The sequence below is a fragment of the Photobacterium angustum genome, from assembly GCF_003026365.1.
GTDB lineage: Bacteria > Pseudomonadota > Gammaproteobacteria > Enterobacterales > Vibrionaceae > Photobacterium > Photobacterium angustum.
Genome location: NZ_PYOM01000029.1, coordinates 1 through 53,599, shown reverse-complemented (window position 1 = coordinate 53,599; position 53,599 = coordinate 1). Strand labels below are relative to the sequence as shown.

44 protein-coding genes and 6 tRNA genes are annotated in these 53,599 nt (G+C 41.8%); 19 read left to right on the top strand and 31 right to left on the bottom strand.

All coding sequences use genetic code 11. From position 1 onward, the window contains the following. Positions 1 to 553, top strand: a 553-nt coding sequence (locus CTN01_RS21650; protein WP_487246539.1) for an Orn/Lys/Arg family decarboxylase, incomplete at its 5' end; no start/stop codon positions are given. A 176-nt stretch (positions 554 to 729) separates the two neighbouring features. Here the strand turns inward: CTN01_RS21650 and cspE (CTN01_RS21645) are convergent. From cspE (CTN01_RS21645) to CTN01_RS21620, 6 genes are all read right to left on the bottom strand, one after another. Then, positions 730 to 942, bottom strand: coding sequence for a transcription antiterminator/RNA stability regulator CspE (gene cspE, locus CTN01_RS21645; protein WP_045084686.1), 213 nt, complete (start codon positions 940 to 942; stop codon positions 730 to 732). 253 nt (positions 943 to 1,195) lie between these two features. Beyond that, the gene (gene cspE, locus CTN01_RS21640; RefSeq protein WP_045084685.1) at positions 1,196 to 1,408 is read right to left on the bottom strand and encodes a transcription antiterminator/RNA stability regulator CspE; all 213 of its coding nucleotides are present in this window, start codon (positions 1,406 to 1,408) and stop codon (positions 1,196 to 1,198) included. A 225-nt stretch (positions 1,409 to 1,633) separates the two neighbouring features. Next, entirely contained in the window at positions 1,634 to 1,843 is a 210-nt protein-coding gene (locus tag CTN01_RS21635) for a hypothetical protein (RefSeq protein WP_005372115.1), read from the bottom strand. A 342-nt stretch (positions 1,844 to 2,185) separates the two neighbouring features. Further along, positions 2,186 to 2,419, bottom strand: a complete 234-nt coding sequence (gene cspE / locus CTN01_RS21630) for a transcription antiterminator/RNA stability regulator CspE (protein ID WP_039861059.1) — start codon at positions 2,417 to 2,419, stop codon at positions 2,186 to 2,188. 283 nt (positions 2,420 to 2,702) lie between these two features. Beyond that, positions 2,703 to 3,770, bottom strand: coding sequence for an FUSC family protein (locus CTN01_RS21625; protein WP_045150480.1), 1,068 nt, complete (start codon positions 3,768 to 3,770; stop codon positions 2,703 to 2,705). A 31-nt stretch (positions 3,771 to 3,801) separates the two neighbouring features. Continuing rightward, positions 3,802 to 4,371: a cysteine hydrolase family protein gene (locus CTN01_RS21620; protein WP_005372121.1), complete on the bottom strand. Its 570-nt coding sequence runs from the start codon at positions 4,369 to 4,371 to the stop codon at positions 3,802 to 3,804. Between the two features lie 147 nt (positions 4,372 to 4,518). Here CTN01_RS21620 and CTN01_RS21615 point away from each other — a divergent pair, with 147 nt between their 5' ends. Continuing rightward, the gene (locus CTN01_RS21615; protein ID WP_045150479.1) at positions 4,519 to 5,427 is read left to right on the top strand and encodes a LysR substrate-binding domain-containing protein; all 909 of its coding nucleotides are present in this window, start codon (positions 4,519 to 4,521) and stop codon (positions 5,425 to 5,427) included. Positions 5,428 to 5,503: 76 nt separating this feature from the next. Here the strand turns inward: CTN01_RS21615 and CTN01_RS21610 are convergent, their stop codons facing one another. The 4 genes from CTN01_RS21610 to ftnA all read right to left on the bottom strand — a co-directional run bounded on the left by CTN01_RS21610 (position 5,504) and on the right by ftnA (position 9,031). Continuing rightward, positions 5,504 to 6,691, bottom strand: coding sequence for a BaiN/RdsA family NAD(P)/FAD-dependent oxidoreductase (locus tag CTN01_RS21610; protein ID WP_045150477.1), 1,188 nt, complete (start codon positions 6,689 to 6,691; stop codon positions 5,504 to 5,506). A 145-nt stretch (positions 6,692 to 6,836) separates the two neighbouring features. Continuing rightward, positions 6,837 to 7,946, bottom strand: a complete 1,110-nt coding sequence (locus CTN01_RS21605; RefSeq protein ID WP_045084680.1) for a mechanosensitive ion channel family protein — start codon at positions 7,944 to 7,946, stop codon at positions 6,837 to 6,839. 153 nt (positions 7,947 to 8,099) lie between these two features. After that, entirely contained in the window at positions 8,100 to 8,435 is a 336-nt protein-coding gene (gene uspB / locus CTN01_RS21600; protein ID WP_005372140.1) for a universal stress protein UspB, read from the bottom strand. 71 nt (positions 8,436 to 8,506) lie between these two features. After that, the gene (ftnA, locus tag CTN01_RS21595; RefSeq protein WP_005372142.1) at positions 8,507 to 9,031 is read right to left on the bottom strand and encodes a non-heme ferritin; all 525 of its coding nucleotides are present in this window, start codon (positions 9,029 to 9,031) and stop codon (positions 8,507 to 8,509) included. Positions 9,032 to 9,283: 252 nt separating this feature from the next. Here ftnA and CTN01_RS21590 point away from each other — a divergent pair, with 252 nt between their 5' ends. Both CTN01_RS21590 and CTN01_RS21585 read left to right on the top strand, forming a co-directional pair. After that, positions 9,284 to 9,706, top strand: a complete 423-nt coding sequence (locus tag CTN01_RS21590) for a universal stress protein (protein ID WP_045084678.1) — start codon at positions 9,284 to 9,286, stop codon at positions 9,704 to 9,706. A gap of 146 nt (positions 9,707 to 9,852) precedes the next feature. Further along, positions 9,853 to 10,725: a carboxylate/amino acid/amine transporter gene (locus CTN01_RS21585; RefSeq protein ID WP_045150475.1), complete on the top strand. Its 873-nt coding sequence runs from the start codon at positions 9,853 to 9,855 to the stop codon at positions 10,723 to 10,725. 64 nt (positions 10,726 to 10,789) lie between these two features. Here CTN01_RS21585 and fre read toward each other — a convergent pair whose 3' ends face one another. From fre to trxA, 6 genes are all read right to left on the bottom strand, one after another. Further along, the gene (gene fre / locus CTN01_RS21580) at positions 10,790 to 11,500 is read right to left on the bottom strand and encodes an NAD(P)H-flavin reductase (protein WP_045150474.1); all 711 of its coding nucleotides are present in this window, start codon (positions 11,498 to 11,500) and stop codon (positions 10,790 to 10,792) included. A 9-nt stretch (positions 11,501 to 11,509) separates the two neighbouring features. Beyond that, positions 11,510 to 11,776: a 2Fe-2S iron-sulfur cluster-binding protein gene (locus CTN01_RS21575; RefSeq protein ID WP_039872837.1), complete on the bottom strand. Its 267-nt coding sequence runs from the start codon at positions 11,774 to 11,776 to the stop codon at positions 11,510 to 11,512. 77 nt (positions 11,777 to 11,853) lie between these two features. Continuing rightward, a complete protein-coding gene (gene ubiD / locus CTN01_RS21570) occupies positions 11,854 to 13,713 on the bottom strand; it encodes a 4-hydroxy-3-polyprenylbenzoate decarboxylase (protein WP_045150482.1) in 1,860 nt (619 codons plus the stop codon). Positions 13,714 to 13,882: 169 nt separating this feature from the next. Further along, positions 13,883 to 14,899 (bottom strand): hypothetical protein, encoded by a 1,017-nt coding sequence (locus tag CTN01_RS21565; RefSeq protein ID WP_045150473.1) that lies wholly within the window; start codon positions 14,897 to 14,899, stop codon positions 13,883 to 13,885. Positions 14,900 to 15,026: 127 nt separating this feature from the next. Then, positions 15,027 to 16,292 carry a transcription termination factor Rho gene (rho, locus tag CTN01_RS21560; RefSeq protein ID WP_005372168.1) on the bottom strand — a complete coding sequence of 422 codons (1,266 nt, stop codon included), beginning with the start codon at positions 16,290 to 16,292 and terminating at the stop codon, positions 15,027 to 15,029. A 197-nt stretch (positions 16,293 to 16,489) separates the two neighbouring features. Further along, positions 16,490 to 16,816: a thioredoxin TrxA gene (gene trxA, locus CTN01_RS21555; protein WP_005372169.1), complete on the bottom strand. Its 327-nt coding sequence runs from the start codon at positions 16,814 to 16,816 to the stop codon at positions 16,490 to 16,492. A gap of 112 nt (positions 16,817 to 16,928) precedes the next feature. Between trxA and rhlB the strand changes: the two genes are divergently transcribed. Continuing rightward, a complete protein-coding gene (gene rhlB, locus CTN01_RS21550) occupies positions 16,929 to 18,242 on the top strand; it encodes an ATP-dependent RNA helicase RhlB (RefSeq protein ID WP_045084673.1) in 1,314 nt (437 codons plus the stop codon). 22 nt (positions 18,243 to 18,264) lie between these two features. Continuing rightward, the gene (gene gppA / locus CTN01_RS21545) at positions 18,265 to 19,755 is read left to right on the top strand and encodes a guanosine-5'-triphosphate,3'-diphosphate diphosphatase (protein WP_045084672.1); all 1,491 of its coding nucleotides are present in this window, start codon (positions 18,265 to 18,267) and stop codon (positions 19,753 to 19,755) included. Positions 19,756 to 19,831: 76 nt separating this feature from the next. Here the strand turns inward: gppA and CTN01_RS23150 are convergent, their stop codons facing one another. Together CTN01_RS23150 and prlC are read right to left on the bottom strand one after the other, a co-directional pair. Further along, positions 19,832 to 20,431: a type II secretion system protein gene (locus tag CTN01_RS23150; RefSeq protein ID WP_045150472.1), complete on the bottom strand. Its 600-nt coding sequence runs from the start codon at positions 20,429 to 20,431 to the stop codon at positions 19,832 to 19,834. Between the two features lie 69 nt (positions 20,432 to 20,500). Then, complete coding sequence (prlC, locus tag CTN01_RS21535; protein WP_005372173.1) at positions 20,501 to 22,543, bottom strand: oligopeptidase A; 2,043 nt, start codon at positions 22,541 to 22,543, stop codon at positions 20,501 to 20,503. Positions 22,544 to 22,758: 215 nt separating this feature from the next. Here prlC and CTN01_RS21530 point away from each other — a divergent pair, with 215 nt between their 5' ends. Beyond that, on the top strand, positions 22,759 to 23,598 hold the full coding sequence (locus CTN01_RS21530) for a 23S rRNA (adenine(2030)-N(6))-methyltransferase RlmJ (RefSeq protein WP_045084669.1): 840 nt from the start codon (positions 22,759 to 22,761) through the stop codon (positions 23,596 to 23,598). Between the two features lie 205 nt (positions 23,599 to 23,803). Next, positions 23,804 to 25,159, top strand: a complete 1,356-nt coding sequence (gorA, locus tag CTN01_RS21525) for a glutathione-disulfide reductase (RefSeq protein WP_045150471.1) — start codon at positions 23,804 to 23,806, stop codon at positions 25,157 to 25,159. A gap of 550 nt (positions 25,160 to 25,709) precedes the next feature. On the opposite strand, the gene CTN01_RS21520 is transcribed toward gorA, so the two are convergent. Continuing rightward, a complete protein-coding gene (locus CTN01_RS21520; RefSeq protein ID WP_045150470.1) occupies positions 25,710 to 26,297 on the bottom strand; it encodes a hypothetical protein in 588 nt (195 codons plus the stop codon). A gap of 459 nt (positions 26,298 to 26,756) precedes the next feature. Between CTN01_RS21520 and CTN01_RS21515 the strand changes: the two genes are divergently transcribed. Then, positions 26,757 to 28,124, top strand: a complete 1,368-nt coding sequence (locus CTN01_RS21515) for a YjiH family protein (RefSeq protein WP_045150469.1) — start codon at positions 26,757 to 26,759, stop codon at positions 28,122 to 28,124. 256 nt (positions 28,125 to 28,380) lie between these two features. Then, entirely contained in the window at positions 28,381 to 29,799 is a 1,419-nt protein-coding gene (locus CTN01_RS21510; protein ID WP_045150467.1) for a hypothetical protein, read from the top strand. A 59-nt stretch (positions 29,800 to 29,858) separates the two neighbouring features. Here the strand turns inward: CTN01_RS21510 and CTN01_RS21505 are convergent, their stop codons facing one another. From CTN01_RS21505 to CTN01_RS21460, 9 genes are all read right to left on the bottom strand, one after another. Beyond that, a complete protein-coding gene (locus CTN01_RS21505) occupies positions 29,859 to 30,797 on the bottom strand; it encodes an ABC transporter permease (protein WP_006647518.1) in 939 nt (312 codons plus the stop codon). A 3-nt stretch (positions 30,798 to 30,800) separates the two neighbouring features. Further along, a complete protein-coding gene (locus CTN01_RS21500) occupies positions 30,801 to 31,778 on the bottom strand; it encodes an ABC transporter permease (RefSeq protein ID WP_045150466.1) in 978 nt (325 codons plus the stop codon). 75 nt (positions 31,779 to 31,853) lie between these two features. Next, a complete protein-coding gene (locus CTN01_RS21495) occupies positions 31,854 to 33,413 on the bottom strand; it encodes an ABC transporter substrate-binding protein (RefSeq protein WP_045150465.1) in 1,560 nt (519 codons plus the stop codon). A gap of 56 nt (positions 33,414 to 33,469) precedes the next feature. Beyond that, a complete protein-coding gene (locus CTN01_RS21490; RefSeq protein ID WP_045150481.1) occupies positions 33,470 to 35,188 on the bottom strand; it encodes a dipeptide ABC transporter ATP-binding protein in 1,719 nt (572 codons plus the stop codon). A gap of 1,027 nt (positions 35,189 to 36,215) precedes the next feature. After that, positions 36,216 to 36,292: transfer RNA gene (locus tag CTN01_RS21480), tRNA-Pro, on the bottom strand. A gap of 53 nt (positions 36,293 to 36,345) precedes the next feature. Next, a tRNA-His gene (locus tag CTN01_RS21475) sits at positions 36,346 to 36,421 on the bottom strand. A 9-nt stretch (positions 36,422 to 36,430) separates the two neighbouring features. Next, positions 36,431 to 36,507 (bottom strand) — tRNA-Pro (locus tag CTN01_RS21470). Between the two features lie 76 nt (positions 36,508 to 36,583). Then, positions 36,584 to 36,659, bottom strand: a tRNA-His gene (locus tag CTN01_RS21465). 35 nt (positions 36,660 to 36,694) lie between these two features. Continuing rightward, positions 36,695 to 36,771 (bottom strand) — tRNA-Arg (locus CTN01_RS21460). 279 nt (positions 36,772 to 37,050) lie between these two features. Here CTN01_RS21460 and CTN01_RS21455 point away from each other — a divergent pair. Next, the gene (locus tag CTN01_RS21455) at positions 37,051 to 37,458 is read left to right on the top strand and encodes a c-type cytochrome (RefSeq protein WP_045130964.1); all 408 of its coding nucleotides are present in this window, start codon (positions 37,051 to 37,053) and stop codon (positions 37,456 to 37,458) included. A 91-nt stretch (positions 37,459 to 37,549) separates the two neighbouring features. On the opposite strand, the gene rep is transcribed toward CTN01_RS21455, so the two are convergent. Next, positions 37,550 to 39,565, bottom strand: a complete 2,016-nt coding sequence (rep, locus tag CTN01_RS21450; RefSeq protein WP_005372200.1) for a DNA helicase Rep — start codon at positions 39,563 to 39,565, stop codon at positions 37,550 to 37,552. A gap of 310 nt (positions 39,566 to 39,875) precedes the next feature. Between rep and CTN01_RS21445 the strand changes: the two genes are divergently transcribed. The 6 genes from CTN01_RS21445 (at position 39,876) to ubiK (ending at position 49,587) form a co-directional block, all read left to right on the top strand. Next, a complete protein-coding gene (locus CTN01_RS21445) occupies positions 39,876 to 41,024 on the top strand; it encodes an efflux RND transporter periplasmic adaptor subunit (RefSeq protein ID WP_005372202.1) in 1,149 nt (382 codons plus the stop codon). Positions 41,025 to 41,033: 9 nt separating this feature from the next. Beyond that, positions 41,034 to 44,165 carry an efflux RND transporter permease subunit gene (locus CTN01_RS21440; RefSeq protein WP_045130963.1) on the top strand — a complete coding sequence of 1,044 codons (3,132 nt, stop codon included), beginning with the start codon at positions 41,034 to 41,036 and terminating at the stop codon, positions 44,163 to 44,165. Positions 44,166 to 44,372: 207 nt separating this feature from the next. Beyond that, positions 44,373 to 44,984 (top strand): TetR/AcrR family transcriptional regulator, encoded by a 612-nt coding sequence (locus CTN01_RS21435; RefSeq protein ID WP_005372206.1) that lies wholly within the window; start codon positions 44,373 to 44,375, stop codon positions 44,982 to 44,984. A gap of 27 nt (positions 44,985 to 45,011) precedes the next feature. Further along, a complete protein-coding gene (locus CTN01_RS21430) occupies positions 45,012 to 46,115 on the top strand; it encodes an efflux RND transporter periplasmic adaptor subunit (RefSeq protein WP_005372212.1) in 1,104 nt (367 codons plus the stop codon). A 16-nt stretch (positions 46,116 to 46,131) separates the two neighbouring features. Next, positions 46,132 to 49,209 carry a multidrug efflux RND transporter permease subunit gene (locus tag CTN01_RS21425; RefSeq protein ID WP_045129340.1) on the top strand — a complete coding sequence of 1,026 codons (3,078 nt, stop codon included), beginning with the start codon at positions 46,132 to 46,134 and terminating at the stop codon, positions 49,207 to 49,209. A 108-nt stretch (positions 49,210 to 49,317) separates the two neighbouring features. Beyond that, the gene (ubiK, locus tag CTN01_RS21420; RefSeq protein WP_005372214.1) at positions 49,318 to 49,587 is read left to right on the top strand and encodes a ubiquinone biosynthesis accessory factor UbiK; all 270 of its coding nucleotides are present in this window, start codon (positions 49,318 to 49,320) and stop codon (positions 49,585 to 49,587) included. Between the two features lie 67 nt (positions 49,588 to 49,654). Here ubiK and ilvC read toward each other — a convergent pair whose 3' ends face one another. After that, a complete protein-coding gene (ilvC, locus tag CTN01_RS21415; RefSeq protein WP_005372215.1) occupies positions 49,655 to 51,139 on the bottom strand; it encodes a ketol-acid reductoisomerase in 1,485 nt (494 codons plus the stop codon). Between the two features lie 79 nt (positions 51,140 to 51,218). Here ilvC and ilvY point away from each other — a divergent pair, with 79 nt between their 5' ends. Both ilvY and CTN01_RS21405 read left to right on the top strand, forming a co-directional pair. Beyond that, positions 51,219 to 52,169, top strand: a complete 951-nt coding sequence (ilvY, locus tag CTN01_RS21410) for an HTH-type transcriptional activator IlvY (protein WP_080890329.1) — start codon at positions 51,219 to 51,221, stop codon at positions 52,167 to 52,169. 37 nt (positions 52,170 to 52,206) lie between these two features. Continuing rightward, positions 52,207 to 53,412, top strand: coding sequence for a Rossmann-fold NAD(P)-binding domain-containing protein (locus CTN01_RS21405; RefSeq protein ID WP_045082838.1), 1,206 nt, complete (start codon positions 52,207 to 52,209; stop codon positions 53,410 to 53,412). 106 nt (positions 53,413 to 53,518) lie between these two features. On the opposite strand, the gene CTN01_RS21400 is transcribed toward CTN01_RS21405, so the two are convergent. Beyond that, positions 53,519 to 53,595, bottom strand: a tRNA-Trp gene (locus CTN01_RS21400). Positions 53,596 to 53,599 lie beyond the last annotated feature (4 nt).

Here is a 53,599-nt window from a genome sequence, read left to right as displayed (position 1 = left end):
CTTCCAAGTAATGTTCCTATTCTCAATGGGTATTACTAAAGGTAAGCGTGACACATTGATCAACACATTGTTGTCATTCAAGCGTCACTACGATGCTAACGCAGATATCGAAACACTATTACCTGAGCTAGTTGCATCAGCACCAGAAGTGTACAAAGGTCTTGGTCTTAAAGATCTAGGTAACAAGATGTTTGAATACCTAGTTCGCCATAACCCAAGCCAAGTACTAAACCATGCTTACTCAAGCCTTCCTGTAATGGAAGTGAAACCACGTACTGCTTACCAGTTCGTCGTATCTGATGAAGTTGAGCTAGTACCTTCTGACAAGCTAGTGGGTCGTGTTGCAGCGAACTCTGTTATCCCTTACCCACCAGGCATCCCAATGCTAATGGGTGGTGAAAACTTCGGTGACGAAACAAGTCCTCAAATCCAGTACTTGAAAGCACTAGAAGCATGGGATGCAGAATTCCCAGGTTTCGAACACGAAACTGAAGGCGCAGAGATCGAAGACGGTAAATACCACGTTCTTTGTATCAAAAAAGACGCTCTATAATCGACTAAGTCGATAACGTGACTACCTAAATCCTCGCTCTTTGAGTGGGGATTTTTTTATGTCATTCCATTCATAAAATTAATATCGTGCGTATTACATCGCAATCAATGACGCCAAATTACAGATATAAAAAATGCCGGCCTTAGCCAGCATTTCATGCTTATCAGCAGATAAACTTATAGCCCGATAACATTTGCCGCTTGCAGACCTTTTTGGCCTTGCTCTACGTCAAATGAAACTTTCTGACCTTCAGCTAAGGTTTTAAACCCTTCTGAAGCGATGGCACGGAAGTGAACAAAGACGTCAGCGCCGCCATTGTCTTGAGTTAGAAAACCAAAACCTTTCTCTTCGTTAAACCATTTTACTAAACCAAGTGTTTTATTAGACATTATGTGTCCCTTATATGTATTTCATTGAGGTGTCGCAACACGCGACGGCCGAAATAACGATGTTTGAACTATCGATAAAGCAAAGGGAAACACGGATAAAACAACATAAATGCAGCGATAAACAGTTTTCTTCTACGAAAAAGATGACAAATTTCAATTTTCAGCAAGTAAGACATTTAACTAATATCTTCTTTAGTTAAACACCCTAGTAGATGTTCAGTTAGCAGCGACGCCGCTACCTGATCGTCAGTCTTTACAGACCAACCACATTTGCCGCTTGCAGACCTTTCTGGCCTTGCTCTACGTCAAATGAGACTTTCTGACCTTCAGCTAAGGTTTTAAACCCTTCTGAAGCGATGGCACGGAAGTGAACGAAGACGTCAGCGCCGCCATTGTCTTGAGTTAGAAAACCAAAACCTTTCTCTTCGTTAAACCATTTTACTAAACCAAGTGTTTTATTAGACATTATGTGTCCCTTATATGTATTTCATTGAGGTGTCGCAACATGCGACGGCCGAAATAACGATGTTTGAACTATCGAGAAAGCAAAGGGAAACACGGATAAAACAACATAAATGCAGCGATAAACAGTTTTCTTCTACGAAAAAGATGACAAATTTCAATTTTCAGCGAGTAAGATTATTAAATTAAGCGAATGTGTTTATTCGATTAATTTAATACTCTCTGAGTATTAATATGAGATAGTGAAATTACCAATTAATTTATTATCGGAATTAGTAATATCGCCTTTACCGGTTTTTTCACAGTATGAGAAATTAATATCCACATTATCAACATTCCCTTTCATTAATACATGTCGGGTTAATACATCACTATTTAACTGATGAATTGTTGAGTTCCAAGAATGTTTGTTTTTTAATAAGTTAAAATTTACGTTCATTATTTTACTGCTTCTTTTTTTTGTGTATTTATTGTATTTACAGGGCGGTTTTGTTGAAACCAAAATCGTTTACGACCAAGAGATCGAGACATAAGCATATCCTTAGCTTTATCATTAATTTAAATGAACTTCTAAGAAAGATATTTCTTAGTACATTTAAATTATAAAATGAGTATAAAATCTATCTATTATAGGTAACGAGGGAAATAGGAACGTAACGACAAATACAAACAAAAGCAGATATTGGAAGTGGTTATTATTTTCGATGGTACGGTATAACTAATTATTTTTACTTTGAAAGCGGCGCAAATAGTATATAACTATTTGCGCCAACTTAAATTCTTATAGCGCTACAACGTTAGCTGCTTGTAGGCCTTTTTGACCTTGCTCTACTTCGAAAGAAACTTTTTGGCCTTCAGCCAAAGTTTTAAAACCTTCAGAAGCGATAGCACGGAAATGAACGAATACGTCAGCGCCGCCATTATCCTGAGTAATGAAACCGAAACCTTTCTCTTCGTTGAACCACTTAACGATACCAGTAGACATATTGTGTCCCTTATTTAATTTAAAATTCATGAGTTATCGCAATAAAAAATCACGATGCGCTGAAAGCTTGAATTATTGAATGTGACGATGAAGCTAAGGGAAACACTGAGGATGACGACAATAACGAAGAAATTCTGAGGTTTTACTTTTACTTGATGTTGCATTAATAACTCTGAACAACAGAGCGACGCCATTATTGTCTTATAACCAATAATTGTAAAGGTTTATTTTCTATAATTTTTGGTTATCAATTTAACTCATTGATAGTAGTCATTTTAAATTTAAAATAAAGATTTTATATTTAAATGTCGATTCAATCTTCCTCTTTTTCTCTCTTAATTTTCAATAAAGGGCTAATAACATAAGTCACGACATAAACACTTATCACACCAATCACACCCCCCAATACAACATCGAACATTCGAACCATCGCAATTGATTCTGTATGTATCATCGAACCAGCAGCAATGGCAATAAGCATACAACGTAATGTAAAAGCGACTGGATAAGGTTTAATGACTAGAGTTAAAGGAATAAGAAAAGCGGCAAAGCTATTAAGCAATGTGACACTTCCAATAAATGACGATAAATAAACAACCCCTCCTCCTAAACTTAAACCTAATACCGCCCCTCTACCTCGATGTTTAAACTTTTTATGCATGCTACTTAGCTCTCCGGTTATCACACTCACCGAAGACCAAATAACCCACTGTCCTTGCTTTATAGCGAAATATTTAACAAAAACAGCGGTCATAAAAATAGCGAAGAAAATACTTAATACCGAATAAATGACCGCTGGTTGTTTTTTAACGATATAGGGATGATCCCTACCAATCAGAGCATATGTCCGATCTTTCGGTATTTTAGCCATATTTAAACAGACTAAAACCAATATTGGTCCAATTAAGGTAACGGGTAATTGCTCAAGCAATTTTATATACGCAAGAGTAAATGCATGAGGGTTTACACGATCATAAAGCTCACAACTTAAATATAACGCAGGGATCAATATCCAATTTCCTAACGATTTTAAATTTTTATCCCAATAAGAAAAACTGGCGCAAATCGCACCCAATAAAGCACTGAACAAAGCAAACAACAGTGGAGAGCTTTGCACCCAATAAAGGACCGTAAAACCCAGAATAATAGCCAGCCAATGTAAGCACGTTTCTAATAACCCACTCAAACCTAAACTATTTTGCACACAAAATAGTGCCCCACTCACCAACCCCAGTTGCAGATAACGATGATCGCCAGTTATACACGCCACAATGAAACAGGGAAAAATAGCAACCGTCATACAAACAAGCGTTGGCACATCACACCATGCAGATAGCGTCTGTTTTATATGCCACTGGTTATAGCCCCATGTCATTTTCATCGGCTTTATGCTCTTATATTTGTCTCAATTACTAACAGGTAAGCTGTTCAACACTGATCACTTCGGCAAGTCGAGAAAGCAACTCAATAGACTGTTGATGTGTTTGCTGACTGTCAGCAGCACAAGCGTCTTCAATGATCGTTACTTGATAATCTCGGTCATGTGCATCTCGGGTCGCCGATTGAATAGCTAAAGTGGTACTCACACCAGTTAAATACACATGTTCAATACGGTTCGCACGTAAAACCGCTTCTAATGGTGTACCGTAAAAAGGGCTAATTCTTGGTTTTTCAATAATAAAGTCACTCGGTTGTACATCTAAATCATCATGAAATTCAGTACCAAAGCAGCCTAACTGCAATGCCTTATATTGATTAGCCAAACCAAAGATTGGTGAGTTTTTCGGTTGGGCATAATAATGGGACTCGAATCCGACTTTAACGAGAATCACTAACCAATCATTTTTACGGGCATATGCAAGCGCTTGGTTGGTATGGGGTATCGCATTTTGCTCTTGAACATGCGAAGCACATGATGGGATTTTTCCGTCGGGGTGGACAATATCATTAATAAAATCGATAACGAGTAATGCTTTTTTCATCATAATTTTCTCTTGTTAGGTCATTAGCACTTCAATTAGATATCCTGCTAAATACGACTATTTCATATTGTTTTCACTGTATTTTAGTTTTTAACGACAATAGAGAGAAACGATATATACTTACGGTTATGTAAGTTTTTCTAACAAATGAAAATGAAGCATCTACCGCCATTAAAATCGCTGCCTGTTTTTCTCAGCGTATGTAAACACCTTAATTTTTCTAAAGCAGCCAATGAGTTGTGCGTCACTCACTCTGCTGTTAGTCAAAGTATTCAAAGCCTTGAAAGCTATCTCGGAAAACGGTTATTTCATCGCACAACACGTCAAATGACGTTAACAGAAGATGGAAAACGCTATCAACGTGCCATTCAAGAGGGGATAAATATCATTGAACAGGCAACTCTTCGAGAGTTAACCTCTCAGCAGCAGATCTCTATCAGTATTATTCCTTCCTTAGGGCTAAAATGGTTAATTCCTCGAATGCCAGCATTACAAGAAAAGTATCCTGATATTGATTTACGCTTTTCTACGCATTCGACGTTGGCATTAGAGCTCCTTCCCCATAGCCTTGATATTGCTATTTGTTATGGTGAGGGAAATGAATGGCCTGAATACAACGTGGTTCCTTGGAATGAAGATAGGTTGGTGCTAGTCGGTAGCCCCTCAAAAAAGCCTCTTCCTGATGATTTAAATAACTACTTTGCTGAACAGCCAACGATTTGGGTGGATCGCTCTCTACGTGACTCTGATTGGACACATTGGTGTCAAAGCTTAGGCGTCGATGTACCTAACAATTCCAAGCGACGTTATTTTCAAAGTTCTGTGCAGGCAATTGAAGCTGCTATCGCAGGGTTGGGTGTTTTTGTAACACATCGAATGTTTGTCAACGATGAAATAAAAGCAGGCTTATTAGCAGAGCTTACTCCACATAGTGTATTAAGCCGTTGTAGCTATTTCATCGTCAGTAAGAAAGAAAAACAGAACAGACCAGAAGTACAAAACGTCATTGCTTGGCTGCAAGACACGCTCAAACAAGAAAAGTCAGTAACATATTGATAGACAGGGTAATACTCTCTTATCTTGCTTAATAAGAGAGTATTAAAACTAGAGACAAGATATCGTATAAAATAGATTAGGCATATTGCCCAGCAACATAACCAGAGCTCCATGCCCACTGGAAGTTATAGCCACCTAACCAACCACTCACATCCATCACTTCACCAGCAAAATACAAGCCTTTCACTTTCTTCGCTTCCATGGTTTTTGAGGATAGTTCATCGGTATCCACACCGCCTAATGTCACTTCTGCTGTACGATAGCCTTCTGTACCATTTGGCGCGATCTGCCATTGGTGGAAGTATTCACTCAGTAATGCCAGCTCTTTATGATTAAGCTGCTTTAACGGCTTATCTTGCACATCACCACGCTCAATTAACGCTTCAATTAAACGCTTCGGCAGTAAGCGAGACAGCGAGTTTTTCAAGCTTTGGTTTGGATGTGCGTCACGCATCTCATTTAAGGTGTCAGCCAAGGTTAAATGCGGCAGTAAGTCTGCGGTGATCTTCTGACCCGGCTTCCAGTATGACGATACCTGTAAAATCACAGGACCGGATAAACCACGGTGAGTAAACAGTAAGTTCTCTTTAAATGAAGTGCCATCTTCAGTTTCAACGACCGCTGGTACTGCAATACCAGACAGATCAGCTAATGCTTCTTTATCTTCTACATGCAGCGTAAACGGTACAAGGCCAGCAGTGGTTGGGATCATTTTTAAGCCAAACTGCTCAGCAACTTGATAACCAAACGGGGTTGCACCCAGTTTTGGCATTGATAAACCACCGGTTGCGACCACCAGCGATTCACAACTGACAGTGTCAGTGTTAAGTCCTAAAGTAAATCCAGATTCAGTCTTTTCAATACTATGAACATCAACTTGGTAACGCTGGGCGATATTCGGCATATCGCATTCAGACAATAACATTTGAACAATGTCTTTTGCTGAATCTAGGCAGAATAACTGGCCATGATCGCGCTCTTCATAATCAATCCCGTGTTGGCATACCATGCCTATAAAATCCCATTGGGTGTATTGAGATAGCGCAGATTTCACAAAGTGTGGATTACGACAAACAAAATTATTCGCGGCCACATCCATATTGGTAAAGTTACAACGACCGCCACCTGAGATCAGGATTTTACGTCCCGGCTTCTTACCATGATCAACCACCAATACAGAGCGACCACGCTTACCCGCTTCAGCTGCACACATCAGCCCTGCAGCACCAGCACCGATAATGACGACATCGTATTTATTTGTCATGAATTACTATCTGCCTTTCAAAAACACTAAGGGAAAAACGAAAAAAGGATGCTAGTCGCTAGCATCCTTTCTCTCTCGCGGCAGCTATTTTACCTACCTAATGGCGTAATACCAACCGTAATAATTTATCCTGATAACAAACCTATTAAGCTTGCTGAACACGCTCAATAGAGGCCAATGCCGTAGATGCCGCAGCAGGCATATCTAATGTTGTGGTTGGGAAAGCAAAATCTGCCCCATGCGAATGTACAATCTCAACAATTTTAAGCATCACATCCTGCTGTACGTCTTTGTACTTAATCCATTCAACCGTTTTGGTAAAGGTATATACCAAGATATTAAGTGACGACGCACCGTAAGTATCAAAGCTCACAATCAAGGTTTGTCGAGTATCGATGTCTGGGTGGTTTTGTAGCATGGTTTTTATGTCACGAACGACATCACCCACCACAGCAGCATCACAATAACGTAAACCGACACTTTGCTTAATACGACGGTTGAGCATGCGAGACGCATTTTCTACCACCACCGAGCTAAACACAGAGTTTGGGACATACATTGGACGCTTATCAAAGGTGCGGATAATGGTCATACGGAAACCAATTTTCTCGACCGTACCTTCAATTTGACGATCAGGACTGCGGATCCAATCACCCACTTTAAACGGACGATCAAAATATAACATCATACCGCCAAAGAAATTCGCCAGTAGATCTTTCGCTGCCATACCGACAACTAAACCACCAACACCACCAAAGGTGAGTAAGCCTGATAAACTCAAGCCCAGATTTTGCATCGCAATTAAGCCACCAAACACCATGACGATTAAGCGCAAAATCTTTGATATCGCATTAACGGTTGTCGCATCACGCTGTGGTCGGTTTTCCAATATGGTCTGCTCCATATTGGAAATTAAACGAAATAGCGTCCAAATAATGGTCCAGATCAGCAACAAATGACGAAGAGTCGATAAGGATGTGCTGGAATAACTGGTCAAGTTATCGACCAATATGCCTATCGACAGCAGCCCCGGCCAAACCCAAATACATAAAGTAATAGGAGCGCGGATCGCACTGATTAATGCGTCATCCCAAATAAACTGACTTTTTTCTGCCACTGTAGCTAGTCGACGTGACAATAAGATCCATCCACCCCATAACACCGAGCTCAACAATAACAGTAAGCCAATGTTATACAGCCAATCGACAGATGCGCCCTTTTCTAACGACGACCACCAATATATGAACTTTTCCATAACGTTTCTGATTCTCTATGATTAGCGATACGCAAAAAAACAGGCTATCAATATAGCCTATCCGTCATATTTTATATTGGGATCATACTAAACATCAGACACGCGCATAGCTAGCCACAAGATAAGGTTCTTCGTACTCTGTCGAAAGAAGTGTTAGTAACCAAGAAAGGCAACCGCAAAGATCGCGATAAAAAAGGTGATCATAAAGGTACTGGCGAGAACAAATAGCTTACGTACTTTAATACATTTCGCCATAAAGACCGGATCATGATGCTTTTTATATTGCTCACTGCGGATGTAATGAAATAAACGGATCTGTTTACTAACATTACCTTGAGAAGAGAAAAAACCGCGCCCATCCACTTGCTGATACAAAAGAGGGTCACATTCTCGCATTACCACCAGCAATGTTCTTAAGGTGCTGATATAACGGAACGTATTAACAACTGCCACTAAAAAAAGTGCGAAAAGAAATGCATCACTACTCATATATATATTCTCCCAAAAAATGCGGTTCCACACGCCGGGAGATAAGGGAGCAAATTCGCTCCCTATCAATATTAGGCTTGTGAATCCATAACAGATGTAGACTCTGCTTTTGCCATCGCGGCTAAATCTTTATCAATAAAGAATAGTGCCTTACCGTCTTCACCGACTAACTCAATTTTGTCTAAAATACCTTTAAACAATTTTTCTTCTTCATGTTGCTCTGATACATACCATTGCAAGAAGTTAAATGTTGAGTAATCTTGCGTAGTAAATGCTACATGAGCAAGCTCATTGATCTTCTTAGTAATTAATTGCTCGTGCTCGTAAGTTTCACGGAATACATCACCTAATGATGCATATTCGTGTTTTGGTGCTTCAATAGTACCAAGAATTGGCAATGCGCCCGTTTCGCTTACATAAGTAAACAAACGTTGCATATGTTCCATCTCTTCAACGGCGTGAGCACGTAAAAATTCAGCAGCACCTTCAAAACCTTTATCCTCACACCATGCACTCATCTGTAAGTATAGGTTTGAAGAGAAAAATTCTAAGTTGATTTGCTCGTTTAGGTTATCAACCATAGCCTTGGCTAGCATTGCACTACTCCTGTTTGTTTAAGTGTAATCAAGACATTGTCACTGTGCATTGTTTAGAATGCAACTAACGAAAAAAAATACTGAGATTATTCTCTTTATTCTCACAAAGTACGAAATTAATAGCAAAACCGCTTACTGTTTTTGAAAAATAATTAACCACTAACTTCGCAATAAGGTGCGACTAAATCGATATTTTTGCCCCATACTCAATGCTAGTATGAATTATACCTAATGAATATGGAGTGTCAGTTAATGGTTTATAAACATATCCTTGCAGCCATTGATTTATCAGACGATAGCGAAGTATTAGTCCATAAGGCAGCGCTATTAGCCAAAGCCCTCGATGCTAAGTTGTCTCTGATCCATATCGATGTTGATTACGCCGATTTATACACCGGACTCATTGATATTAATTTAGCTGAGATGCATGAGCGCGCTGAAAATGATGCGCAAGCACGACTTCATCAACTGGCACAAAAAGCACAATATCCTGTGTCACATACCCTTGTAGGTAGTGGTGATCTGAGTGAAGAAATTTGTCATGCGATAAAAAACATGGATATCGATTTGGTGATTTGTGGTCACCATCAAGATTTCTGGAGCAAAATCTTATCATCAACTCGCCAACTACTAAGCCGTACGCCTGTTGATTTATTAATGGTTCCACTGAAATAATCTTGCTATAACTCTCTTAATCCAGCAGCCAACACCGTTGGCTGCTGCTCATACCTGTTATTTTCTACTCTATATTTCATAGGCGACAAGATTAACTTTCGTTACACTGAATATCCTTAATTTTTCAAATGGATGTTGCTCGCGTAATGGGATATTTATCTGTTATCACCCTTTTATGGGCGTTTTCTTTCAGCTTAATTGGCGTCTACCTTGCAGGTCAGGTTGACCCTTGGTTTTCTGTATTAACTCGTGTCAGTTTAGCCGCACTAGTTTTTATCCCTTTTTTACGCTTTAAACACATCCGTCCCAAATTAGCGCTCAAATTAATGATGGTTGGCGCTTTCCAATTAGGGATCATGTACTGCTTCTACTACCAATCTTTTTTATATCTCAGTGTGCCTGAAGTATTACTGTTTACTATTTTCACCCCGATATATGTCACTTTGATTTACGATGCACTCCATAAACAGTTTTCTCCGTGGTATTTGCTCACCGCAGCCATTGCAGTATTAGGTGCTGCTGTGATCAAATTTGAAGGCATCAACCAAAACTTTATTATCGGCTTTTTCATCGTTCAAGGGGCAAACCTGTGTTTTGCTATCGGGCAAGTGGGCTATAAGCGAATTATCGAACAAGAAACCACAGAGCTGCCACAACATACGGTATTTGGCTGGTTTTACATTGGTGCTATCTGTATCGCGTTACCGATGTTCTTATTGTTTGGCAATAACGACAAGCTACCGACGACCGATACTCAATGGGGGATCTTGATTTATCTTGGTGTAGTTGCTTCAGGTTTGGGGTACTTCATCTGGAATAAAGGGGCGACGTTAGTCAATGCGGGCGCTCTTGCTATCATGAATAATGCACTGGTACCTGCGGGGTTGATTGTGAACATTGTGATTTGGAATCGTGATGTCGACTATCCACGTTTGGTTATAGGTGGCGTGATCATTATGTTTTCACTGTGGTTAAATGAAACCTGGGTGAAACGCAAAGTTCAGCAAAGCCAACGATAAGTCGCTTGTTATAAAAACAACAAAGCCAGCGTTTAACGCTGGCTTTGGTTTAAACATTTAATAGTTAAATAAACGCAAATGCGTCAGCAAACATATGTTCTCTTTGCGCATTTTTATCACTACAGAAACGCTCACGGGCTGCACCTGCCATTTCAAAACGACCACATACATAGATGTCGTACGCTGATAGGCAAACAAAATCCTCTGCAACAGCATCCAATACATTACCGACTTTGCCTGACCAGTTTTCAGGGGTATTTTCAACCACTGGCACATAAGTAATGTTGCCATGTTTTTCAGCTAACGCCTGCATTTCATCGTTAGCATACAGTTGGTCAATACTGCGTCCTCCCCAGTACACAAAAATAGGCTGGGTCAAACCACGGCTAATGCAATTATCTAGCATGCTACGGATATAAGAAAAGCCCGTACCACCAGCAACCATCAATAGTGGACGCTCACTTTCGTGACGTAGCCATGCATTACCATGTGCAGCATCAATTACCACAGGCTCATTGCAGTCTAATGCTGCTTTCATCGCTTCAACAACTTCTAGTGCGTAAGCATTTTGCTCTGCCGCGCCAATATGCAGCTCTAATTCGCCTTCTCGGCAAGGGCTGCTCGCAATTGAAAAAGGACGTTTATCTTTCTCACCCATTACAGCAAGCAGATATTGTCCGGCTTTGAAATCAATCACCTGCTCAGGCTTTAACAAAATGCGATACGTGTTCGCAGCTAAGGGTTGTACTGACTTTACTTCGCACTGGATAGACATGGTTTTCCTCTAGTCTAACGTTAACACCAAGTCGCTTTCTGCCATCGCTTGGCAGGTAAAAATCCATCCTTCAGCTTGTTCGTTTTCTGTGAGCATAGGCTCTAACTGATAACTCACTTCGCCGGATGTTTTACGGCACATGCACATAGCACATGCTCCTACCTGACAACGATTGGGGAAAGCGATGCCTGCGTCGAGCGCTGCTTGTAATACCGTTTGCTGCGCTGACGCAGTAAAGGTGATGTTATGTGGCAACAGGCGTACTTGGTACATAATAGTTTCTCTTGCTGATCAAGCTCTAACGATCAGCGATAAATAATAATAACTCTATCGCTCAGTATAGCGATAAACAGTTATATCTCGATCCCAAGTTGATCCCAGATAGCATCTATTTTCGCGACAACTTGCAGATTCTTAACTATTGGGTTGCCCCATTCACGTGCCACTGCATCAGGCCATTTATTAGTAGCATCTAATCCAAGCTTACTACTTTGGTCTAATGTTGACGCTAGCTGTAACGTATCACGGCTAGGATCCATACGTGTAGTGATCGCCCAAATAACATCGTTCCAATCACGCACGTTGACGTCTTGATCACACAAGATAACAAATTTTGCATCACTAAACTGCATAATGAAGTCCAAAATACCTTGCATTACACGCTGTGCTTGATCCGCTTCTGTATTGGTAATACTTACAATCGCCATCTTCTGCTTACTTGCTGTCGGTAAGTAAATATCAATGATCTCAGGGTAAGCGTCACGTAAAGCAGCAATACCTGCTTCAACATCAAATTGATTATCATATTCGGCTTCAATCGATAGCGTACTAGCAAGTTCAGCATCCCACTTCACCGTTGCGTCTAAGCCCATTTTAGAGCCAAGACCAACCACTGGTGAGGCAAAATCTAAGGAATCGATCGGCGTGTTATCAATGAACAAGGTATCACGTACAGGTTCCATATGGGTTGTCATGGCTTCTACCACGCTATCCCAATTACGTGCATCGACACTCTCGTCACACACAATGACATATTTGGTATACATGAACTGACGCAGGAAAGACCACACCCCCATCATCACTCGTTTGGCGTGACCTGGATATTGCTTCTTCATCGTCACTACTGCCATACGGTATGAGCACCCTTCTGGCGGTAGATAAAAATCGGTTATTTCAGGAAATTGCTTTTGCAAAATAGGCACAAAGACTTCATTGAGTGCCACACCCAATACCGCAGGCTCATCTGGCGGACGACCAGTGTAAGTGCTGTGGTAGATAGGATCGTTACGCATTGTGATATGCGTGATAGTAAAGACGTGATGACGCTCTTTCTCGTTATAGTAACCGGTATGATCGCCATAAGGGCCTTCATCGGCAAACTCTTCGGGATCAATATAACCTTCCATCACAATTTCTGCGCTCGCAGGCACATCTAAATCATTGGTCAGGCTCTTGACTACTTCGGTCCGACGACCACGAAGTAAGCCAGCAAAGGCATATTCCGATAAAGTATCAGGAATAGGCGTTACCGCACCGAGAACAGTAGCAGGATCGGCACCAAAAGCGACGGTGATTGGGAATTTTTCACCGGGGTGGGTTTCCATCCATTCTCGTAAATCAAGCGCGCCACCACGGTGAGCAAGCCAACGCATGATGATTTTATTTTTAGCAATTTTTTGCTGACGATAAATGCCTAAGTTTTGGCGCTTTTTATGTGGCCCTTTGGTGATCGTTAATCCCCATGTAAGCAATGGTGCAACATCATCAGGCCAACAGCTCATCACAGGGATTTTATCTAAATCAACGTCATCACCTTGCCACACAATCTCTTGGCACGGTGCATTGCGCAGACGCTTCACTGGCATATTAAGCACTTGCTTAAACGCCGGTAATTTATCTAACGCTTCACGAAAACCACGTGGCGGCTCAGGCTCTTTCAAATATGCCAACAGCTTACCGACTTCACGCAATTCTTTAACTTCAGATCGCCCCATCCCCATTGCCACTCGTTGTGGGGTACCAAATAAATTAGCCAGTACCGGCATATCGTAGCCAATAGGATTTTCAAATAATAATGCGGGACCACCAGCACGTAAGGTGCGGTCGCTAATTTCCGTTATTTCCTGATCTGGATCGACTGCCTGCTTAATTCGCTTCAACTGCCCGTTCTGTTCTAAATAGGCGATGAAGTCTCGCAGATCCTTGAATTTCATATCTGATACCACGATTGAGCTACGCCTTTAATATCAAAGATAGAGACGTAGGGATGAGAATGATTTTCGCTAGTATAACCAGTTGTGCGCACTAAAACACCCATCAACAGGCGCTAATTTCATCACAAAAAAGAGAAAAAAAACGCCATAATCCTTATAAAAACAAAGACTATTTACGAGTTATTGGAGGTATTTGACCTGTCGGTAATATTTCTTTGATGTGCGCGACTAAATCAGGATCAGTACTGATTACTAATAATTGTTGTAACCAATGATCATGACCTTGTTTCATCAAATAGGGAGTGATGAGTGATCGTTCAATCTGATCGCCTAACTGTATCTGCAAAAACGATTTCGCCATTTCGGGTAATGGATTAAAGGACGTCAATGCGTGATAAGCTGGCTCTTTGAGTGAAGGATTTGAAGTGGCTGCAATTAACTGGCTAACAACAAAATCAGAAGTTGATGAAGTAGATAAGCGTTGTAGTTCCGCCAAGCTGTATTGATCGGTACGGCGACGCCACAGTAAATCATATAATTTACTATCATCAGAATAAGCAGCAAGGACGGCAAGAATACTGTTATCAGGTAACCACATTAACTGTGGATCCGAATGAAACTGCTCGACTAAAACAGCAATGGCAGAATCAGATAATTGCGGGATCGCACGCACAATCACTTGGCTGCGCTTTTGTTGTTGCTCTAAGTCCCCTGTAAGCCATTCTGATAAGGCCAATTTCCCTTGTTCTAATTGCACCGTTGCACGTTGACTGATCAACTCTTTTTTCCACTGACGCAATAAGCCATTCGCTTGATTGCTGTAGAAAAAAGCCATTCGTTGCACCGTATAGCCATCACCTTGTTCTGTAATAGTAAACGGCGATTGTCGCTCGGCTTGAATGGTTAACCATGCAATACGCGCAGCATTAAGCTGTTTTACTTCACTGGCATATTGAATTAATTGGCTACGGGCAACCTCTTGTGTCAAAGCGGGAAGTTGATCGAGTAAAATTTCCAAAGACTGAAAATCACTGTGATCATAATAAGGTTTGAGGGTTTCAATATGCGCGACAAATTGAGGCATTGTTTGAACATGCTGAATTTTCGCTTCAGTCACTTCTAATGCAGAAACAGGCTGTAATACACTCGCGATCAGTAAGCTTAACGCACACCATCGTAGTAACATAACACCTCCTTGTTAAGTCAAATACGCATAATCCGTGCCTATACAATCTCAGTATGCGGTAATTTCTGTCAATAAAAAACGCCGCCCATGGGCGACGTTTTTAATAAATGTGACTCAGTGCAGCGAATTATGATTTCTGACGACGCATCGCATCAAAGAATTCATCATTAGTCTTCGTCATTGATAGCTTATCAATTAAGAATTCCATGCTGTCAGTTTCGCTCATTGGGTGAACGATCTTACGTAGAATCCACATTTTCTGTAGCTCGTCCGCTTTCGCTAGTAGTTCTTCACGACGCGTACCAGAGCGATTGATATCGATAGCAGGGAATACACGTTTCTCAGCGATCTTACGAGAAAGGTGAAGTTCCATGTTACCCGTACCTTTAAATTCTTCATAGATAACTTCATCCATTTTCGAACCAGTATCAACTAGTGCTGTTGCGATGATAGTTAAGCTACCGCCTTCTTCTACGTTACGTGCAGCACCAAAGAAGCGCTTAGGACGGTGAAGGGCGTTGGCATCTACACCACCTGTTAATACCTTACCAGAAGAAGGAATAACGGTGTTGTATGCACGTGCTAGACGTGTAATTGAGTCAAGTAAGATAACAACATCTTTCTTGTGCTCTACTAAACGTTTTGCTTTTTCAATTACCATTTCAGCCACTTGTACGTGACGTGATGCTGGCTCATCAAACGTTGATGCAATCACTTCGCCTTTTACAAGACGTTGCATCTCGGTCACTTCTTCTGGACGCTCATCAATAAGCAATACCATTAACTCACACTCAGGGTGGTTATGGGCAATACTTTGGGCAATGTTTTGAAGCAGCATTGTTTTACCCGCTTTTGGCGGAGCAACAATCAGACCACGCTGGCCTTTACCAATTGGTGATGCTAAATCAAGAACACGTGCAGTGATATCTTCTGTAGAACCGTTACCACGTTCCATACGCATACGTGAGTTTGCATGCAGTGGGGTAAGGTTTTCAAATAGGATCTTATTGCGGGCGTTGTCTGGCTTGTCGTAGTTTACTTCGTTAACTTTCAGTAGTGCAAAGTAACGCTCACCGTCTTTTGGTGGACGAATCTTTCCGGCAATAGTATCGCCAGTACGTAAGTTAAAACGACGGATTTGACTTGGTGATACATAAATATCATCAGGGCCGGCAAGGTAAGAACTATCAGCGCTACGAAGGAAGCCGAAGCCATCTTGTAATATTTCTAGAACACCATCGCCAAAAATATCCTCACCACTCTTCGCATGCTGCTTAAGAATGGAGAAGATGATGTCTTGCTTTCTCAAGCGGGCAAGGTTTTCTAATCCTAAACTTTCGCCAAGTGATACCAACTTAGAAATCGGTTGGCTCTTTAATTCTGTAAGGTTCATAGTGGTGGGTTTCTTGTCTGTCAAAATCGGGGTTCTATATTAGTTGAGATAAAGATGACCAATAGGGCCTGGTCAAGAAATGAACGAAAATGTAATTTCTGTGCGCTACGGTAACACTAAACGTTCTATCCGTCTAGCATAGACGTTAGACAAACCATGTACAACTTAGAAATTGTCCATGGTTTGTAAAATTGCACTTATAGGTTCGCGTCTAAGAACTCTTTAAGCTGTGTTTTCGACAGTGCGCCAACCTTTGTTGCCGCTACACCACCGTCTTTAAACAGCAGTAAAGTCGGAATACCACGAATACCAAACTTCGGCGGCGTCTCCGCATTCTGATCAATATTTAATTTACCAATCGTTAGCTTGCCTTCGTATTCATCAGCGATTTCGTCAAGAATAGGGGCAATCATTTTACATGGACCACACCATTCAGCCCAAAAATCGACTAATACCGGGCCAGCAGCATTGATTACATCAGTGTCAAAACTCGCATCTGTAAGCTGCACAATCTTGTCGCTCATCTTCCACTCCAACAGTTGATTTTGTTAGCTGATTTTATTTTACCAGCAAATCGATGCCCTATTTGAATGGAATACGTTTCGTATTGCAACCCTAAGCTGATATTCTATAGCAATGAAGACGACTCACATCACAGAGCGGAAATTTGCCGAGCTAGGGTTAAACCCTCTAGTTTTAAAAGGATTGGATGATAAAGGGTTCCATAATTGTACCCCGATCCAAGCCTTGGCATTGCCAGTTATGCTCACTGGCCATGATATCGCGGGACAGGCTCAAACAGGTACGGGTAAAACCATTGCCTTCCTAACCGCTACTTTTAACCATCTATTGGAGACAGCTGCGCCTGCGCAACGTAAAACCAATCAACCGCGTGCCATCATCATGGCGCCTACGCGTGAATTGGCGATCCAAATTTATAATGATGCATCATCACTGATTGCAAGTACGGGCTTGAAAGCTGGCCTAGCTTACGGTGGCGAACCTTACGAGAAGCAAAAAGCAGTTCTTGATGAGGGTGTAGACATTTTAATCGGTACGTGTGGCCGTATTATTGATTTCTACAAGCAACGTGTTATTGATTTAGCGAGCATTCAAGTGGTAGTACTTGATGAAGCCGATCGTATGTTCGATCTAGGTTTTATTAAAGACATTCGCTTCTTGTTCCGCCGAATGCCAGCACCGAGCGAGCGTTTAAGCCTGCTATTCTCAGCCACATTGTCCTACCGTGTGAAAGAATTAGCATTTGAACATATGAATAGCCCTGAAAGCGTTGTCGTTGAGCCGGAACAAAAAACAGGTCACCGCATTCAAGAAGAATTGTTCTACCCATCTAACCAAGAAAAAATGCGTTTACTACAAACGTTGATTGAGGAAGAGTGGCCAGAGCGCGCAATTATTTTTGCTAATACCAAACACCGCTGTGAAGATGTTTGGGGTCACTTAGCCGCTGATGGACACCGTGTTGGCTTGCTAACTGGCGATGTACCACAGAAAAAACGCGAGCGTATTTTGGATCAATTCACCAAAGGTGATGTTGATATCTTAGTCGCAACCGATGTCGCTGCACGTGGTTTACATATCCCAGCAGTAACACACGTATTTAACTACGATCTACCTGATGATGCAGAAGATTATGTACACCGTATTGGTCGTACAGGTCGTGCAGGCCTAAGTGGTCACTCAATCAGTTTTGCTTGTGAAGAGTACGCTATTAACCTAACCGCAATTGAAACTTACATTGAACATGGTATTCCACAGTCAAAGTATGATTCAGAAGCATTGTTAGACGATCTTCCAGCACCGATCCGCCTACAACGAAATCCTCGTCAAGGTGGTCGCCGTAACACTCAACGTCAAGGCCAAGGTCAAGGGCAACAACGTTCGCGCAATAATCGCCGTCGTCCGCCTCAAAACAACAAGCCTGCGTAATAACGATAAGTAATGTATGTCTATGGAAAGAAATTCAGTATCACCGCTTTATGCCGCCATTGATCTCGGCTCAAACAGTTTCCACATGTGGATTGTGCGTGAAGTAAATGGCAGTGTTCAGACACTCGCGAAAATCAAACGTAAAGTACGTTTAGCCGCTGGTCTTAACAACCAAAATGTACTCAGTGAAGAAGCGATGCAGCGTGGCCTTGATTGTTTGGCTCTCTTTGCCGAACGTTTACAAGATATCAAAGCCGACCATATTCGTATCGTTGGCACTGCCGCCTTACGTACAGCGGTGAACGCAGAAGAATTTCTTTCCAAGGCGAAGGCTATTCTTGGTTATCCGGTCAATATTATTCCGGGTGAAGAAGAAGCTCGCATTATCTATCAAGGGGTGGCACACACCTCTGGTGGTAGTGATAAACGTTTAGTGGTTGATATCGGCGGTGCCAGCACTGAAGTTATTATTGGCAAAGGGTTTGATAGCAGCGCTTTAACTAGCTTAAAAATTGGTTGTGTGACATGGCTTGAGCGTTACTTTAAAGATCGCTACCTCACATCAGCTAACTTCGAAGCTGCGATTAATGGTGCTAAAGAAGTCATTGAACCGATCATTGAACGCTATACCGAACTCGGTTGGGAATCTTGTGTTGGTGCCAGTGGTACCGTACAAGCACTACAAGAAATAATGCTAGCGCAAGGAATGGACGAAATCATTACCTTGCAAAAACTTAAGCGTTTACAACGCCAAGCTATGCAATACGAGCGTCTAGAAGATCTTGATATTGAGGGTCTTACTTTAGAACGTGCTTTGGTATTCCCAAGTGGACTATCAATTTTAATCGCGCTATTTGAGTCATTAAAAATTGAATCTATGACGCTAGCCGGTGGCGCACTACGTGAAGGCATGGTTTATGAAATGATGGAACAAATGCGCCATCATGATGTATGTACTCGTACCATAAACAGTGTCCAGCAACGCTTTCAAATTGATACCGAACATGCCGATATTGTCAACGATATGGCAATGTCGATGTTAAGCCAATGCCCTAATTGGCAACTAGAGCCTCAAGCACAAAACTTATTGGAAGCGGCGGTAAAACTGCATGAGATTGGGACAAGCATTGAATTTAAGAAAGGTGCAGATCATGCAGCTTATCTAATCAAGCACCTAGATCTTCCTGGTTTTACCCGTGCTCAACGTCATTTACTGGCCGAAATACTGCGTCGTTACACAGGTCCCCTCACCAGTTTACCTGAGCAACATGCACTATCAGCTCAAAGCGCTGCGCGATTACTGCGTCTATTACGTATTGCTGTGATTATGTGTCACCGTCGCGATACGCGTTGTTTACCACCATTTAGCCTGCAAGTTGATAATGATAAGTTAACGTTACTGCTGCCAGCAAAATGGCTGATCAACAACCCGCTGACACGTAGCGAACTACACCAAGAAGCAACACGTCAAACAGATATGGGGTGGCCAATGGCCGTGACATCGCAAGACTAAACATTCTATTCGATCAAAAAAGGCTCCTTTTTAGGAGCCTTTTCTTTATCTCAATTAACGTTCGAAAATATCACTGTTAACAACCATCTTCTTGAGTAGACATTTTCTTCGATAGTACTTGCTGAGTAGCTTGATCCATTTTAGCGGAATAATACGCCAAGCACTTATCTTGCATGTTCTTACCTTGCGGTATAATTGCAAGTGACCAACCATCCTGCTCAGGAAAAACCTTACCAGGGCGAATTTGATCAATCACACAAAACTCAGCATCAGTGCAAAGTGTCGTCTCAACCTCATCTTTACTAAAGCCACTTGCGTTACCTAAGTACTTAAAATCCTGCGTCATAATCATCATCAAACCATCATGATCACTACCTGCAGTCCACTTAGCACGAGGGGCACCAAAGTAGGTAAAGATTTTATTACCATCAACATCAACTTCTACACCGTATTGGTGCTCTTTACCTTGCATAATGGCTTTATATTCCACCAAATCAATCACTGTATGCAAACTACCAGCAATGCCTTTTAACGACGCTTTGGTTGCATCTGATGAAATAGATAAAAATCGCGGGGCTACAGTTACCGCAAGAATACCTAAAATGACAATCACGATAACCAACTCGATGAGACTAAATCCTTTTGACTGACGAGCTATCGCCCCGTATCTATCCATGAATACTGATCTCTACGCTAATTGCATGCAGCAAGTGACCATCCTCAGTCACTCACTGCACCTGTTACATTAACCTGTAATACCGCGATGACGTAGCATTGCATCTAACTCAGGCTCTCGACCGCGGAAGCGTTTGAATAGCGCCATAGGCTCTTCACTGCCCCCTTGCTCGAGGATACAAGTTAAGAAGTCTTGGCCTGTTAGAGGATTGAAAATTCCTTCTTCTTCAAAGCGTGAGAACGCATCAGAAGACAATAATTCCGCCCACAAGTAACTGTAGTAACCTGCACTGTAGCCACCTGCAAAAATATGACTAAAACTATGAGGAAAACGTCCCCACTCAGGGCTTGGTACTACTGAAACACGTGATTTCACTTTAAACAGTGTATCTAGCACCTGTGCGCCCACTTCTGGATCATATTCGGTGTATAGCGTGAAATCGAATAAACCAAACTCAAGCTGACGCAAAATGAACATCGCTGATTGGAAGTTCTTTGCTGCGAGCATTTTATCGAGCATGGCTTTTGGTAGTGGTTCACCAGTCTCATAGTGACCAGAGATAAACGCTAGCGCTTCTTCTTCCCAGCACCAGTTTTCTAAAAACTGACTTGGTAACTCAACCGCATCCCATGGCACACCATTAATACCTGAAACAGCGGCCACATCGACCTGCGTTAGCATGTGATGAATACCGTGACCGGTTTCATGGAACAAGGTTACAACTTCATTATGGGTAAACAATGCCGGCTTATCGCCAATCGGACGGTTAAAGTTACAGGTTAAGTAAGCTACTGGGGTTTGTAGTGTGCCATCAATACGGGTGCGACGAACCATACATTCGTCCATCCATGCGCCACCACGTTTATGCTCACGTGCGTAAAGATCAAGATAGAAGCTACCGCGAAGTTTGCCTTTATTATCAAAGATGTCATAAAACGTCACTGATTCATGCCAAACTTCTACACCTTCACGTTGTTTTATCTCTAAACCAAACACACGCTTTAATACTTCAAAGAGACCTGCAACCACTTTCTTTTCAGGGAAATATGGACGTAACTCTTCATCTGAAATGCTGTAACGATGTTGTTTTAGTTTCTCTGAATAGTAAGCAAAATCCCATGGCTGTAGATCGTCAATACCAAATTCATTCTTAGCATATTCACGTAGTTCAGCCACCTCACGCTCACCTTGTGGCTTCGCACGATCAGCAAGATCATTTAAGAAACCTAACACTTGCTCGGTAGATTCCGCCATTTTGGTCGCCAGTGATTTTTCACTGTAGCAGTTAAAACCTAACATACGAGCCAGTTCGTGGCTCAATTTAAGTTTTTCTGCAATTACTTCAGTATTATCAAATTCACCTGCATTTGGGCCACGGTCTGAGGCACGGGTACCGAACGCTTCATACATTTCAGCACGGAGTTCACGGTTATCACAGTATGTCATTACCGGTAAGTACGACGGCATTTCAAGGGTGAATAAATACCCTTCTTTCTCTTTCGCTTCTGCGTTGGCTTTTGCCGCAAGCAAAACCGATTCAGGCAAACCGCTTAATTGCTCAACATCAGTAATGACCTTGCTCCACGCCATGGTGGCATCAAGCACATTATTGCTGAACTTAGAAGATAACTCAGATAAACGCTTGCTGATCTCACCGTAACGCGCTTGCTCTTGAGCTGGCAAACCAATACCTGATAATTCAAACGCTTTAAGCGCATCAGTGATGGCTTTTTGTTTGGCTTGGCTTAAATTAGCAAAATCGTCGTTAGCTCGGATCATCTTATAAGCGTCATAAAGCCCTTTATGTTGTCCAAGCCATGTCGAATAATCTGACAATAAAGGTAAACAACTTTCATATGCTTCACGTAATTCAGCGCTGTTTTTCACGCCGTTAAGATGCCCAACCGGTGACCAAATTCGTCCAAGACGATCATCCAACTCAGCCAATGGACGACAAATAGTGTCCCACGATGGCATTTGTAATTGAGATAGCACTGATTCAACGTTATTTCGACAATCAGTAATCGCCTGTTCAACCGCAGGTTTAATATGCTCAGGTTTAATATGAGCAAACGGTGGCAAATCGGTCATCGTCAATAATGGGTTAGACATACGCTTTTCCTTTATTTTTTTATCTTATTATTAACATGCGCCCACGATAGGTAAATTTCAATCGTTTGCTTGGTTTAGAGTATAAAAAGGCAGAATTCACGTATTTACTCACGATTGTTCACTCTAAAGATGGCGCTATGGTTGGATAATAAGTGAGAATTAACGATAATACTGTTTAACCCCTCTCCTTTTATATACCGATAGAGATTGATTTCATGCTGAGTTATCGTCACAGCTTCCATGCAGGCAACCATGCCGACGTGGTTAAACACATTGTTCAAAGCTTAATTTTGGATGCACTCAAGCAGAAAGATAAACCTTTCATCTATCACGATACCCACTCTGGTGTTGGTCGTTACGATCTGCAAGATGAGCGCAGTGAAAAAACCGGTGAATTTAAACAAGGTATTGCACGTATTTGGTCACGTGATGATATCCCTGAAGCGATCCAGAGTTATATTGAAGCGATTAAAGATCTGAATCACGGCGAAGAGCTACGTTATTACCCGGGTTCCCCAAAAGTGGCACGCGCACAAATTCGCGAGCAAGATCGTATGGTACTCACCGAGCTTCATCCAAGTGACTTTCCATTACTGCTGCAAGAATTTCGTGGCGATCGCCAAGTAAAAATGTATAAAGAAGATGCCTTTGCTCGCTTAAAAGCGACCCTGCCGCCAAAAGAGCGTCGCGGTGTCGTATTGATCGATCCCCCTTACGAACTAAAACATGAATACCAAGATGTAGTAAAAGCGATCAAGCAGAGCCATCAGCGTTGGGCTACGGGTACCTATGCTATTTGGTATCCTGTGGTTTATCGTGAAACTATCGACAACATGCTTCAGGGCTTAAAAGATTTAAATATCCCTAAAATCTTACAAATTGAACTGGGTGTAGAGCCTGATAGTGAAGAGCGCGGTATGACAGCATCAGGCATGATTGTGATCAACCCACCTTGGAAACTAGAAAGTCAAATGCGTGATATTCTGCCTTGGTTACAGCAAGCCATTGCGCCTAATCATGGTCACCACACCGTTGAATGGGTTGTGCCTGAATAAGCCATTAGCAATATTTCCTCCCTTTAAAATACAGGCAGTGTATGCTGCCTGTACCAGATAATTCGTGCCACAATCTCAATTTTCGATGATTAAATAGTAAATCAATCGTATTTTCCGATTTTAAATCCTCGTCAGGCACCCCAATCTTTATTACACTAGCTCAATAGCTCGTCACGAATATAACGAATATTAATGGAGTAAAGTCATGGCAAAGCATTTTGATTACATCTGTATCGGCGGTGGTAGCGGCGGTATTGCATCAGCAAACCGTGCTGCAATGTATGGTGCAAAAGTTGCGATTATCGAAGCAAAAGCACTCGGTGGTACTTGTGTAAACGTAGGTTGTGTACCTAAAAAAGTGATGTGGCACGGTGCTCAAATCGCTGAAGCTATGCACCTTTACGCTAAAGACTACGGTTTTGACGTTGATGTAAAAGGTTTTGACTGGAGCAAACTGGTTGAAAGCCGCGAAGCTTACATTAGCCGCATTCATACATCTTACGATAACGTATTGGGTAACAATAAAGTTGAAGTGATTAATGGCTTTGCCAAGTTCGTTGATGCAAAAACAATTGAAGTGAATGGCGAGCATTACACCGCCGATAATATTTTAATTGCTGTTGGTGGTGAGCCAACAATTCCTGCGATCCCAGGCGCTGAGCACGGTATCGACTCCAATGGTTTCTTTGAGTTAAACGAACAACCTAAGCGTACTGCAATCATTGGTGCCGGTTACATCGCCGTTGAAATTGCAGGTGTACTAAGCGCACTAGGCACTGACACTCACCTATTCGTACGTAAAGAATCACCACTACGTAGCTTCGATCCTTTGATTGTTGAAACGTTAGTTGAAGTAATGGCAACTGAAGGCCCAACACTACATACGCATTCAGTGCCTAAAGAAGTGGTTAAAGAAGCTGATGGCTCTATCACTCTGCACTTTGAAAACGGTGAATCACACAATACTGATGTACTGATTTGGGCTATTGGTCGTCACCCAACTACAGATAAAATTAATCTTGAAGCAACTGGTGTTGCAACCAACGACCGTGGTTACATCAAAGTCGATGAATACCAAGAAACGAATGTTAAAGGTATTTACTGTGTCGGTGACATCATGGAAGGCGGTATTGAGTTAACCCCTATTGCGGTTAAAGCTGGTCGTCAACTTTCTGAGCGTTTGTTTAACAATAAACCTGATGCGAAGATGGATTACTCACTCGTACCAACAGTTGTGTTTAGTCACCCACCAATCGGTACGATTGGCCTGACAGAGCCTGAAGCTATTGCGCAATACGGTGAAGAAAACGTAAAAGTATACAAGTCTGGCTTTACCTCTATGTACACCGCTGTAACGAGCCATCGTCAACCTTGTAAAATGAAACTTGTATGTGCTGGCGATGATGAAAAAGTGGTTGGTCTACACGGTATTGGTTTCACTGTTGACGAAATGATCCAAGGCTTTGGTGTTGCAATTAAGATGGGCGCAACAAAAGCTGACTTTGATAGCGTTGTGGCAATCCACCCAACGGGCAGCGAAGAATTCGTTACCATGAGATAATATAAAGAGGCGATGTATGCAAAATATATCGCCTTTTTTTATTCTTTTTATCGTATCACCACTGGTCTCAACATCAGTATTGAAAGCCTTTTAATGCTTAATTAATCCTGACACTTTCAAATTAGAAAAACTAATACCAAAATGCTAGTTTTTTTCATTTTTCAATAATCCGAAAATATCTATAATGCGCGCATCGAAACATGACCGAATGCCTGTTGTTACATTGTTTAGGCGAAGGTTGTACATAAAATCTAGCTTAATCTTTTATAGGTAATTCCATGACTCGTATCGTTAATAAAATTGTTGCTCTATACACTCCAGCGTTTTCTTCTCTATACAAAAACGGCAACAATAAGTAAGCATTAAATACCTTACTGAAAAAGAATTTAAAAAGGGCTTTGAACGGCATGTTCAAAGCCCTTTTGCTATATGTCCTCTACCACTCAAAATTAATCTTTGCCATGACGTTTTTAATCACGACAGCGTAAGTGTTATTAAGACGAAAAAAAACACCGCGCAAAGGCGGTGTTTTTTTAAATCTATTCACTTATTAGTGATGGTGGTGATGATCATGACCACAGCTACAACTTGGTGCAATCACACTTTGAATTTGTGTAAGTGTGATCTGTTTTAGTAGCTCTTCTGTGCTGATGGTGTTTAGCAAGTGCATGTTTTCTGCATTCACAGCCATCACATCTTCAATTTCACGCTGCTTGTTAACCACATCAATTAATTTATGGCTAACTTCTGTTGGCAATGAAAATTCACGGATCACTTTCATTTCATTACTTTGCGTATCAACAGCCATCATGTTTAATGTTAATGAAACTGTATCTTCAGCTGGTTGTGCAAAAAACTCATTAGGGATCACCGCAGCATTAAACTGAATATCAAATGCAAGATCACCGAGTTTTAGTACTACTAAACAACCGCCATTTTCAGTACTTAATACACCAAACTCGGCACCTGACTCAGCAAGTAGTTGTTGTTCGTCTTCAGTAATATTCTCTAAACCAATAAAAACAACATTCGTCATATCATTGCGGAACATTTCCAGAACAGCACCATCTCCCGCTGCAAATGGATGATTTTCAATAATTTGACCAACGTGAAAATGATTATGATGTTGTTCTGTCATAGCAAACCTCAATAAATTGGTAACGTTATAATTAAGCTAAAGCAATAAATACAACATATTGTTTAATGTCATCATTATAACCATTACAAAGAAAAACATAATCCCCACAAAAGCAAAAACACTATTACAGATAAGTAATAATATTACGCAAATGAGAAGAGTATCTAGAACCACCAGAATAATGAGTCAAATACCAATCACATCATAATAGTCATAAGACACTAATTTTTATTAATTTGTTAAATCATAACGTTTACTAAACACATAAACATTAGAATAAAATCAAAAAATATTTACATAATTAACCATTTTTTACCAGTCAACTATTCCATGCTTTATTAAAAAAATGTAATCTCTCCCTCCCTAAATATGAAAAACCAGTGAATAGTTATTCTCACTGGACCTATAGGGGGTATTCCTATTTATTCGGCAGTTTCTATCAGTAGGTTGTAAATCAAGATGCATGACCAAGCAGTAGCACCACCTAAAAACACCTTGAACACCTGGCTAATGTTCGTTATCCCATCGTTAATTGGCGTCTTTCTTTTTATGGCACCGATTAATTTTAATGGTGATATTACAATCCCTATCGCAATCTTAGCGAAAACCATTCAAGGTCAGTTTGAAAATTCACTGACTTCTATTGTGACAGCAGTGATTAGCTTTACTGCCATTATGTCAATCATCACTAAATTGTTTAAACCGGGTTTTATTACCCGTAATAGCTTTTTAAACGGGTTAATGAACCCATCGCCAATGTGGTTTATCGTGCAACAGCTCGGCGCTATTTTTGCTGTGATGGCATACTTTAACATCGGCCCTGAAATGTTTCGCACTGACGCAACGGGTGGTCTGGTATTAAACGATCTTCTGCCTGTTCTGTTCTCAGTCTTTATTTTTGCTGGTTTACTTCTGCCGCTTCTACTCAACTTTGGTCTACTCGAATTTTTTGGCACTTTATTTACCCGCATTATGCGTCCGATTTTTGGTTTACCTGGCCGTTCATCTGTTAACTGCATTGCATCTTGGTTAGGTGATGGTTCGGTCGGCGTCTTATTGACCAGTAAACAATACGAATCGGGGATGTATACCCAACGAGAAGCAGCCATTATTGGTACAACCTTTTCAGCGGTATCTATTACCTTTAGCTTGGTAGTAATTGCACAAGTGAACCTAGAAAGCATGTTCGTGCCGTTCTACTTAACAGTATGTTTAGCTGGTTTAGTCGCAGCTATCATTGTGCCTCGCCTGCCGCCACTATCACGTAAGAAGAACATCTACATTGATGGCACAAAAGAGAGTCAACATGATGAAAACGTACCGCAAGGTCACAACGTTTTCTCTTACGGTTTACACCAAGCACTAAAGAAAGCAGCTGAAGTTAAAAGTATTCCTGCGATTGCGTTAGATGGCGTAAAAAACGCAGTAGATATGGTGTTTGGCGTACTGCCTGTCGTGATGGCAATTGGTACTATCGCGCTGGTGATCGCAGAAAATACACCGCTATTTGATTACTTAGGTATGCCATTTATTCCGTTCTTAGAATTGCTGCATATTCCAGAAGCGGAAGCGGCATCTAAAACAATTGTGGTAGGTTTTGCTGATATGTTCTTACCATCTATTTTGGCATCAACCATTCAAAGCGACATGACACGCTTCATCATCGCTGCAATGTCAGTGACACAACTTATCTACATGTCCGAAATTGGTGCACTATTAATCGGTAGTAAAGTGCCTGTAAAAGCGTGGGAACTGTTTGTGATTTTCATTCTGCGTACACTGGTGACTTTACCTGTAATTGCAGGTATGGCGCACCTACTGTTCTAAGCTAAAGTATAAAGAAAAAAAGGCGACCAGTTGGTCGCCTTTTTTATTATCAAAATATTGATACCGCTAAGGCATTAGAATTAACACAACCAGCAATTTCGTTAATTCCATCGCACTTTATAAAAACAAGCATTTTTTTGCCATTGATTTTATTTTCCTCAATTGCAAACATATCAACAAGCCAAATTTAACTAACTGTTTTTATGGTTATTTGCGGCTAATTAACTATGCATATTGTTTAAAGGGAATCGATATAATGCAATTCAAACTATCTATTGTTGCAGCATCACTTCTTGCGACGCTTACTCTTACTGGCTGTAACGATGATTCATCTTCAACATCAACAACACCTGATGTTGAAAATCCATCGCCTGAGACAGGGACTCCTGACACTGATAAACCTGATACCGAACAACCAACGCCAGATACTAGCACTATCACCATTCAAGCTATTGATGGTTACCTAGCCAACGCAGATATCTGTATTGACCGTAACGACAATAATGTATGTGACACTAATGAACAGTTAGACGTTAAGACAGACAAAAACGGTAAAGCTGAAATTAGCAAAGAAGATTCTAAATTCAATATCATAGTATCAGCAAAAGCGTCGGTGACTAGTGACTCAGATAAGAGTGGTAAGTTAGGCAATGACTTCCAATACATCGTTTCTGCAAGTGATAATATTGAGAATAACACTATTTCAGTGACGCCTTTTACTACAATGGCACACACAAAAGACATCACATTAGAAGCACTTGCAGATGAGCTAAACCTGCCACTTAACACTATTGCTGGTGATTATGTTGCACAAAAAGAAAGTGATGATAATGCACAGAAAGTGCATGCGATTGCGCGTTCAATTACAACCACACTACCAAAGACCATTGCAGCTATCGATGCTGACAAACTCGTTAAAACAACCACTGACATCAGCAAAATATTAGATGAAAAGATTAACAACAAAGAAGATCTGAACACCATCAACATTGAGTTTGATGAAAAAGGCCAAGCGGTAAGTAAAGCAATTTACACCACAGCAAGCTACTTTGCTGTTAACGAAGAAATGTGGGCATTAAACTTAAATAAAGCATATGCTACTCTAGAAGGCATTGATTACGTAAAAGTTATCTCTGCTAACACGCTAGAAATGACACGCTACAATACAGGTAAAACATCGACAGGTGAATTTACTATCAACGGTGACGTTTTCCTTTCTGATGGTGAAGCAGATACGTTCATCTACATGACTCAAGACGTATCACTAGCAGTGCCACAAAATGATGGCGATCTAATCGTGTGGAGTAAAAAAGATCTACGTAATAAAGAAGCGGTTTACGCTGAGACATTCGCTAATAAGACTTTCTTCTTTATTGCCGATGACTCTACAACCTATAACCCTGCTCCAATGTTAGCAACAATGCGCTTTACAACTGATAAAGTGACGATTGAAGAAAACGGTGAGTCAATGGAGCTTAGTTGGGCGATTCAAAATGATAACCTATTTATCGATTTCCCTGACGGCGATAACGATATGAACTTCAAGATCATTGCTAAAGATCGTAATTTACTGATCACAGAAGACAGCACAGTTAAAAACATGTTTGGTATGTTTGCTTCTAATGAAGCATTCGCAAGAGATCTACTGACAAAGTGGAAAGCATCAAGCAAGTAATACAAAAGCAAAAAAAGGCGACCAATGGGTCGCCTTTTTACTACCTAAACGTCAGTTCATTAACCTTTATAAATCTTCGGGTTAAATACGTCTCGTAACCAATCACCTAACAAGTTGATTACCAGTACTAATACCACTAGCAAAATGCCTGGGAAGACGGTGATCCACCACGCGCCAGAGAAGATATATTTAAAGCCGATACTGATCAGTGAACCCAATGATGGCTGATCTACCGGTAAACCTAAGCCTAAGAATGACAAGGCCGCTTCTGACATAATGGCATTCGCCACCTGTACCGTTGAGATCACTAATATCGGTGATAAACAGTTTGGCAGAATATGACGGAACATAATACGTGGCGCTCTAAAGCCCATGACTTTTGCCGCTTCAACATACTCTTTCTTCTTCTCGGCTAATACCGAAGCTCGCACCGTACGTGCATACTGAGGCCATTCAGCAATACCAATGATCATCACCAGCATGATCACCGCATATTGAGCATAGGTTTCAGCACCTAATGCGGTACGGAAAATCGCAGAAACGATGATCGCCACCATCATGGTCGAGAATGACAACTGCACGTCCGCAATACGCATCAAGAAACTATCAACACGACCACCATAATAACCCGCAGTTAAGCCAATCACGATCCCCAGTGTCATTTGCAGTGCAACAGCAAGTAAACCAATCGTTAGTGATAAACGCGCACCATAAAGCATGGTCGATAAAATATCACGGCCTTGATCGTCGGTACCAAGTAAGAAGTTCTCATCACCGTCTTCCATCCATGATGGCGGTAACTCTGAATCCATAATATCTATCGATGCTAAATCATACGGATTACTCGGCGCTATAAACGGTGCAAACAGTGCCGTGGTGGCAAACGTTAGAAAGACAGCGAAGCACACCATCGCCACTTTATCTTTCTTAAAATAATACAAAATATCGGAGTTTTTAAAACGCTCCCAACGGCTTGGTGCAGCTAGTGTATTACTCATGACTTACTCTCCCTTGCCAGTCAGGTTTACAGTCGGGTTAACCAATCCATAGAGCAAATCGACGATGGTATTAGTTACAACAAAGATCAAGCCAACAAAAATCACGTAAGCTGTGATAAGTGGGGTATCAACACGGTTAATGGCATCTAAAAACAGCAATCCTGTGCCTGGCCATTGGAATACACTTTCAGTCAAAATGGTGTAAGCAATCATGGTACCGATCTGCACCCCACCAACCGTTAATACCGGCAGCATGGTATTTTTTAAAGCGTGTTGGTAGTAGACCTTTTTCATCGGCAGCCCTTTCGCTTTCGCAAACTTAATGTATTCAGAGCTCAACACTTCTAACATTTCAGAGCGTACTAAGCGAATAAACAATGGCAACATAATCGACGCTAAGGCAACACATGGCAGCACAAGGTGCTTTAAGCCATCAAGGGTAAAGAAGCCCGATTCCCAGCCTAAATAGTTGGCGGTTTCACCTCGACCAAACGAAGGTAACCAACCTAGCTCAATAGAAAAAACGTACATCAACATAATGGCAGTTAAGAAAACGGGAATTGATATACCAATACTACTGAACCCCATAATGGCTTTAGTTAAGAAACTATTGGGATGAATCGCGGAGTACACGCCAAGCGGAATAGAGACCAAGACAATAATAATAGTGGCACCAAAAACTAATTCTAAGGTGGCGACTAACTTGTCTAAAATCACTTCTGTGGCAGGCTTTTTAAAGGTATAAGACGTGCCAAGATCGCCTTGCACCGCATTCGCTAAAAATCGGCTGTATTTAGTGATAAACGGATCGTTAAGTCCTAAATCATCACGTAATTGTTGTCGTTCAGCTTCTGATACAGATTGCCCCACCAACTCTCGTAATGGGTCGCCAAGATTATCTTGGATGGCAAAGGCCACCAAACTGATCACAAACATCACTATCAGTGCCTGATACAGGCGCTTGACCAGAAACGTAAACATTCCCTGCCCCTTCTCTTTCTTCCTGAAAAAGTGCCGGAGCAAGCTCCGGCACTATCGCTTTCGCTATAACATTACTTACTTTTCATCGACCACAAGATCGCCAAAGTAAGGCTGTTCCATTGGGTTAACAATATCGGCCGCGTGCACGTTTGAACGCGCGCCCCATGCAAGGCTCTGCCAATGCAGTGGGACAAACGCCGCTTCGTTGTACAACGTTGCTTCTACTTTCTGTAGCATTGCTTTACGTTTGGTTTGATCGGTTTCTACGTTCGCCGCTTCAATCAACTTATCGACTTCAGGGTTAGAGTAGAAACCACAGTTGTACTGACCTTGACCTGTTTCTTCATTACGCGTCATCGTTAGGAACTCTGTCATGTTCGCTGAATCTTCAGTATCGGCATGCCAACCAATCATCATCATGTCTGCCGCACACTTATCAAACTCAGGCCAGTATTGCGCTTTTGGCATGGTCTTGAGGTCAACTTTGATGCCAATTTTAGACAACATTGCCGCTACAGCTTGCGCTACTTTTGCATCGTTCACATAACGGTTATTCGGTGCCATCATGGTTAATGTAAAGCCGTCGGCATAGCCTGCTTCTTTCATTAATTCTTTGGCTTTTTTCACATCATAACGCGGTACTAAATCAGCATTGTAGCCTTGGTAACCCGCAGGGCTCTGTTGACCTGCCGTAGTCGCAAAGCCTTTCATGATTTTCTTCACGATGCCTTCGTTGTTAATCGCATGAACAATCGCTTGGCGTACGCGTACATCTTTCAACGCTTCATTGCTGTTCTGGTTCATTTGGAACGTGATGATACGAGTACCCGGTAGTGTCACCAGATCAACATCTTTTGCTTCTTTCAAACGTTTATGATCATTAGGTGCAACGTGATCAATCATATCAACACCGCCAGAAAGCAACGCTGCAAGACGTGTTGCATCTTCTTTGATCGGTAATAGTGTTAGCTTATCTACATTACCTTTTGACGCTTTATCCCAGTAATTCGCATTACGGGTAAATTCAACTTTTACCCCTTGCTCACGCTCTGTAACGATAAATGGACCGGTACCTGAAAGATTGGTAGAAGCAAATGAGTTACCGTGTTTCGCAATTTCCGCTTTATCTTTACCTTCAGCAGTTTTCCCTGTGTAGAACTTACTGTCCATTGGGAAAATGTATGTCGCGGTTTGCAGAACCAGTGGATAGGTTCCTTTCGAGATCAACTCAACCGTGTAGTCATCCACTTTTTTCATTTCAGAGTACGGGGCAAAGATCTTTTTAAAGTCTGCCGACTCTTGTAGACGATTAAATGTCCATACCACATCGTCAGCCGTGAGTGGATTACCTGAATGGAATTTCACCCCTTGACGTAATTTGAAACGGAACGTGTGATCATCAACACGCTCCCAGCTTTCCGCTAGACGCGGCTCAAAATCCATGTCTTGGGTAAAACGAACAAGAGGATCGAACACCATATGAGATAGCTGTAGCGTACCGCCTGATAACTGCTCATGAGGATCTAATGAAACAGGATCTGAGGCATAACCCAGTTTGATTTCTGCAGCAGTGGCACTAAAACTTAACCCCGCGGCAATCAATGCTACGGCTAATTTGCTCTTGATGGTTTTCATTGCATAACTCCTTTATGCACGGGACCTCTCCCGCGAGTAGTGTTTGTTGATGTGGACTAAGCGCGTTTTAATCCATTTTGACTAATCCCTTTAAACTCTGGCATTAGTGAAATTAAATGTTGGCTGTATTCATGTTGAGGAGCGGTAAAGAGCTGTTCAGTTTTCGCCACTTCCAGCAAAGTACCTTTTTGCATCACCCCAATGCGATCACACATTTGACGGATCACGGGTAAGTCATGGCTGATAAACAGCATGGTTAAATTCAATTCGTCTTGCAGATCTTTTAGTAAATTCAGAATTTGTGCTTGAACAGACACATCCAGAGCTGATGTGGGCTCATCACAAATCAACAATCGTGGACGTGTTGCGAGAGCACGAGCAATGGAAATACGTTGACGTTGACCGCCTGAAAACTCGTGAGGATATTTCACCCCAGCAGCGCGACCTAGTCCAACATGATCCAATAAATCATGCACAATTTGACGAGTTTGCGCTTCGTTCTCGGTTAATTTATGAAAACGGATAGGCTCAGCAATAATATCGAAGATACGCATCCGTGGGTTCATTGAGGTATAAGGGTTTTGGAAAACCATCTGCATTTGACGACGGAAAGGACGACGGTCAGCTTCACTTTTCAACGCCGTTAGATCCATCCCTTCAAATGTCACTCGACCTTCATTTGGTGGGTATAAACCGGCAATCACACGGGCAATTGTTGATTTACCTGAGCCTGATTCACCCACTAAGCCAAACGTTTCACCTTCAAAGACTTGGAAACTGACATCATTATTGGCTTGAACATATTCACGACGACTTTCAAAGAAAGAATCTTTGGTCACAAAACGCAAACTCACGTTCTCTACATCCAACAATGGGCCTGAATAATCGAGTTGCTCTTGGCGCTGCCCTAACCAATGATTTTTAACATCTAATGGCGGCGTTTCTTCTGCCGCTTCGATATAACTCACCAATGGAAAACGCTGTAATTTAATATCTGAACGTGGAACTGCTGAAATTAGACTTTGGGTATATGGATGCTCTGGACGGTGTAATACTTGATCTGTAGTACCGAGCTCGACTAAGTCACCACGATACATTACTGCAACGCGATCAGTCACATTCGAGACAACGCCCATATCGTGAGTAACCAACATACAGCCGACGTTTTTCTCTACACATAACTCACGGATCAACGTCAGAATTTGATCTTGAATCGAAACATCTAAAGCTGTTGTAGGCTCATCAGCAATGATTAAATCAGGCTCTCCTGCCAGCGCGATGGCAATCACGACACGTTGGCGCATACCGCCTGAAAACTGGTGAGGGTATTGTTTAATACGCAATTCCGGTTGTGGAATGCCCACCTGCTCCATCAACGTTAATGCACGCTTATATGCTTCCTGCTGAGTGACTTGTAAATTAGTTACAATGGTTTCAGTAAGTTGTTGTTCAACCGTAAATAGCGGATTTAGCGATGTCATTGGATCTTGAAAGATAAACCCAATCTTAGCACCACGTACCTTACGCATTTGCTCTGGCGTTAGCCCTGAGATCTTTGTTCCATCAAGATACACATCACCATTAGCGATTTGCCCAGGTGGACTCAATAGATCAATCACCGCATTGCCTACGGTTGATTTACCCGCACCAGATTCACCCACTACTCCGACAATTTCACCGCGTTCAATAGAAAACGACAATGATTTCACCGCGGCATGAACACCATGGCGGGATGGATATTCTATCCGAAGGTTTTTTACTTCTAATAAAGCCATGACCGACCCCAATTGCTTGGCAGTTCCTGCCAATATAAAAACTTGAATCCTTTCCACACCAGAATATTCATCTATGGCATGTAGGCCTATCAATCTGTCAAAGATTTCACATAAAAGCAACATTTCAAAGCAAAAAACTATACCGAATGCAAACTATCGAATAACTATTCACCTTAATTCACCAATAAAACAATATACACCTAAATATTCAATCAACACAAAACACCCACAAACACTGAAATCACAAGTAAACGCAAATTGAAAACCCAGCACTTACTAAACAAAATAAAAAACAAGATGTGAATAATTTATCACTAACAAAAAACACACGTGTTTACATAACAATAACACATGCTACTTTACCAATGATAAATAACATCAAAAACCATAAGAAATTAAATAACCAGATATAAAAGCGAATAATTACAACACTTTTGATATTTAACACTAGATAAAATCAGGGTTATCACAAAAATCTTAACTATTACGTTATAGAGTTTTAATTCGGATCGATGAAAAGCGAGACTCTACTATCAAGCCCCAACCTTTTGGGATCTAATCAATAACACTGAGCGACTTTTACTTTTCTATAAGCGAAAAAAAACCGTATCTTTCGATACGGTTTTCTTAATGGTGATCGGTAAAAGCAAGGTTCTAATATCAGGGAGCTCACGACACTTTGGGATCTAATTAATAACACTAAGCTACTTGGCTTTTCTATTGACGAAAAAAAACCGCATCTTTCGATACGGCTTTCTTAATGGTGGTCGGTGAAGAGCAAGGTTCTAATATCAGGGACCCCCCGATCCTTAGCGCTCTAATCAATAACACTGAGCGACTTAAGCTTTTCTATAGACGAAAAAAAACCGCATCTTTCGATACGGTTTTCTTAATAGTGGTCGGTGAAGAGCAAGATTCTAACATCAGGGAACCCCCGACCCTTTGGGATCTAATTAATAACACTGAGCTACTTAGCTTTTCTATAGACGAAAAAAAACCGTATCTTTCGATACGGTTTTTTTAATGGTGGTCGGTGAAGAGGGATTCGAACCCCCGACCCTCTGGTCCCAAACCAGATGCGCTACCAAACTGCGCTATTCACCGACAATGTTTTAGGCTTACAAGGCCAAGGTCTCTTAACAAGATAACCTAAATAATGGGGTGGCTAACGAGACTTGAACTCGCGACAACCGGAATCACAATCCGGGACTCTACCAACTGAGCTATAGCCACCATTGTAAGTGGTCGGTGAAGAGGGATTCGAACCCCCGACCCTCTGGTCCCAAACCAGATGCGCTACCAAACTGCGCTATTCACCGACTTAAATCTGTGTGCTCGAATAAACAAGCGGGCTTCTAAAAAGCCAGAAAGCTGACGTATCAACTCTCTATAATATGGGGTGGCTAACGAGACTTGAACTCGCGACAACCGGAATCACAATCCGGGACTCTACCAACTGAGCTATAGCCACCAATGTATTACCTTCCGCCAATACGACCATTTAAATGGTGCGCCCGAAAGGATTCGAACCTTCGGCCTTTGGCTCCGGAGGCCAACGCTCTATCCAGCTGAGCTACGGGCGCCTTGCCCTATCGACGGGGGAGAATATTACGGATCAGAACGCCTCTCGGCAAGTGTTTTTTTTCATTTTTCTTTCGCTCGCTGATTTTATGCTCAAATAACTATTGATTCGTATCATACAAATACAGCGCACTAGTTTGATCCTACGGTACAACCCGATATACTAACAAATGTATAACAATATAATTATTTTAAAAACATTCGCCGTACTATTTCAACATTAGCCACGAGTGAAGATAACAGCAACTATAAATACAATTTGGAAGTATAAGGTGAGCGCCATGAATTTTTCTTTTCGACAGTTTATATTCGCTGCTGTAGCCACATTTACTATTGCTGTTCCCGCAGTTGCTGACGACATGACAGATGAAGCTATTGCTGAACGTATTAAACCTGTCGGTTCATTATACCTTGAAGGTGAAGCCCCTGCTGTAGAAGTAACAGCAAGCCCTCGTAGTGGTGAAGCCGTTTATAATACTTTTTGTGCTTCTTGCCATACTCCAGGTGTTATGGGTGCACCAAAAAAAGACGATGCGGATGATTGGTCTGCTCGCATTGCCCAAGGTAAAGATGTGTTAGCTGATCATGCTATTAATGGCTTTAATGCTATGCCTGCAAAAGGTGCCTGTATGGATTGTAGTGATGAAGAAATTATTGCTGCCATTGATCACATGATTGCTGGCTTATAATTTTTCTCACCATAAATTTCTCAATCATAAATAAAGAGGGTGAGCATTATTAATGCTCACCCTCTTTTTATATAGGCACTATTTTGTAGGATTACTTTTTAAACATCGCGCGAATATTCGCAATATGCGCTTGCCCTTTGTTCATCCGCTCTTCTGCAGAAACAGGTTTGCGCTCACTTTCCCACTCCAAATCATCTTGCGGTAATTCGTACAAGAATCGACTGGGCTCAGGCTTAATTAGTTCGCCATACTGACGACGCTCTTTACATAAAGTAAAGGTTAGTTCGCGTTGTGCTCGCGTGATCCCAACATATGCAAGGCGACGTTCTTCATCAACGTTTTCTTCATCAATGCTGGTTTGGTGCGGCAAGATTCCCTCTTCTGTACCCACTAAGAACACATAAGGAAACTCCAACCCTTTAGAAGCATGCAGCGTCATAAGCTGTACTTGATCAGCATCGTCATCATCTTCCCCTCGCTCCATCATGTCGCGTAGGGTTAAACGTTGTACTACTTCTTTTAAGGTTTTCTCTTCATTATCATAGTTATCGCCTTCTAAATCAGCGGTGATCCAACTATATAAATCAGAGACATTTTTCATTCTCATCTCAGCGGCTTTTGGGCTTGGTGAGGTTTCGTATAGCCAATCTTCGTAATGAATATCACGCACTAATTGACGCACAGCAGCTACCGTATCACCACGCTCAGCATTATCAGCTAATTGATTAACCCAATGGGTAAAGCGTTGCAGTGATTCTAAGCCTCGACCTGATAGGTGTTGCTCTAACCCCATCTCAAAGCTAGCGGCAAACAAGCTTTTGCCGCGCATGTTGGCGTATGTACCGAGCTTCTCGAGTGTTACTGGACCTATTTCTCGACGCGGTGTATTCACGATACGTAAAAATGCGTTGTCATCATCGAGGTTAGTCAGTAAGCGTAAGTACGCCATGATGTCTTTTATTTCAGAGCGTGAGAAAAATGATGTGCCACCTGAAATCTTATAAGGAATACGGTTTTGCATCAGCGACTTTTCAAACAAACGTGACTGATGGTTACCTCGATACAAGATCGCATAATCTTTATAAGCGGTGTTATTCATAAAGCGATGAGCAATGAGCTCACCAATCACTTTTTCTGCTTCATGCTCTTCATTTTTCGCAGTGATCACTTTAAGCATCGCGCCGTCAGGGATCTCAGAGAAAAGGGCTTTTTCAAATAAGTGGGGGTTATTCGCGATCAAAATATTCGCTGTTCGCAAAATACGGCTGGTTGAACGGTAATTTTGCTCAAGTTTGATCACTTTTAAACTAGGAAAGTCTTTATTAAGCAAGCCTAAGTTTTCTGGCTGCGCTCCACGCCATGAGTAAATAGACTGATCGTCATCACCAACCACAGTAAAGCGCGCACGCTCACCCACCAATAGTTTTACAAATAAGTATTGGCTGGTATTAGTATCTTGATACTCATCCACCAGCAGGTAACGAATACGGTTCTGCCAATGTTTACGCACTTCAGCGTTATCTCGCAACAACAAGACGGGCATTAAAATCAGATCATCAAAATCTAATGCGTTATAGGCTTTCATTTGACGCTGGTACATTTCATAGCAATGCGCAAACAATTGATCGCGTTCACTACGAGCGTGTGCTGTCGCATCGGCTGGCGATAACATGTCATTTTTCCAATTAGAAATAGAGGACATTAATTGCTTTAATAAATCTTTATCACCTTCAAGCTCATCTTCGGTGAGCTCTTTGAGAAGCGCCATTTGGTCTTGATCGTCAAACAGTGAAAAACTGGCTTTTAAGCCTAAATGCTTATATTCACGACGAATGATATTCAAACCTAAAGTATGAAAGGTAGAAACCATTAATCCTTTCGATTCTTGACGTCCCAATGTTTGCCCTACACGCTCTTTCATTTCACGTGCCGCTTTATTAGTAAAAGTCAGCGCGGCAATATTGCGTGCTTTGTAATCACACTGCTGTACCAAATAAGCAATTTTATTAGTGATCACACGGGTTTTACCAGAGCCTGCACCGGCGAGTACTAAGCATGGCCCAGAAACGTATTTTACTGCTTCTGTTTGCCTTGGGTTCAGTTTCATTCGTTATCCTGACGCTCGTTTAAAGAAATGCATACAAATGCACTTTAAACCTGAGTTTTATTCACTTGACAAATAATTAAACTCAGACCAATCACAAATAATTATACATAATTATTAACAATTCCCTATAGGTATATATAGTAACTTCTACTTTACTCTATGGTAGAAACTCTATTTTATGCCAAAAATAACCGTTCTGTGTTTAAACGGCTATCATAGGTTACAAAATGGTAAATAGTGGTTATTCTATTGTAAATCCATAAATTTGGATATTTACGCTCGGTTATATTGCTTAAAATTAGGAGATTTCATGCGGAAAATCGCAAAAATTGCCATGGTTGTCAGTATGGCACTATGGGTAACAGCTTGTGATCAAAATGCGGCAGAAAATTCTGCGCAACAAGCAGCAAAAAGTATCCCCGTAGGTACTATAGCCATTACATCTCACCCACAAGAAATCCGCGTGGAATTACCCGGTCGAAGCAAAGCTTATTTAGAAGCAGAAGTTCGTCCTCAGGTTTCAGGCATCATTACAAACCGTGGTTTTACCGAAGGTAGTGATGTAAAGAAAGGCCAATCCCTTTATAACATCGACTCTGCAACCTATAACGCTGCATATTTAAGTGCAAAAGCAGAACTTGCCAAGGCACAAGCAACACTTGATTCAGCAAAAGCATTAGCAATTCGTAGTAAAAAGCTAGTTGAGCGTGGTGCGATCAGCAAGCAAACCTACGATGATAACCAAGCTGCTTACAAGGTCGCGATTGCAAGCCTTGAAGTAGCTAAAGCAAACGTCAATACAGCCAAAATCAATTTAGATTATACCAAAGTTGAAGCCCCTATTTCAGGTCGTATTGGTCAATCTTCTGTTACTCCCGGTGCATTAGTTAATGCTGGGCAAGCTCAAGTGCTGGCAACTATTCAGCAGTTAGATCCCATTAATGTCGATATAGCTCAATCTAGTGCGCAATTACTTCGCTTGAAAGCGGCATTAAAGCAAGGGGAACTCCAAGCCAGCCAGAATGCTGATGTTGAACTTATCCTAGAAGATGGTTCAGTTTATCCTCATCACGGCGTATTACAGTTTTCTGAAGTTAACGTTGATCCTAATACGGGCTCAGTCACATTACGTGCTGAATTCCCAAATCCCGACGGTATTTTGCTACCGGGTATGTATGTTCGCGCAGTGCTAAACACAGGTACCGATCCTAAAGCGATTATGGTTCCACAAAAAGCCGTTACCCGTAATAGTAAAGGCGAAGCAACAGTCATGGTTGTTAATGCCGAAAATAAAGTGGAATCTCGCCTTGTAACGACAGCACAAGTGATCGATAACCAATGGCGTATCACTAAAGGCTTAAAAGATGGCGACCAAGTCATTGTTGACGGCTTACAAAAAGTACGTCCAGGCGCTTTGGTTCAACCAACCACTGCCAATAACACACAACCACAAAAGTAGAGATAAGATATGGCTCGTTTCTTTATCGATCGCCCTATTTTTGCTTGGGTGATCGCGATAATAGTGATGCTTGCGGGGGTACTGTCAATCATAAAATTGCCAGTCGCTCAGTATCCAAGTATTGCTCCACCTACAGTGGTGATCAGCGCTAGCTACCCTGGCGCAAACGCAAAAACCATGGAAGATACCGTTACACAGGTGATTGAGCAGCGAATGACAGGTATTGATAACCTGCGCTACTTATCATCAACCAGTGACAGCTTTGGTAACACTCAAATTACCCTAACCTTTAATGCCGAAGCCGATCCTGATATTGCTCAGGTACAGGTACAAAATAAGCTCCAGTCTGCACTTCCGCTACTCCCTAGCGAAGTTCAACAACAAGGTGTAAAAGTTAATAAATCAAGCTCATCTTTCTTGATGGTTGTTGGCTTCTACTCTAAAGATGGCTCAATGGATAAGAACGATATTTCGGACTATATCAGTTCGAACGTTGCCGATCCTATGAGTCGTGTTCCAGGTGTAGGTGAAATCCAAACCTTTGGCGCTCAGTATGCGATGCGTATCTGGTTAGATCCACTCAAACTAACTAAATACAACCTGACCAGTCTTGATGTCATTTCAGCGATTAAAGAGCAGAATGCACAAATTTCCGCAGGTCAGTTAGGTGCTGCACCTTCTTTACCGGGTCAAGAATTAAACGCTACCGTTTCGGCACAAAGCCGTTTAAAAACACCTGAAGAGTTTAAAAACATTATTGTTAAATCTGACTCTTCTGGCGCAACAGTACATTTAGGTGACGTAGCTCGCGTAGAATTAGGTGCAGAAGATTACTCAGTTCAAGTATTCTACAACGGAAAACCTGCCAGTGGTTTAGGTATTAAACTCGCGACAGGGGCTAATGCCCTTGCAACAGCGGAAGCAGTAAAAGCAAAAATCGACGAACTAAAGCCTTTCTTTCCTGAAGGTTTAGAAACCGTTTATCCGTACGATACAACTCCATTTGTTGAAAAATCAATCGAAGGTGTTGTTCATACACTGTTTGAAGCAGTTGCACTGGTGTTTATCATCATGTATCTGTTCTTACAGAACTTCCGTGCAACCTTGATCCCTACCATTGCTGTTCCCGTTGTACTTTTAGGTACCTTTGCAGTACTTTCCATGGCGGGTTACTCCATTAACACCTTAACCATGTTCGCTATGGTACTTGCCATCGGCTTACTGGTTGATGATGCCATCGTGGTGGTGGAAAACGTTGAACGTGTAATGCATGAAGAAGGGTTAAATGCCGTTGAAGCAACACGTAAGTCGATGGATCAAATTACAGGGGCACTGGTTGGTATTGCCATGACCTTGTCTGCGGTATTTGTTCCTATGGCATTTATGTCTGGTTCTACTGGAGTTATCTATCGCCAGTTCTCGATAACTATTGTGACGGCAATGGCTCTATCCGTGATGGTAGCATTAATATTAACCCCAGCCCTTTGTGCAACCATGCTAAAACCGATCGAACATGGCGAGAAAAAAGGGTTCTTCGGTTGGTTTAACCGTACATTTGATAACTTAACCAAGCGCTATGAATCAAGTGTTGCGGCGATGATAAAGCGCTCTATCCGAGTGATGTTTATCTTCCTTGGTCTAACTGTTGCGGTTGGTTGGGTATTCTCGAAAATGCCTACCTCGTTCTTGCCTGATGAAGATCAGGGGATCTTGTTTAGTCAGGCCATTTTGCCTGTTAACTCGACCCAAGAGCAAACCCAAGAAGTTATGGATAAAGTCTCTAACTACTATCTAAATGAAGAAAAAGATACTGTCGCTAGTGTATTTAGTGTATCAGGCTTTAGTTTTGCAGGTAGTGGTCAAAACATGGGGATGGCATTCATTGGTTTGAAAGATTGGTCAGATCGTCAGTTACCAGGTATGGATGTAAAATCTATCGTTGGTCGCTCAATGGCTTATTTCCATCAAATCAAAAATGCATTGGTGTTTTCATTTGCGCCACCAGCGGTGATTGAACTGGGTACTGCCAGTGGTTTTGACTTCTATCTCCAAGATAGAAGCGGTCAAGGGCACGATAAACTGATCGCAGCACGTAACCAGCTATTAGGGATGGCCGCGAAGAATAAAAACCTTGTCGGTGTCCGTCCGAATGGTCAGGAAGATGCGCCGATGTACCAAATCAACGTTGACCAAGCGAAAATTCGTGCTCTCGATATTAATATTCAGTCAGTGAATCAAGTGTTAAGTACCGCTTGGGGTAGTACTTATGTGAATGACTTCATCGACCGTGGACGAGTGAAAAAAGTGTTCGTACAGGGTGATGCACAATACCGAATGAAGCCAACGGATTTAGATACTTGGTATGTCCGTAACAACAAAGGTGAAATGGTACCATTCTCCGCATTTGCGACGGGTGAGTGGAAATACGCGTCACCTCGACTTGAGCGTTTCAATGCAACACCTGCGGTCAACATTCAAGGCAGTGTGGTTGCAGGTTACAGTACTGGTCAGGCAATGCTTGATATTGAAGAAATGGTGAAGCAATTACCGCCGGGCTTTGGTATTGAGTGGAATGGCTTATCCTATGAAGAGCGTCTATCTGGTAACCAAGCACCTATGCTATATGCGTTATCTATCTTAGTCGTGTTCTTAGTACTTGCAGCCTTGTATGAAAGCTGGTCTGTTCCTTTTGCCGTGATCTTAGTGGTGCCACTTGGAATCATCGGTGCACTACTGGCAATGAACGCCCGTGGCATGCCAAATGACGTGTTCTTTCAAGTAGGGCTATTAACCACCGTTGGCTTGGCAACTAAAAATGCCATCTTGATTGTCGAATTTGCTAAAGAGTACTACGAAAAAGGGGCTGGACTGGTTGAAGCAACACTCCACGCTGTTCGTGTGCGTCTGCGCCCGATTATCATGACATCACTGGCATTTGGTCTAGGTGTTGTGCCATTGGCAATCAGTACAGGTGTTGGCTCTGGCGGTAAGAATGCGATTGGTACTGCTGTACTTGGTGGTATGTTAAGTTCGACATTCCTAGGGATTTTCTTTATTCCAATATTCTTTGTGGTGGTTGAGCGTATTTTCAGCCGCGGTAAAAAGAAAAATACTGACAATAAAGAGCAAGTAGCCGAGTAATACTTCCTCCGAAAAATAAATTAGCGCATGCCTTTGGGTGTGCGCTTTTTTTTACTTCTAAATCCCTCTAACAGCAATATCTATAACGTCTAACAAATAAGTTCGAAATCACTATTCACCAAACATATAGCTTTAACTGAATAATCAATGAATATTGTGCAAAAGCTATATTAAAAACTTGCGTATCAAGGGCGACTATCTACAATAATGAACGAACGTTCATTCATTGCACGCCTAAATATTATTACCACTATGAATGAGAAAAAAACACGTATATTGGCAGCGACAGAAAAGCTACTTGCCGAATTTGGTTTTCACGGCCTTTCAATGCAAATGGTGGCTAAAGAAGCCAATGTTGCAGCAGGAACCATTTATCGTTACTTCAACGATAAAGACGACTTACTCAACCAATTACATGATCATATTTTAAGTTATATCGCCGCTCAAATTAGCCACGGTGTTGTCGATACCATGCCAATTAAGCAGCGTTATCGCACAATGTGGCTTAATTTATGGCATATGACACTAAATGGTGATGCCCCATTGATCATTAGGGGTCAGTTCCAAAACCTACCTTGTCGCAGTAAACAAGAGCGGAAGCACTTAAGCCAAAAATTATTTTCTTCCGTAGCAACTATGTTTAATGAAGGAAAAGCCTGCGGCTTATTTAAAAATATTGATAACGAGGTTCTAAGTATTTTGAGCCTTGAGACGAGTTGTAACCTAGCTCGACGTCAAATCAATGGTGGTTTACAGATCAACGATGACGAACTTGAAGCAGTAATCAATGCTTCGTGGGACGCCATCATTCTGCATTAATAGCGTAAAACCGGAGCAAACTTTACAATGAAAAAATGGATAGTCGTGTTACTTCTTGTCCTCCTGCTATTCGGGAGCGTCATTGGTTTCAACTTGTTTAAACAGAAAAAAATCGCAGAGTACATGGCAAATATGCCAGAGCCAAATTACCCAGTTACAGCGATGACTACTAAAGGCGAAAATTGGTATCCAGCCATTCAAGCGATTGGTTTTATTGAACCAGTACAAGGTGTAACACTAACTTCTGAAGCCTCGGGTGTGATCAGCAAAATTGCATTTGAATCAGGTCAGCGTGTTAAAGCCGGTCAAGAGTTAGTCTCAATTAACTCTAATGTAGAAGTCTCTAGCCTACAAAGTACTAAAGCTCAGCTGCCTGCGGTTGAAGCAACCTACAAACGTTATCAAGATCTTTTCCGTAAAGGTTCTGTATCGAAATCAAGCCTTGATGAAGCAAAAGCAAACTACTTCGCTCTTGTTTCACAAATCAAATCGCTAGAAGAATCGATTCAACGTCGTGATATCGTTGCACCGTTTGATGGCGAAGTTGGTTTACGTAATGTTTACCTAGGTCAGTATATTCAACCGGGGACGCAAATTGTTCGCCTCGAAGATACCCGTACCATGCGTTTTCGCTTTACGGTGCCGCAAACCGATATTTCTAAGATCAAAATTGGTCAAACGGTAGATATCAATGTTGATGCTTACCAAGATACCGACTTCAAAGGCCAAATCACAGCGATCGAGCCTGCGGTAAACGCCCAGACAGGCCTAATCCAAGTACAAGCAGATATTCCAAACAGTGGCGGTAAGCTACGTAGCGGTATGTTTGCCCGTGCTCGTGTGATCTTACCAACCATTAGCGATCAAATCATCGTTCCACAAACGGCGATCACTTACACCTTATACGGTGACACTATTTACGTACTAAAAGAAGTTGATGGCAAATTACGTGCCATTCAAACAGTCGTAACAACAGGTCAAAACCACGGTAATAAAGTGCGTATTCTTTCAGGCATTAAAGCTGGCGAGCAAATTGTTACTACAGGTCAAATCCGTTTAAGTAATAAGACGCTAGTACATGTCGTTGAAAATGACGCACTTAAAGCTCCAGCCGTAACCCCACTGTTGTAATTGGAGAACACTCAGTATGCGCTTTACTGATATATTTATCAGACGCCCAGTCCTCGCAATTTCGATCAGTTTAATGATCGCATTGCTAGGATTTCAGGCGATTTTCAAAATGCAGGTTCGACAGTATCCAGAAATGACCAACACCGTAGTAACCGTAAGCACAGCTTACTACGGTGCAAGTGCCGATCTGATGCAGGGCTTTATTACTCAGCCCTTAGAACAAGCCATTGCCCAAGCCGATAATATTGACTACATCAGCGCCCAAAGTACCTTGGGGATGTCGACAATTACGGTACAAATGAAATTGAATACCAACCCAAATGCAGCATTGGCTGATATTCTGGCGAAGGTAAATTCAGTACGTTCACAACTACCAACAGAAACCCAAGATCCGACCATCACCTTATCAACAGGTGGTAATACCGGTGTGCTTTACCTAGGTTTCACCAGTAATAGCTTAAACTCGAGTCAAATCAATGACTACCTTGAGCGAGTAGTTAAACCGCAGTTATTTACCGTTAGCGGTGTATCTAAAGTCGATATGTACGGTGGTGTCCCTTACGCCCTTCGCGTTTGGTTAGATCCACAAAAGATGGCGGCATTTAACTTATCAGCAACTGATGTTATTCAAGTACTCAAAGCCAATAACTACCAGTCTGCAGTTGGTCAAGTGAAAAACGACTTTGTGCTTTATAACGGTAGTGCTAACACGCAATCAAATAGTCCTGAAACACTAGAAAAGCTAGTTGTTACTAGTAAAGATGGTCAAGTCACTCGCTTAGGTGACATCGCTAAAGTGACGTTATCAAAAGAAAGTGATACCTACCGTGCGACAGCAAATGGTCAAGAAGCCGTGGTCGCTGCCATTGAAGCTGCACCGAGTGCAAACCCAATTGACATTGCAGCCGATGTACTAAAACTACTGCCAACCATTGAACGTAACATGCCAAGCACCATCAAAATGACGGTGATGTACGATTCAACGATTGCGATTAACGACTCGATTCATGAGGTAATTAAAACCATCCTTGAAGCGGCAGTAATTGTATTGGTGGTGATAGCTCTATTTATCGGTTCGCTACGTTCAGTACTGATCCCAATCATCACGATTCCGCTATCACTGGTTGGTGTCGCTCTCGTGATGCAAATGTTTGGTTTTTCTTGGAACCTCATGACGCTACTGGCCATGGTACTCGCCATCGGACTGGTGGTGGATGACGCCATCGTGGTACTTGAAAACGTTGAGCGTCACATGAAAATGGGACAAAGCCCTTTCCGTGCAGCCATTATTGGTACTCGTGAAATTGCCATTCCGGTGATTTCGATGACTATCGCCCTAGGCGCGGTGTACGCACCTATCGCATTAATGGGTGGCTTAACTGGCTCGCTGTTTAAAGAGTTTGCACTAACACTCGCAGGCGCCGTATTTATTTCAGGGATCATCGCACTAACATTATCGCCAGTAATGTGTGCCCACTTCCTGAAAGAAAACGCAGCGCCGAATAAGTTTGAACAAGCAGTACATCGCTTTCTTGATCGACTCACCCTACGCTATGAAAAAATGCTAGGCGGCATCATGAAGATGCGCTCAGTCGTGATTGTATTTGCAATTTGTGCATTTGTGAGCCTGCCGTTCTTATTCAAATTCATTCCAAGTGAACTTGCACCTGCAGAAGATAGCGGTGTGGTGGTATTCCAAGGTAATGCGCCATCAAACGCAAACTTGGATTACATTGAAGACACCATGAACCAAGTGAATAAGGTGCTAACCGATCAAAAGAGCGTGGAATACGCGCAAGTATTCTCCGGTATCCCTGCATCTAACCAAGCCTTTGGTCTAGCCACCTTGAAACCTTGGAGTGAGCGCGACCAAAGTCAAGCAGAAGTGGCTAATGATGTAGCGAAGAAAATTAAAGACATTCCTCAAATGTCAGTGGCTGCGTTCCAGATGCCAAGCTTACCGGGTGCGGGGGCAGGCTTCCCTGTTCAGTTTGTGATCACCACGCCGAACAACTTTAAAAGTTTGTTCCAAGTGGCATCTGAAATGCTGACTAAGGTGAAAGACAACCCGATGTTCGTGTTTTCAGATCTCAACTTGAAGTACGACTCGGCTGATATGAAGATCAATATCAACAAAGATAAAGCAGGCGCTTATGGTGTAACGATGCAATCGATCGGTAACACATTAAGTACCATGCTTGCTGGCGGTGATATTAATCGTGTTGATATCTTGGGTCGTTCATACAAGGTGATCCCAGAGGTTGAGCGTAAAAATCGTTTTAATCCAAATGATTTAAACAACTATTACGTGAAAACCAATACTGGCGATCTGATCCCGCTAGGTAGCTTAGTAACCATCACGGTGAAATCAGCCCCACCAACGTTACCAAGCTTTAATCAGCAAAACTCAGCAACCATCAGTGGCGTATTAGCTCCAGGCACATCCATGGGTGAAGCTGTAAGTTGGTTAAATACTGAAGCGGCGAAAGTTCTCCCTAAAGGTTATAGCTATAACTATCTTGGTGAGAGCCGTCAGTACGTAACAGAAGGTAATGCACTATACGCAACCTTCGGTTTAGCATTGGCTGTTATCTTCCTAGTACTTGCGATTCAATTTGAATCTCTACGCGATCCGCTGGTTATTCTTGTGTCAGTTCCACTTGCTATTTGTGGTGCGTTAATCGCACTGGCGTGGGGGGCGACGACCTTGAATATCTACTCGCAGATCGGTTTGATAACCCTGATAGGTTTGATAACCAAACACGGTATCTTGATCTGTGAAGTGGCAAAAGAAGAGCAGTTATATCATGGTAAAAATCGCTTAGAAGCGGTCATGGAAGCTGCGAAGATCCGTCTTCGTCCAATCCTAATGACCACATGTGCGATGATTGCAGGCTTGGTTCCACTACTTTACGCATCAGGCGCAGGTGCTGCCTCTCGCTTTAGTATTGGTATCGTTATCGTGGCAGGTCTTTCTATCGGTACATTGTTTACCTTGTTTGTTCTGCCAGTTATCTATACATTCCTAGCAAGCGAACACAAACCGCTACCTGTATTCGTTGAAGATGACGATGCAACAGATAGCCATTTCTAAGTAATAAATAAATGAAAAAGGGCGCTGGAACTTCCGCGCCCTTTTATTTTAGCTAGTACGACGATTACAATAGAAGAATAACGATTCTCGCAACGGAGTAAGCGAATCATGTTTGATCCAAAGAAGCTTGAGCAAGTAGCTAAGCAAATTCAAGACGCAATGCCACAGCCAGTAAAAGAGCTAGGCAATGACGTTGAGCAAAAAGTACGACAAGTGATCCAAGCGCAATTGGGTAAATTAGATGTCGTGAACCGTGAAGAATTTGATGTGCAAACTCAGGTTCTCCTTCGTACTCGCCAGAAGCTTAATGATCTTGAGCAAAAAATGGCAGAGCTTGAAGCAAAACTTGATGCTGAAGCGAAAAGCGATAACGCTTAATTTGAAAATTCAAAAACTAAAAAGCCCGATATCAACCGGGCTTTTTTCTATTTAATCGACGCTAAAATTAACCGCCAACAGCAATTTGCTTCATATCTTTCATGTAACCACGTAGCTCTTTACCAATCACTTCTACTGGGTGATTACGTAGTGCTTCGTTCACTTCAATTAGCTTCTGGTTATCAGCAAAGTTAGATGTCTCACCCAAACCTTTACCAATCACATCCGTCGCTACTTTCGGCATAAATTGCTCACGTAGTAATGGCGTTGCTACGTTTGCAAATAGGTAGTTACCGTACTCTGCTGTATCAGAAATAACTACGTTCATCTCGTACAGACGCTTACGTGCAATAGTATTCGCGATAAGTGGTAGTTCGTGTAGCGACTCGTAGTATGCAGACTCATCAATGATGCCTGATGCTGTCATTGCTTCAAATGCCAGTTCAACACCTGCACGTACCATAGCAACCATCAAGATACCGTTATCAAAGTACTCTTGCTCACTGATTTGAATGTCAGATGATGGGTAGTTTTCGAATTGTGTTTCAGCAGTCTCACCACGCCAGCCAAGAAGATCAGCATCATCGTTCGCCCAGTCAGCCATCATAGTGCTAGAGAAGTGGCCAGAGATAATGTCATCCATGTGCTTGTTGTAAAGTGGACGCATCAAATCTTTTAGCTCTTCCGATAGGTCAAACGCTTTTACTTTAGCAGGGTTTGATAGACGATCCATCATATGAGATACACCACCAAACTTCAGTGCTTCAGTGATCGTTTCCCAACCGTACTGCAGAAGCTTACCTGCGTATTCTGGTGCGATGCCATCAGCAATCATCTTCTCGTAACAAACAATAGAGCCTGCTTGTAGCATGCCACACAGGATCGTTTGCTCACCCATTAGATCAGATTTTACTTCAGCGACAAATGATGACTCAAGTACGCCCGCACGGTGACCACCCGTTGCTGCCGCCCATGCTTTAGCAATCTCAAGACCATCACCTTGTGGGTCATTTTCTGGGTGAACGGCAATCAGTGTTGGAACACCGAAACCACGCTTATATTCTTCACGAACTTCTGTACCTGGACACTTAGGTGCAACCATAACAACGGTTAAGTCTTTACGAATTTGCATGCCCTCTTCAACGATGTTGAAACCGTGAGAGTAACCCAATGATGCACCTTGCTTCATTAATGGCATAACCGTTTCAACAACATTCGTGTGCTGCTTATCTGGAGTTAGGTTTACCACTAAATCAGCTTGTGGGATCAGTTGCTCGTAGCTACCTACTTCAAACCCATTTTCTTTTGCGTTCTTAAATGATTGACGTTGCTCATCAATCGCCGCTTGGCGTAGCGCATAAGAGACATCTAGACCAGAGTCACGCATGTTAAGACCTTGGTTAAGACCTTGCGCACCACAACCAACAATCACTACTTTTTTACCTTTAAGGTAATCAGCTTCTGTTGCAAACTCTGCACGATCCATAAAACGACAGCGACCTAGTTGATCTAACTGCTGACGTAGGTTCAGGGTATTAAAATAATTAGCCATAACAACAAACTCCGTGAAAATATATCCTTGGGTCGACATCTTTACTGTCGAATAAGCTGATAGTAGATCAGGTAATTTGTTGCGCAAAGTGCTATATTCACAACAACTAATTGCAAATTATGCAACATGGATGATGAATATTAAAAATCTGCAACTATTTCTTCACCTTTGTGAATCCCATAACTTCAGCCAAACGGCGCAAGCCATGCATATAAGCCCTTCGGCATTAAGTCGCGTTATTCAGCGTCTTGAAGAGGAGTTAGGCCAAACCTTATTTATGCGTGATAATCGTAGTGTTGAATTAACGCTAGCTGGAAAGAAATTGCTTCCAGTCGCATCTTTAATTGTGAGTAATTGGTTCGAGTTAAAAAGTGAATTACAGGAAGATCATTCTCAACTACAAGGGAAGTTAACTCTCTTCTGCTCGGTGACTGCAAGTTATAGCCACCTCCCTAATATCTTAAATAAGTTTCGCGTCATTTATCCCCATATCGAAATTCAACTTCAAACAGGGGATCCGGCCCTCGCAATAGAGAAAGTCCTATCCGGTGATGTCGACATCGCTATTGCCGCTAAACCTGACATCCTACCGTCTAAATTAACTTACATCGAAGTTGATCAAATCCAGATGTCCTTGATTGGGCCATTAATCTCATCACCAACATTACAAAAAAGCTTAAATCATGATCCAGATTGGAAATCTTTATCTTTTATACTGCCAGAATCAGGTCCTGCGCGAACGCGTGCTGATAAATGGTTTAAGAAAAAGAAAATAACACCGTCTATTTATGCCCAAATATCAGGCCATGAAGCTATTGTTAGCATGGTTGCACTTGGCTGTGGTGTAGGCATAGCGCCCGATGTCGTTATTAACAACAGTCCTGTTAGTGATAAAGTGCAGAGATTTAACACCGAATCAATAGAGCCGATGAGTTTAGGTTTATGTTGTAAACAATCCCGTGAACAAGAGCCTCTATTACATGCTTTACTACAGCTTTTTAGTGATAGCTATGTAGATAACTTACTTTAGCTCGTTTTATTAGTGCATTTTTCAAGGAACAACAGTAGTGCCTAGTCCAATATTAACGCATTCATATTGTGCTGATTTTTATGCCGAACATGGTTATCAATTTCTAAAAAAACTCTCACAAGAATATGCTCTCCCTAATAACCTTGTGATTTTTTCTGTCATGCATTGCTATGAAGGCTCTTTACCCTATATTAACGTTCTTGCCGAACTCGCTGACAAACTTATATTTATTCCCAAAGATGCCACTGTAAGTGCAAACCCAGAACTACTCACAACGATAAAGAAAATCCCACGTTGTCATGTTGTTTCGACTCACAATAATAAATCTTACTTAAAAAACATTGAGTATTGTGAGGCTTTTATCCGCCAGCATATTACTCCTGACACTCCTTTTCTTATCCTTGATCACGGTGGATACTTCTCGTCCTCTATCACACACATTTGCCAAACCTTCAAAGAACAATGTATCGGTATTACTGAGTTAACCGCGAATGGCTTACAAAAATATATTAATAAATCAATTTCTAAGCCTCTTATCACGGTTTCCCATCTGAGTATCAAAGCGCCGGCAGATTTTGAAGCTTCTGAATGTATTGTTCACTATTCCGATCAAATATTACGAGAAGAATTTGGCCTTAAAATCAATAATTCAGGATTTCTAAAAACAGGTGTGATCGGTGCAGGAAACCTTGGCCGCGGTGTAATAAAACATCTCCGCTCTAAAGGTATTACCAATATTCATATTACTGATATCGACCCAAGAAAATTAACTCAGTTTCCTCGTGACGGTATTCAAACTTGCTCAATCAAATATTTAGTCGAACATTGTAATATGTTGTTTTGTTGCACCGGAAATCAATCGATTACACCCGAGATGATTGATGCACTCTCACAACCAATATTTATCAGCACAGTAACCTCAGCCGATGATGAACTTCATTTGCCTGACTTATTGCAACAGGGCGTACTCACCGAAGTGAAAACTAATAGATTAACCAAAGAATATAAGACACGTCATGGGCACAGCGTGTATCTCTTTGCGGGGGGAGAATCAGCAAATACGCCTTTTAAAACAGGGATGGGCGATCCAACTCTGTATTTATTTGAAGCGGCTCATATGCTTGCTGGATTAAAGCTCATTAAAGATGCCACGCAATTTAAACCAGGTATTCAATCATTATGTGAAGATGATGAAATAATGATAGCTGAGCGTTGGCTACGCCACTTTTATCACTATCAATGATCATCATATTAAGCCTCACTTTATTGTGGGGCTTTCCTTATGTGGGAATTTACAATCATACAGACGTAAAAAAGCCCCGTCATTTCTGACGAGGCTTTCTTGAAGATGGCAGGGGTGGAGAGATTCGAACTCCCAACACGCGGATTTGGAATCCGCTGCTCTGCCAATTGGAGCTACACCCCTGTAG

Excerpts from the sequence above, each read along its gene's own strand:
- CTN01_RS21585 (WP_045150475.1), top strand. The coding sequence starts at position 9,853 with ATGGGATATTTATCTGTTATCACCCTTTTATGGGCGTTTTCTTTCAGC.
- trxA (WP_005372169.1), bottom strand. The coding sequence starts at position 16,816 with ATGAGCGACAAGATTGTGCAGCTTACAGATGCGAGTTTTGACACTGAT.
- CTN01_RS21495 (WP_045150465.1), bottom strand. The coding sequence starts at position 33,413 with ATGAAAACCATCAAGAGCAAATTAGCCGTAGCATTGATTGCCGCGGGG.
- CTN01_RS21610 (WP_045150477.1), bottom strand. The coding sequence starts at position 6,691 with ATGACAAATAAATACGATGTCGTCATTATCGGTGCTGGTGCTGCAGGG.
- CTN01_RS21425 (WP_045129340.1), top strand. The coding sequence starts at position 46,132 with ATGCGCTTTACTGATATATTTATCAGACGCCCAGTCCTCGCAATTTCG.
- CTN01_RS21440 (WP_045130963.1), top strand. The coding sequence starts at position 41,034 with ATGGCTCGTTTCTTTATCGATCGCCCTATTTTTGCTTGGGTGATCGCG.
- CTN01_RS21590 (WP_045084678.1), top strand. The coding sequence starts at position 9,284 with ATGGTTTATAAACATATCCTTGCAGCCATTGATTTATCAGACGATAGC.
- rep (WP_005372200.1), bottom strand. The coding sequence starts at position 39,565 with ATGAAACTGAACCCAAGGCAAACAGAAGCAGTAAAATACGTTTCTGGG.
- gppA (WP_045084672.1), top strand. The coding sequence starts at position 18,265 with ATGGAAAGAAATTCAGTATCACCGCTTTATGCCGCCATTGATCTCGGC.
- rho (WP_005372168.1), bottom strand. The coding sequence starts at position 16,292 with ATGAACCTTACAGAATTAAAGAGCCAACCGATTTCTAAGTTGGTATCA.
- gorA (WP_045150471.1), top strand. The coding sequence starts at position 23,804 with ATGGCAAAGCATTTTGATTACATCTGTATCGGCGGTGGTAGCGGCGGT.
- CTN01_RS21510 (WP_045150467.1), top strand. The coding sequence starts at position 28,381 with ATGCAATTCAAACTATCTATTGTTGCAGCATCACTTCTTGCGACGCTT.
- cspE (WP_045084685.1), bottom strand. The coding sequence starts at position 1,408 with ATGTCTAATAAAACACTTGGTTTAGTAAAATGGTTTAACGAAGAGAAA.
- CTN01_RS21625 (WP_045150480.1), bottom strand. The coding sequence starts at position 3,770 with ATGAAAATGACATGGGGCTATAACCAGTGGCATATAAAACAGACGCTA.
- CTN01_RS21430 (WP_005372212.1), top strand. The coding sequence starts at position 45,012 with ATGAAAAAATGGATAGTCGTGTTACTTCTTGTCCTCCTGCTATTCGGG.
- CTN01_RS21615 (WP_045150479.1), top strand. The coding sequence starts at position 4,519 with ATGAAAATGAAGCATCTACCGCCATTAAAATCGCTGCCTGTTTTTCTC.
- ubiD (WP_045150482.1), bottom strand. The coding sequence starts at position 13,713 with ATGAAATTCAAGGATCTGCGAGACTTCATCGCCTATTTAGAACAGAAC.
- prlC (WP_005372173.1), bottom strand. The coding sequence starts at position 22,543 with ATGTCTAACCCATTATTGACGATGACCGATTTGCCACCGTTTGCTCAT.
- CTN01_RS21515 (WP_045150469.1), top strand. The coding sequence starts at position 26,757 with ATGCATGACCAAGCAGTAGCACCACCTAAAAACACCTTGAACACCTGG.
- uspB (WP_005372140.1), bottom strand. The coding sequence starts at position 8,435 with ATGAGTAGTGATGCATTTCTTTTCGCACTTTTTTTAGTGGCAGTTGTT.
- CTN01_RS21435 (WP_005372206.1), top strand. The coding sequence starts at position 44,373 with ATGAACGAACGTTCATTCATTGCACGCCTAAATATTATTACCACTATG.
- CTN01_RS21445 (WP_005372202.1), top strand. The coding sequence starts at position 39,876 with ATGCGGAAAATCGCAAAAATTGCCATGGTTGTCAGTATGGCACTATGG.
- CTN01_RS21520 (WP_045150470.1), bottom strand. The coding sequence starts at position 26,297 with ATGACAGAACAACATCATAATCATTTTCACGTTGGTCAAATTATTGAA.
- CTN01_RS21455 (WP_045130964.1), top strand. The coding sequence starts at position 37,051 with ATGAATTTTTCTTTTCGACAGTTTATATTCGCTGCTGTAGCCACATTT.
- CTN01_RS23150 (WP_045150472.1), bottom strand. The coding sequence starts at position 20,431 with ATGGATAGATACGGGGCGATAGCTCGTCAGTCAAAAGGATTTAGTCTC.
- cspE (WP_039861059.1), bottom strand. The coding sequence starts at position 2,419 with ATGAATTTTAAATTAAATAAGGGACACAATATGTCTACTGGTATCGTT.
- CTN01_RS21490 (WP_045150481.1), bottom strand. The coding sequence starts at position 35,188 with ATGGCTTTATTAGAAGTAAAAAACCTTCGGATAGAATATCCATCCCGC.
- ubiK (WP_005372214.1), top strand. The coding sequence starts at position 49,318 with ATGTTTGATCCAAAGAAGCTTGAGCAAGTAGCTAAGCAAATTCAAGAC.
- ilvC (WP_005372215.1), bottom strand. The coding sequence starts at position 51,139 with ATGGCTAATTATTTTAATACCCTGAACCTACGTCAGCAGTTAGATCAA.
- CTN01_RS21500 (WP_045150466.1), bottom strand. The coding sequence starts at position 31,778 with ATGTTTACGTTTCTGGTCAAGCGCCTGTATCAGGCACTGATAGTGATG.
- cspE (WP_045084686.1), bottom strand. The coding sequence starts at position 942 with ATGTCTAATAAAACACTTGGTTTAGTAAAATGGTTTAACGAAGAGAAA.
- fre (WP_045150474.1), bottom strand. The coding sequence starts at position 11,500 with ATGTCTATCCAGTGCGAAGTAAAGTCAGTACAACCCTTAGCTGCGAAC.
- CTN01_RS21635 (WP_005372115.1), bottom strand. The coding sequence starts at position 1,843 with ATGAACGTAAATTTTAACTTATTAAAAAACAAACATTCTTGGAACTCA.
- ftnA (WP_005372142.1), bottom strand. The coding sequence starts at position 9,031 with ATGCTAGCCAAGGCTATGGTTGATAACCTAAACGAGCAAATCAACTTA.
- CTN01_RS21565 (WP_045150473.1), bottom strand. The coding sequence starts at position 14,899 with ATGTTACTACGATGGTGTGCGTTAAGCTTACTGATCGCGAGTGTATTA.
- rhlB (WP_045084673.1), top strand. The coding sequence starts at position 16,929 with ATGAAGACGACTCACATCACAGAGCGGAAATTTGCCGAGCTAGGGTTA.
- CTN01_RS21530 (WP_045084669.1), top strand. The coding sequence starts at position 22,759 with ATGCTGAGTTATCGTCACAGCTTCCATGCAGGCAACCATGCCGACGTG.
- CTN01_RS21605 (WP_045084680.1), bottom strand. The coding sequence starts at position 7,946 with ATGGAAAAGTTCATATATTGGTGGTCGTCGTTAGAAAAGGGCGCATCT.
- CTN01_RS21505 (WP_006647518.1), bottom strand. The coding sequence starts at position 30,797 with ATGAGTAATACACTAGCTGCACCAAGCCGTTGGGAGCGTTTTAAAAAC.
- CTN01_RS21620 (WP_005372121.1), bottom strand. The coding sequence starts at position 4,371 with ATGAAAAAAGCATTACTCGTTATCGATTTTATTAATGATATTGTCCAC.